Source organism: Pantoea sp. B9002 (genome assembly GCF_013385945.1).
Lineage (GTDB): Bacteria > Pseudomonadota > Gammaproteobacteria > Enterobacterales > Enterobacteriaceae > Pantoea.
Window position 1 is genome coordinate 1 of sequence record NZ_JACAPA010000017.1, and the last position, 57081, is coordinate 57081.

The following is a 57081-nucleotide window of genomic DNA, read 5'->3' on the forward strand; positions in this document are numbered from 1 at the left end:
CGCCATTTATGGCGACCTGGATTGCAGGTGCGCATGAATGCGCACCCTACGGGAATTTACAGTTTTTCTGCCGCGAAATGCTGCGTCGGCTTGGCAATCGCATCCTGCGCGGCCACCAACTGCAATTCGTACTCGCCCATTTCGTGGGTTTTCAGCATCACCTCATACACCGCCGCGGTGATATGCTCGAGCGCATCCTGCAGCGACTTACCGTGCAGCAGATCGACCAGCAGCAGGCCGCTAGTGAGATCGCCCACGCCAACCGGCTGACGCACGCCAAAGTCCACCAGCGGGCGGCTGATGTGCCAGCACTCATCGGCGGTCACTAGCAGCATCTCAAAGCGATCGCTGCGACGTCCGGCACGCGCCAGATGTTTCACCAGCACCACTTTCGGGCCTTTGGTGATCAGTTCACGCGCCGCAACCACCGCTTGCTCCACGTTGGCCACTTCATGGCCGCTGAGCATCTCCAGCTCCAGCAGGTTCGGGGCGATGATGTCGCTGGCGGGCAACGCCATTTTGCAGTGAAACTCCGCCACGCCCGGCGCCACGATGCAGCCTTTTTCCGGATGGCCCATCACCGGATCGCAAAAGAACCAGGCGTTCGGGTTGGCTTCTTTCACCAGACGCACGATCTCCAGAATCTGTTCGCCCTGCTCCGCCGACCCCAGATAGCCACTCAACACCGCATCACAGGTTTTCAGGCGGTCAACCGCCGCTATGCCTTTAACGATGTCGGTCAAATGCGTGGCGGGCATCACGGTGCCGGTCCAGTGACCATACTGGGTGTGATTAGAAAATTGCACGGTATTCAGCGGCCAAACGTTTGCGCCCATGCGGCGCATCGGGAATTCGGCAGCGCTGTTACCGGCGTGTCCGTAAACAACGTGAGATTGAATTGCGAGAATATTTTTCATTTTGCCCTGTACTGCTGTCTTGCCATAAAAAAGGGCCGGAAGCCGGCCCTGAACGCTTACTGCCAGTTAATCAGGCAGTAATGTTTTTTACCGCGACGCAACAACGTGAAACGTCCAAACAGTTTATCGCTGTCGCTGAAACGGTACTCCGCATCTGACTGTTTTTCGCCATTCAGCGATACCGCGTTAGAACCGATCATGGTGCGTGCCTGGCCGCGTGATGGCACCAGCTCAGCCGCCACCAGCGCCTGCTGCAGATCGTCTTCTGCCGTCAGTGTGATGGTTGGCATGCCGTCCTGCGCCAGCTGCTCGAAGTCCGCTTCGGTCATCGCGCTCAGGCTGCCGGAGAACAGGCTCTCGGTGATGCGTTTTGCCGCGGTTAAGCCGCTTTCACCGTGCACCAGACGCGTCACCTGCTCAGCCAGCACGTATTGCGCGCGTGGCGCTGTGCCGCTGTTTTTGTCCTCTTCTTCCAGCGCATTGATCTCTTCAATGCTCATGAAGGTGAAGAACTTCAGGAAGCGATACACGTCGGCATCCGCGGTGTTGATCCAGAACTGGTAGAACTTGTAGGGACTGGTTTTCTTCGCATCCAGCCATACTGCGCCACCTTCGGTTTTACCGAACTTGGTGCCGTCAGATTTGGTGATCAGCGGCACGGTCAAGCCCCACGCCTGCTGCTGATGCAGACGACGCGTCAGGTCGATACCGGAGGTGATGTTGCCCCACTGATCGGAACCGCCAATCTGTAGCACCACATCGTGACGCTTGTTCAGCTCCGCAAAGTCATAACCTTGCAGCAGGTTGTAGGAGAACTCGGTGTAAGAGATGCCCTGTTCTTCGCGGTTCAGACGCTGTTTCACCGCTTCGCGGTTGATCATCTGGTTAACTGAGAAGTGCTTACCGATGTCGCGCAGGAAGGTCAGCACGTTCATACCGCCAAACCAGTCGTAGTTGTTCGCAGCAATTGCGCTGTTATCGCCGCAATCGAAGCTGAGGAAAGGCGCGACCTGGTTGCGGATCTTGTCGACCCACTCGCCAACGGTTTCAGCGGTGTTAAGTTTACGTTCTGCTGCTTTAAAGCTGGGATCGCCAATCAGACCGGTGGCACCACCCACCAGCGCGACCGGCTTGTGTCCGGCATCCTGAAAACGTTTCAGGCAGAGCAGCGGCACCAGATGGCCCAAATGCAAGCTATCAGCGGTAGGATCGAAGCCGCAATAGAGTGCAATTGGCCCTTGCGCCAGTCGCTCTGCTAACGCTTCTTCATCCGTTACCTGGGCGACTAAGCCCCTTTCTTGCAATTGTTGTATCAGGTTACTGCTGGTCATCACTGACTCCAAATTGATCAGACTGCACCTAGGCTGGTACACAGCTTTCCGCTGACGTGCGGAGACGAAAAAAAAGAGGGCTATAGCATAAAGCGCTGACGCCAACTGCGCCAGCGTTGAAAGGGGATAAAACGCAGTTTTACGGGGCTAAACGGTCAATCGACCAGCCATTGTCATTACGCTGGTAGAGGAAGCGATCGTGCAGGCGATGTTCGCCGCCCTGCCAGAACTCCACGGTGTGGAATTTGACGCGGTAGCCACCCCAGAAACTCGGCAGCGGCACGTCGCCCTGCTGGAATTTCTGTTTGAGTTCGAGGAACTTGCCTTCCAGCACGCCGCGCGCCGAGATGCGGCTCGACTGCTTCGACACCCACGCGCCAATCTGGCTATCACGCGGGCGGCTGCTGAAATATTTTAACACCTCCAGCGGCGACAGTTTTTCCACTTCGCCCAGCACCATCACCTGACGCTCAAGGAAGTGCCACGGAAAGTGCAGCGAGATACGCGGATTCTCTGCCAGCTGCAGCGCCTTGCGGCTGCCGAGGTTGGTGTAGAACACCATGCCTTGCTCGTCGTAATGCTTCAGCAGCACGATGCGCTGATAAGGCTGGCCGCTGCTGTCAACGGTGGCGACCGTCATCGCCGTCGGATCCGGCAGTTGAGCGGTGCAGGCCTGCTGCAGCCACTGCTCAAACAGCGCCAGAGGATTATCGGGCAGATCTTTACGTCGCAGCCCGCCGCGGGTGTATTCACGACGCAGATGGGCAATATTTTGCAAGCTGTCACTGTCGCTCATGCTGTTTCTCTTTCTCTCACGTTTACTGAACGGAGGTATCCGCGTTCTGCAATTCACAATCATTAATCACGATTTTGTTATTACGTTCAACAAAAGCGCCATTGCCTTTTGACCAGAAGACGTAAGTGCCGTCGCTGTAGCGCGCGCCAGAGGCCGAGATTGTTTGTGCCAGCGTCAATGGCTTACCGTCCAGAATAAAGCTCACCTGCTGCTTCGCGTTATCCTGAGTGACCGTCAGCGGCAAAGTCCCGCACTGATAGCGCAGCTGTTGCGGCGTCTCTTCCTGCTTATGCATAATGCCGCAGCCACTTAATAGCGCCACGCTGCTCAGTATCATCATTATTTTTTTCATCTTTACCTCTTAACGACCAGGTCGGGGATTGGCCGGATAAATTGCGCCCAATACGCTCATGTCCCGCGCGCCCGTTACCGCTGGCAGGTTGCCCGGTAACCCATTTACTGTGCGAAACGCCAGCCAGGCAAAGGCCAGCGCTTCCATATCATCACCGCTAATGCCCGCTTCGTCGGTGGTACCGACTTCAGTTCCCGACAAATGCGTGGCCAGCCGCGCCATCAGCAGCGGATTTCGGCTGCCTCCGCCGCAAACCAACAGACGATCGCAACCGTCGTTGAGCTGCACCTGCTGCGCGATGGTTAACGCCGTCAGCTCGGTCAGCGTGGCCTGTACATCCTGTGGCGCCAACGCCGGGAAACGCTGCAACTGCTGCTCGATCCAGCTGAGATTGAAATATTCGCGCCCGGTGCTTTTTGGCGGCGGTAGCGCAAACCATGGATCGCTTAACATCAACTCCAGTAGCGCCGGAACCACCTGACCGCTGCGCGCCCAGCCAGCGTCTTTGTCGAACGGTAAGCCTTTGTTGCGCCAAATCCACGCATCGATCAGCATATTCCCTGGACCAGTATCAAACCCGCGTACGGCCTGGCCCGGGATCAACAGTGACAGATTGGCGATGCCGCCGATGTTCAGCACCATGCGGCGCTCGACGCTGTCCATCAACAGCGCCTGATGGAAGGCCGGCACCAGCGGCGCGCCCTGGCCGCCAAGCGCCATATCGCGGCGACGAAAATCCCCGATCACTGTGACGCCGGTTGCCGCCGCGATCTGGTTGTTATCACCAATTTGCAGCGTATTCGGCGCATCACTTTGCGGCTCGTGCCACACCGTTTGCCCGTGGCAGCCAATCGCCATAATGTCGCTGGCCTCCAGCGACTGCTGGTGCATCAGGGTTAAAACCGCCTCGGCGAACAGCTTGCCCAGCCGCGTGTCCAGTTGCCCGAGCTGCGACAGCGTCAAAGTTTGTCCCTGACAAATGGCCAGCACCTGCTGGCGTAATTCCTGCGGGATGGGATGACAATAGCTGGCCTGCTGCGCCACCATTTGCCCATCAATGGCCGCCAGCACCACGTCCACGCCATCAAGGCTGGTGCCGGACATCACGCCAATATAGCGTCCTGATTTCATAGCGGTTCACTCCCTTAACATCGTCTGGCTTAAGCCTGGCAAATTACCGGGTCTAATTCTATGATAAAATTCCGCTTTTCAGCGTCACTGCGCAGTGCATTCCAGCTCAAAAATATTTTCGTCACGTAATTGAATTTTTGTTGAGGGACGATGGTCTATGCTTCGCCCCAGCCGCGTTTTATACGGACTTAGAGTCATTTGCCAGTTTTCTGTCTTATACTCTGTGCAGTACAGGATGAGAAACATGGCGTTTTTTTGCATTAAGGAGCGTTCTGATGATTAAGCGTTTTGTAGCCGTGGCGTTGACCGGCTTAACTCTGGCAGGTTGTGCCAACAACAGCACCCTTTCCGGTGACGTTTACAGCGCCAGCGAAGCTAAACAAGTACAAAGTGTTTCCTACGGCACGCTGGTTTCGGTTCGTCCGGTGAAAATCCAGGGCGGCGATGAAAACAACGTGATTGGCGCAATTGGCGGTGCGGTACTGGGCGGTTTCCTCGGTAACACCATCGGCGGCGGCAGCGGTCGCAGTCTGGCAACCGCGGGCGGTGCGGTACTCGGTGGCGTAGCCGGTCAGGGCGTTCAGGGTGCGGTCAACAAATCTGACGGTGTCGAGCTGGAAATCCGCAAGGATGATGGCAACACCATCATGGTGGTGCAGAAACAAGCTGCCACCCGTTACTCGGTTGGCCAGCGCGTCGTGATGGCGTCAAACGGCAGCCAGGTTACCGTTTCGCCACGTTAAGCGGACAGATAAAAAAAACCGACGCCTGGCGTCGGTTTTTTTATTTCTCGCGGTTATGAAACTCGAGAATGTTTTTTTCCAGCCGCGCAATCAGCGTCACCATCTGATTGATCTCTTCCAGGCTAATGCCGGAAAGGATGTCATCGCGCGTGGCATCAATCACATTCTCAACCTGCTCGATAATCGGCTCGGCCTGCTTGGTCAGCTTGATGCGCTTGGCGCGGCGATCGTTGGCGCAGGTGGCGCGGGTGATCAATCCCTTCTCTTCCAGCTGATCCAGCGTGCGCACCAGTGAAGGCTGCTCAATGCCAATCGCTTTTGCCAGCTGAATCTGTGACTGCTCTGGCGGGAGTTGATGAATATTGTGTAACGTCACCCAGTGTGTTTGTGTCAACTCAAGCGGTTTCAAGCGCTGATCGATTAACGCGCGCCAAATGCGCACCAGACGAGACAGATCGGTTCCCAAGGGCGTATCCATTGCATCTCCTTATAATTAGCTTGCTAGCTATTAAGCCAGATTTTACACTATTCTGCGAGTTTACCTGGCAAATTACAAATACCAGGCCTGCATATACGCTTGCCGTCTACGCTCTATTTAGATGATTCCCGGTCAAAAAGGATGATGACACGTGTCCCTAACCGCTTTTTCCCCCAGCGCCCCGCTTACCGACCTGGTGTTCGGTGCGTCGCTGTTTTTCCCGCCGCTGTTTAAAGCGGTGTTACTCGGTTTCTTTTTCTGGTTGTTGATTCACCCGCTGATACGCGGCTGGATCTACTCCGGCGATGTCTGGCATCCCACCTTAATGGACCTTTCCCTGTTTGTGCTGTGCGTCGCTGGCGCATTGTGGTTACTGAGCCTCGGATAAATCACTATGAAATTCAACCCTTTTAAGTATTTTTCAACTCTGGTGATCTTTGCGCTGGCCCTGCTTGCCGGATGGTGGATGTGGAATTACTACATGCAATCGCCGTGGACGCGTGACGGCAAAGTGCGCGCCGAGCTGGTGGATATCACGCCCGAAGTGTCCGGTCGCATCATCGCTCTGCAAGTGCGTGACAATCAGTTCGTGCATAAAGGCGACGTGCTGCTGAAGCTCGATCCGGTGCCGTGGCAAATTGCGCAAGCCAACGCCGAAGCGCAGCTGGCCAAAGCGCAGGCCGATCTGGCGAAAGCGCAACATGAAGCCAATCGTCGCGCCAGCCTGCCGCGCAACGTCATTTCAGCGGAAGATATGGATGCCGCGCGCTTAACCGCCAATGCCGCGGCATCAACGGCCAAAGCGGCGCAGGCCAGCCTTGATCAGGCCCGCTGGAATCTCGATCAAACCACCATCACCGCGCCCACCGATGGCTGGATCAGCAACCTGACGCTGCGCACCGGCAACTACGCCAGCGCCGGTACGCCGCTGTTTGCGCTGGTCGACAGCCACTCTTATTACGTGATGGGCTATTTCGAAGAGACCAAGCTGCGCCATATTCAGCCCGGCGCGGCCGCGCAAATTGTGTTGTACAGCAACGGCGCGCATTTGCAGGGCACGGTGGAGAGTATCGGACGCGCCATTTATGACCAAAGCGTCGCCAGCGATGGCGGGCTGGTGCCGGATATCAAGCCTAACGTGCCGTGGGTGCGTCTGGCGCAGCGCGTGCCGGTGCGTATTCGCTTAGATGCGCTGCCGGAAGGCGTGCCGCTGGTGGCGGGTACCACCTGCACCATCTCCATCGCTCACTGAGGTTGTGATGAATTTTCAGTGGCTGGCCTGGCAAAATTTGCCGTGGATAAAAGCGACTTGGGGCGAGTGGCGCTACGCGCTGCGTAATGGCATCGCGATGTGTCTCGCCTTGACCATTGCCTATGCGCTGCAACTCGATGAACCTTACTGGGCCATGACCTCGGCGGCGGTGGTGAGTTTTCCCACCGTCGGCGGTGCCATCAGTAAAAGTCTGGGGCGCATCGTCGGCAGTTTGCTCGGTGCCAGCGCCGCGCTGCTGATCGCCGGACACACGCTGAACGAACCCTGGCTGTTTGCCTTTTTCATGGCCGGTTGGCTGGCGTTTTGTACCTGGATCGCCAATCACTACCAAAACAACGTGGCCTACGCGTTTTCGCTGGCGGGATATACCGCCGCTATCATCGCCTTTAGCAGCGTCAACATCACCGATGTCACTCAGCTGTGGGATATCGCCCAGGCGCGCGTGTGCGAAGTGATTTCCGGCATCCTGTGCGCCGGATTGATGATGATGATTCTGCCCAGCACTTCGGATGGCAACGCGCTGATGAGTTCTCTGCGTCAGATGCATGCGCGTTTGCTGGATCATGCGGTGTTATTACTGCAGCAAGGCAGCACCGATAACGTGCGCACCGCCCATGAGAATGTCATCAGCCAGATTCTCACCATGAACCTGCTACGCATTCAGGCATTCTGGAGCCACTATCGCTTCCGCCGCCAAAACAACGTGCTCAACTATGTGCTGCACCAGCAGCTGCGCCTCACCAGCGTGCTCTCCAGCCTGCGCCGCATGTTGCTGAACTGGCCCGACGCGCCCCCCGAACTTTACGACGCCATTGCCAAACTGCTGCAGGAGCTGGCGCAGCCGCAGTGCGACAAATACCGTTTGGCGCTGATTCTGCGTGGCATCACGCCATCAGCAACCGGTGATTACCGCCAACGCGCCTTCGTCCAGCGACTGCGTTATTTCTGCTGGGTGTATCTCAATGTGAATCGCTGGATTCGCCTGATTGAGCGCGCCGATGCCGATACCCGTTTTCAGCCGCCGTATGCGCCCTCGCTGGCGCGCGAAAGCGACAGTGCTGAAGCCGGCTGGAGCGCGCTGCGCACCTTTAGCGTCATCATGCTGGGCTGCGCTTTTTGGATCACCACGCAGTGGGATTCTGGTGCCGCCGCCCTGACGCTCACCGCCATCGCCTGCGTGCTTTATTCGTCCGCGCCTTCGCCCAGTGGCAGCGTCTCGCTGTTGTTGAAAACCTTGCTGTGGCTGTCTCTGTTTAGTTTTGTGCTGCAGTTTGGTTTGATGGTGCAAATCAGCGCGCTGTGGCAGTTTTTGCTGGTGCTGTTTCCGCTGCTGCTCACCTTGCAGTTGTTCAAATTGCAGCAGAAGAAACGCGCGGGGATGTGGGGGCAATTTATTGTTTTCATGGGATCCTTTATCGCCGTCACCAATCCGCCGGACTGGGATTATCAAAGCTTCCTCAATGACAATATCGCCAAGGTGTGCGGCGTACTGCTGGCGTGGCTGGCGTTTCAGGTGCTGCGTCCCAGTTCCGATGCGCGTCGCAGTCGTCGGCATATTCGTGCCCTGCGCCATGCGTTTCTCGATCAGCTCCGCCGTCAGCCGCGTCTGAGCGAAAGCCACTTTGAATCGCAAATTTATCATCACATCAGTCAGCTCAGTAATAGCCGCGACGAGCAGGCGCGCGTCTGGCTGCTGCGCTGGGGCGTGGTGTTGCTCAACTGTTCCCACATCGTCTGGCAACTGCGCGAATGGCAGCCGACGTCGGCTACGCTCGGGCAAATGCGTGATAGCAGCCTGCAGGATCTGCAACGGATTATGAGTCTGCGCGGCGTGCATCACACGGCGTTGCAGGCCACGCTAGATGAGCTGGAAACCTTGATTGAGCAACTGCTGCAGCAAAAGGAGAGCGAAGCCAATACGCTGGCGGGCATTTTGTGGCGCCTGCGCTGCTCACTGGCCCAGTTAGCGCAGGCGGTGCCGGATTGATTACTGACAATATTGCGAGGTCTGGCGATTAAAATCGTCCTGCAACTGCTGCAGCGATTTTTGTACTTCGAAGCGGGTTTTATCCTGATCGGACATCGGTTCAATCACCAGCGCCTTCTCTTCTGAGGAGTAGATAAAGCGGCGATACAAAGTGGTGCCGGTGAAACTTTTGCCCTGAATGCCGCCGCACACCACCGTCATCGCATGACGATAAGTTTCGCTGTGGGTGAAGTTGGTTTCGGTGGCGCTGCGCAGGACATTTTCGCAGCCGTTGGCTTCAAGCCGATGAAGTGTGTGCTGTGTCAGCCATTCACGGCCGCGCGCAATCTTCTCACAGCCGATGCGCAGCGGATTGGTATCGATGGTGCGTTGCAGTTGTCGACTGGCATCTAAACGCAGCTGTGTGTCGTTGGGTTGATCGCATCCCACCAGCAATAAACATAACAACATCATCCCACGCGCTTTCATTCCTGCCCCTGAAGGTTTTATTCCTGAATCAATATCATAGGACGGAAAAACCGCGGAGAGTAGCAAGAAAATGGGTCAACTTTTTTCAGCGTGAGGAAATTGGGGCGACAAGCTGCTGCCGCCCAAAGCATTAGATTACGCCGCAGGCAAAACGCGCCCCGCCGCCGCCAAGCGGTTGCGGATGGTCGGCATGATTATCGCCGCCCACATGCACCATCAAGGCTTTACCTTTGATTTCACTCAGGGATTTGATGCGTGGCGCAACGACCGGATACGTCGCCTTGCCATCTTCGGTTACAAACAGCGCGGGTAAGTCGCCAAGGTGACCATCGGCATACGGACCAAGATGCTTGCCGGTTTTTTGCGGATCGAGATGTCCGCCCGCCGCACCAGCCGCCACCGTTTTACCGTCCGATTCGCCCGGTTCACAGCTGCCTTTAGCATGGACGTGGAAGCCATGAATGCCCGGCTTCAGGCCGCTTAACGCGGGGGTAAATTGCACACCGTACGGCGTTTCGCTGAGGGTGACGGTGCCAATCGCCGCCCCGATGCCTTGCGCCGTGGTTTCATGCAGCGTGACTTCTTCTGACGCCGCCTGCGCACCCGCGGCGCAGGCCAGAGCCAGCATAACAATGAGGGTTTTCTTCATAACGTCTCCTTACGGTTAGATTCCCTGTAAGCCTGGACTGCTTTCATCCAGGCTGCCGTAATTTGACGCAGCTTTACGCTTTAGGGCACATCGTAGCCGATGGCGGCTTTGCGGATGCGGAACCATTGCTGGCGATCAAGCGTTAACTGGCACGCGCCGACCGCTTCTTTCACACGTTCGATTTTGCCTGATCCAATAATTGGCAGCGGACGGCTTGGCAGCTTCATCACCCATGCATACACCACTTGCTCGATATTGCTGGCACCCATCTCCTGCTTGACCTGCTCCAGCTCATCGCGCAGCGGCTGATAATGCGGATCGTTAAACACGCGACCGCCGCCGAGGCACGACCACGCCATCGGGCGAATGCGATTTTGCTGGCATTGATCGAGTGAGCCATCCAGCAGCGACGTTTGCTCCAGCGGAGAGATCTCCAGTTGATTGGTGACCAGACTGAACGGCAAACGCGATTGCAGCAGCGTGAACTGCGACGCGGTGAAGTTGGAGACGCCGAAATGGCGCACTTTGCCGCTCTGATGCAGCGCCATAAAGGCTTCTGCGATTTCATCGGCGTCCATCAATGGATCCGGGCGATGAATCAACAGCAAATCGAGGTAATCGGTATTGAAATGGCGCAGCGAATTTTCGGCGCTGTGCAGAATATGGCTGGCTTCGGTGATGTAGTGACCAATGCGGTGTTCAGGCTTCGCGCGCGTCGCAATGCCACATTTGGTGACGATTTGCAGCTTTTCACGCAAACCCGGCGCAAGGCGCAGCGCGGCACCGAAGGCGGCTTCACATTGGTAATCGCCGTAGATGTCGGCGTGATCGACGGTGGTGATACCCAGCGCTAAATGGTGCTCAATAAACTGCACCACCTGCTGCGGCGTCATGCCCCACTCCATTAAACGCCAGTAACCGGCAATCAGCGGTGAAAACAGCGGTCCCTGCGGTGCAATAGCCTGCGGTTGTAACATGGTTAAACTCCCTTGAACACGGTTCCAGATGACGAAAGCGGGAGTATAACGGAAAGGCAGATCATCGTTTTCTTAAAACAGTTCCGGTTGTTGTGGATCATGATCTTCATCCACTTTTTGCTGCCGCTGCAGGCGCAAAAAGCGTTGCCGGCACAAGCGCAGCACATCGCGCTTTTGCGCATCGCTGAATTTCATCCAGTTAAAGCGCTCTTCCCGGCTGCGTAAACAGCCACGACAATAGCCACGCGCGTCACTTTGGCAAATGCCACGACACGGGCTGGGAACGGGGAAGAACTCTAGTTGCTCGGCCACATCCACTCCGCAATTAACATCTCATATCACATTGATAACAGCTTAATGACATTGTGCAAAGAGTAGACGCCGATTGCGCATAATCAAGCCATTATGGCGCCTGGTTACGCCTGTTTACCAAATAGCCAGCGTTTATCGGATTTGGATGGTTTATGTTTACTCGTGGTTAAGGTTTTCCTCAGCTTGTCTTCATACGATTGTCACACACCTTCTTACCGTTGAGTTTTCATGAGATTCCCGACCACCCTGCAGTGCGGCACCAGCGGATTTAACCTTATTGCTGCCCTGTTTTTCGCATTAGTCCTGAATGCCCTTTTCTTGCTGCGCGCCTGGGAAATGATCCCTTACGATCATCCCCACGATTATCTGTTCGCCGCCAGTATTCCACTGGTGCTGGCCTCGGCTTTCTATTTTATTTTCTCGCTTGCAGCCTGGCCGTATCTGCGCAAGCCGTTGCTGATCGTGCTGGTGTTCGTCAGCGCCGCCGCCAATTACTTCATGCACAGTTTTGGCACGGTGATCGACACCAATATGATGCAAAACGTCTTTGAGTCCGACCCGCAGGAAGCCTCAGCGTTGTTCAGCAGCCGCTATCTACTCTGGATGCTGTTGATGGGGATGGTGCCGGTGGCGCTGATTTGCAGCGTGCGTATTCGTCGTGGACCGCGCTGGTGGTGGAATCTGCTGCAACGCCTGACGGGCGCACTGGGCGCAATATTGGTGATACTGCTGATGGCGGCGCTGTTTTACAAAGATTACGCCTCGCTGATTCGCAATAATAAAAACCTGATCAAGATGATTACCCCGGCCAATATCGTCAGCGGTACCGGCCACTATGTCGATCAACGTTATCTGCAAGGTAGCCAGGCGCTGGTGAAAATCGGCGAAGATGCACATAAAGGTCCGTTCATCTCCGCAGCAACCCGTAAAACGCTGGTGGTGTTAGTGGTGGGCGAAACGGCGCGCGCCGAGAACTTCTCGTTGGGTGGTTACGCGCGAGAGACCAATCCAGAACTGAAAAAACAGCAGGTGATTTACTATCCCAACGCCAGTTCCTGTGGCACAGAAACCGCTATTTCCGTGCCCTGTATGTTCTCGAATATGCCCCGCGTGCATTACGACGCCAATCTGGCGCACCATCAGGAAGGCGTACTCGACATCCTTGCCCACGCGGGCGTGAGCGTACTGTGGCGCGAAAATGATGGCGGCTGCAAAGGCGCCTGTGACCGCGTGCCGCACACTGATATGACGCAGTGGAAACTGCCGCAATATTGTCATGATGGTTTTTGCCTGGATGATGTGTTGCCGCATCGTCTTGATAACTATGTCGCTAGCCTGCACAACGACGGCATTATCGTGCTGCATCAGATGGGCAGCCACGGCCCAGCCTATTATCAGCGCTATCCGGCTGAGTTCCGCCGTTTCACGCCCACCTGTGACAGCAAGCAGATCCAGGATTGCGATCATCAGGCGCTGGTGAATACTTACGATAATTCGCTGCTGTATACCGACGACATGCTAAGTCGCACCATCGATAAACTCAAAGGCCTGAGCGATCGCTTTAATGTGGCGCTGGTTTATCTCTCCGATCACGGCGAATCGCTTGGCGAGCGCGGGATGTATCTGCACGGCGCGCCTTACCTGTTTGCGCCTGCGCAGCAAACACATATTCCGCTGCTGATGTGGATGTCACCGGGATACGCGGCGGCGAACCACATCAATGAAGCCTGTTTACGCCAGCAAGCTGCCGACGCAAAGGTTTCACAAGATAATCTTTTCCATACGGTTTTAGGCATGTTCAATATCCAGACGCAGCAGTATCAGCCGCAGCTGGACATGATCAGATCGTGCCAAACTGCCGCCTGAGGGTTGCGTTAGACTGACTGGTCTAATAACCTGCGACCCATGAATAAGACTCTGCAACGCAACGATACCCGTGAACATCTGCTCGCTATTGGCGAGCAGGTTTGTTTACAGCGCGGCTTTACCGGCATGGGATTGATCGAGATGCTGGCGCTGGCGGAAGTCACCAAAGGCTCGTTCTACCACTATTTCGGTTCGAAAGAGGCCTTTGGCGTTGCGCTGATTGAGCGCTACTTCGCCCACTTCCAGCAGCAGATTGATCAGCAATTGAATCTGCCCGATTTAACGCCGACCGAGCGCCTGTTAGCGCATTTCCGCTATGGCGAACGGCTGTTTATCGAGCAAGGTCATATTGTTGGCTGTCTTGGCGTGAAGTTGTCAGCCGAAGTGTGCGATCTCTCCGAACCGATGCGCGATGCACTGCAACAGGGTGCCAACGCCATCATCGCTGCCTACACGCGCTGTTTGACTGAGGTGGCGGCTGAGCAGCCGCTGCCGTTTGGGCAAACGCCGCAGCAGCTGGCGCAGCGCTGCTACTTGCTGTGGCTCGGAGCCAGTTTGCAGAGCAAGATTTCCCGAGAGCCAGGCCCGATTAGCCTGGCGCTCAACACCATCGAACAGTGGCTGATAAGTCACTGATTTTTAAAAAGCGTCGTGACTAGACGACCGGTCTTCCTGGAGCAATCAATATGGCGAGTAAGCAGCTGTTCTCCCCACTCAAAGTGGGCGCGATTACCGTACCGAACCGCATTTTCATGGCCCCGTTGACGCGTCTGCGCAGCATTGAGCCGGGCGATATCCCTACGCCGCTGATGGCAGAATATTATCAACAGCGCGCCAGTGCCGGTTTGATCATCACCGAAGCCACTCAGATCTCTTTCCAGGCGAAAGGCTATGCCGGTGCGCCGGGTCTGCACACACAGCAGCAAATTGCCGCGTGGAAAGTGATTAACGAAGGCATTCATGCCGCCAACGGTCACAGCGCCGTGCAGCTGTGGCACACCGGACGCATTTCTCATCACAGCGTGCAGCCAGAAGGCAAAGCGCCGGTCGCGCCAACCGCGCTGGCGGCGGGTACGCGCACTTCGCTGCGCGCCGCGGATGGTTCTGTTTATCGTGAAGACACCTCCGTGCCGCGCGAGTTGTCAGTGGCTGAAATTCAGCAAATCGTAAAAGATTTTGGTCAGGCCGCTGCCAATGCGCGTGAAGCCGATTTCGACCTGCTGGAGCTGCACTCCGCGCACGGCTATCTGATGCACCAGTTCCTCGCGCCCGGCTCAAACCAGCGTAGCGATGAGTACGGCGGTTCGATTGAGAAGCGTGGCCGTTTCGCGCTGGAAGTGGTGGATGCGGCGATTGCCAACTGGTCTGCCGATCGCATCGGTATCCGCGTTTCGCCAATCGGTGCCTTCCAGAATCTGGAAAATGGCCCGGAAGAAGAAAAAGCGGCGCTGTGGTACATCGCCGAGTTAGGCAAACGCGGCATCGCCTATCTGCACCTTTCTGAGCCAGACTGGGCGGGCGGACAGCCTTACAGCGATGCATTCCGTGAAAAAGTGCGCGCCCTGTTCCCAGGCGTGATCATCGGTGCCGGTGCTTACACCGTTGAGAAAGCCGACGATCTGATTGCGCGCGGCCTGATTGATGCGGTGGCGTTTGGTCGCGACTTTATCGCCAACCCGGATCTGGTTGCCCGTCTGCAGCAGGATGCGCCACTCAATCCGCAGCGTCCTGAGAGCTTCTACGGCGGCGGCGCGGAAGGTTATACCGATTATCCAACCCTGTAAGAAAATAGCTGCCGCGGCGGATAGGCGGCAGCGTTGTTTCATCAGTGTGTATACTAAGTTGCTTGTCATGCACTGATGACGTTTTAAAAAAGAGGATGTTATGCGTTTACTTCACACCATGTTACGCGTTGGCGATTTGCAACGTTCTATCGATTTCTACACCCGCGTGCTCGGCATGCGCGTGCTGCGTCAAAGCGAAAACACCGAGTATAAATACACTCTGGCATTCGTTGGCTACACCGAAGAGAGCGAAGGCGCGGTGATTGAGCTGACTTACAACTGGGGCGTGGATAAATACGATCTCGGCAACGCTTACGGCCATATCGCGCTGGGCGTGGACAATGTGGCTGACACCTGCGAACGCATTCGCAGCGCGGGCGGCAACGTGACGCGTGAAGCGGGCCCGGTTAAAGGCGGTTCAACTATTATTGCGTTTGTTGAAGATCCAGACGGCTACAAAATCGAGCTGATTGAAAACAAACATGCCGGTCACGGCTTAGGCAACTAAGGTTGCTCGTCAGCCTGCTATTTGCAGGCTGACTTCCCTCTCCTGCTGCACCCTCCTGCGATTTTTGCCATAATGCGCGCTGCCCTATTTATTGCCATGAGATCCTGATGTCTGAATCGAACGCTTTAAACGCTCTCCACCAACGCTTCCGCGGTTTTTATCCTGTTGTGATCGACGTTGAAACCGCGGGTTTCAATGCACAAACCGATGCACTGCTGGAAATTGCAGCCACCACGCTGAAAATGGATGAAGACGGCTGGTTGCACCGCGATGAAACGCTGCACTTTCATGTGGAACCGTTTGAAGGCGCCATTCTGAATCCTGCGGCGCTGGCGTTTACCGGCATCGATCCCACCAATCCGCTGCGCGGTGCGGTAAGTGAATATGAAGCCCTGCATGCGATTTTTAAAATGGTGCGCAAAGGCACCAAAGATAGCGGCTGCAATCGCGCCATTATCGTGGCGCACAATGCCACTTTCGATCTCAACTTCGTGATGGCGGCCGCAGAGCGCGCCAGCCTGAAGCGCAATCCGTTCCACCCGTTTGCCACTTTTGATACCGCGGCATTGAGCGGTTTAGTGCTCGGGCAAACCGTGTTGGCGAAAGCCTGTAAAGCGGCGGGAATGGAGTTTGATAGCACGCAAGCGCATTCGGCGCTGTATGACACTGAGCAAACCGCGACGCTGTTCTGTGAGTTGGTGAACCGCTGGAAACGCCTGGGCGGCTGGCCGCTGGCTTTCAGTGAAGAATCCGCAGACGACGCGTCTGCCGAGTAACCAAAGAAAAGGCCGACATTTGTCGGCCTTCTGCATTATTCCGCTTCTTTATACTTCTCAGCGGTCTCTTTCAGCAGTGGCTGAAGTTCACCGCGCTGGAACATCTCAACGATGATGTCGCAGCCGCCGACCAGTTCACCATCGACCCACAGCTGCGGGAAGGTTGGCCAGTTAGCGTATTTTGGCATTTCAGCGCGAATGTCCGGGTTCTGCAGAATGTCCACATAAGCGAAACGCTCGCCACACGCAGAAAGCGCCTGCACGGCTTGCGCCGAGAAACCGCAGCTTGGCAGCTTCGGCGAACCTTTCATGTACAGCAGAATCGGGTTTTCTGCGATCTGACGCTGAATTTTTTCAACAGTACTCATTATTGCCTTCCTTAATCTTCTACTTCGTGTTTGTTTATTGTAGCGATTTCGCTCCCGTACTGAAAACGGGATTTTGCGTTTGCACTGGCTAATCGCCATGTTTGTTAAGTTAACGCATGACAAATAACATTTTCATATCATTAATTGGCATTAATAAATTAATAATTAGCAATAGTTTCGCTGTGTTAACCAGCTGAAATCGCTCATTTTTGCTACAGAATCAATCTGGTAACATATTAATGGAAAAAGGCCTTACCTTTTGCAAAAAAAGTGGATTAGAATTGCCTCGGCGCTGGTCACTTGATCAGATTTCTCTCACTTTTCCGCAGTCTGCTTTGATTCAGCCTGCTTAACCTGTAACCGGATTATGCGTCTACTAATTACGCTTTTCATACTGGCTTTAGCCCAACTGTTCTTTAATGTGGCCGCTGCATCTCCGCATGCGCCCGTTAACGCCAGTTCGCTTAAAGCAGAGAAAAAGAGCGCACGTGAAGACGAGCGCCGCAAACGACGTCCGGTGAAAACCACCACCAAAAAATCGCGCCTGACTGCTGTTCAAAAATTCAAACTCAAAAAACAGACCAAAACAGAAACCGCGCTGCACAAAACCACCAGCAAAAAATCCCCGCTGAAACTCTCTGCTAAGAAATACGGTCATCAACGGTTAGCGAAGAAAACGCCAGAGATCGCCGTCAATGATGAAGCGTTAGCACTGACCGGCATCAAAATGAGTAAAGCGCACCGCCAGCGTTACCAAAAAGCGCGTGAAACGGCGATGACCAAATTAATGGGTCAGCTCGGTAAACCTTATCAGTGGGGCGGCGCTTCGCCACACACCGGTTTCGACTGCAGCGGCTTAGTGTGGTACGCCTATAAAGATCTGGTTAAATTCAAACTCCCACGCACCGCTAATGAGATGTACCACCTGCGCGATGCGGCACCGATCAAGCGTGAAATGCTGGAGAAAGGCGATCTGGTGTTCTTCCGCATCAATAATCGCGGCACCGCCGACCATGTGGGCGTGTATCTCGGCGATGGTAAATTCATTCAGTCGCCGCGTACCGGCAAAGATATTCAGATTAGCGCATTGGGTGAGGATTACTGGCAGAAACACTATGTGGGCGCGCGTCGTATGATGACGCCAAAAACCATTCGCTAGTTGTTGCGCAACAAAGATAAAAAAGCCGGATGCTGTTCTCAGCTCCGGCTTTTTTGTTAATGCATGATCGCGGTAAAGCTAAAGGCGATAATCATCAACAGTGCGCCAACAGTGGTCATTAGCGCCAGCTTCAGGTCGGTATTCATCACAACTCCTTAGTCACACAATCATCAGGGTTAAGGCGATTTTCGCACAGCAATGGGCAAAAATCTCGTGTTATCCGCGCCAGCTTGCTAGAATCGCCGCCTTTCGTTGCGCAACAGATTTTGCGCATGCTGTATTTACAGCGTGATGAAGTGATTTCGCCTGCTAGAACCTACCGTTTTGCCCGCTTTTTTGGGCTGTAAAAGCATTAGCAGACGCAAACGTTTAACAATATACTTATCAGTAAGTTGCGATAAGCCCAGGAGTACCATTTTCATGGCAACAATTAAAGATGTCGCAAAACGCGCGGGTGTCTCAACCACCACGGTTTCGCATGTCATCAACAAAACGCGTTTCGTTGCGGAAGAGACGCGTAACGCCGTATGGGAAGCGATCAAAGAATTACACTACTCGCCGAGTGCCGTGGCGCGTAGTCTCAAAGTCAATCACACCAAAACCTTGGGTCTGCTGGCGACCTCTAGCGAAGCGCCCTACTTTGCTGAAATTATCGAAGCGGTGGAGAACCGGTGTTTCGAACGCGGCTATACGCTGATTCTCGGCAATGCGCACAACGATCTGCAAAAGCAGCGCGCTTACCTGTCGATGATGGCGCAAAAGCGCGTCGATGGATTGCTGGTGATGTGTTCGGAATATCCAGACGATTTGCTGCAGATGCTGGAAGAGAACCGCAATATCCCCATGGTGGTGATGGATTGGGGCGCGTCACGCGGTGATTTCACCGATACCGTGCAGGACAATGCGTTTCAGGGCGGTTATCTCGCCGGGCGTTATCTGATCGAACGCGGCCATCGCGATATCGGTGCCATTCCAGGCCAGATGGAGCGCAACACCGGCGGCGGACGTCATGCTGGCTTCCTGCAGGCAATGAACGAAGCGGGCATTACGGTGCGTCCGGAATGGGTGGTTCAGGGCGACTTTGAACCTGAATCGGGCTATCAGGCGATGCAGCAGATTTTAAATCAGAAACAGCGTCCAACCGCGGTGTTCTGCGGTGGCGATATCATGGCGATGGGCGCGATTTGCGCCGCTGATGAGATGGGTTTGCGCGTACCGCAGGATATCTCGGTGATTGGCTATGATAACGTGCGCAACGCGCGCTATTTCACCCCAGCGCTGACCACCGTGCACCAGCCGAAAGCCGAACTGGGTGAAAAAGCGCTGGAAATGCTGCTGGATCGCATTACCAGCAAGCGCGAAGATCCGCAAACAATCGAAGTCCAGCCAACGCTGATTGAACGCCGTTCGGTGGCGTACGGTCCGTTCCGCGACTATCGCCGCTAAGCCGACACTTCGCTGAGCCATTCGTGGTTCAGCGTTTCGGCATCCCCGAGATAAGCCAGTAACCACGCCAGCGCCGGTGACGCGCGCTGTTCGGACCAGCTTACGCAGCACGGACTGTCGGGAAACGCCTGCGGCAGCGCCAGTTCAACCAGTTTGTGGCTGTCCAGCAGCGGACGCGCCAAATGGCCCGGTACCATTCCGACGCACAATCCTGCCAGCAAACAATCCATCCCGGTTTCCCACTCTGGCACCACCAACCGCCGCTGATTATCCAGCGTCCATGTCATACGGCGCGGCAACGCACGCGAGGTATCTTCCAGCACCAGCGATGGCCACGCCCGCAAGGTTTCATCATCCAGCTCCTTGCTGTTTACCAGCGGATGATCGGGACTTACGACACAGCGCCAGTTCAGCGCGCCCATGTCCTGAAAGGCAAAACGTCCGCCCACCGGAATTGCCTGGGTTGCACCAATCGCCACATCCACCCGACCATCAGCCAACGCATCCCACACGCCGTTGAACACTTCGTAGCTGATAATCAGCTCCATATCGGGAAAATGGCGATAGAAGTCCTTCACTAACTGCCGCGTGCGCTGCGGTTTTACAATGCAGTCAACCGCGATGCTCAACTCGCCGCGCCAGCCATTTGCCAGTTGCTGACACTGTCGGCGAGTTGCCAGCATTTTTTTGATAACAGATCGGCCTTCACGCACAAAATGCTCGCCCGCCGGTGTCATCACCACTTCCCGATGCTGGCGCTCAAACAGCGGCACCGCCAGCCAGGTTTCCAGCTGACGCACGGTATAGCTGACGGCAGAAGGCACGCGATGCAGCTCCTGCGCTGCCGCGCTAAAACTACCGGTGCGCGCCACCGCATCCACTACTTCAAGCGCATATTCTGACCACATAATTTTGCCTTCAAAAAATTTAACAGCACTATGCAAATATTAGCGTTTCACAAAGCGCGCTGCATCCTTTTACACTCCCCGGCGTTCAACCTGCCCAAAAGAGAATCAACATGTTGTCGTCTAAAGCATTTATGCCTTATCTCGCCGTGCTCAGCATGCTCGGCTTTCTTGCCACGGATATGTATTTACCCGCCTTTGGCGATATGCAGCGTGATTTTGCTACCGCACCCGGCACCATCAGCGCCAGCCTGAGTCTGTTTCTCGGCGGTTTTGCCTGCGCCCAGGTTTTTTGGGGACCGTTGTCGGATCGTTACGGACGTAAGCCGATTTTGCTGGCGGGCTTAGCCATCTTCGCCCTCGGTTGTCTGGGGATGCTGTGGGTGACCGATGTCCGCCTGATGCTGGCGCTGCGTTTTGTGCAGGCGATTGGCGTTTGTGCCGCTGCCGTGAGCTGGCAGGCGCTGGTGGTGGATCACTATCCAAAAGCCAAAGCCAATAAAGTGTTTGCGACGATTATGCCGCTGGTTGCGCTGTCGCCGGCGCTGGCACCGCTGCTCGGTGCCTGGCTGATCGGCCACTTCCACTGGCGCAGCATCTTCATCACGCTGACGCTGGTTGCCGTGGTGTTGCTGATCGGTACGCTGCAGTTAACCTCGCCTAAGCGCGAGAAAGTTGCCACAGGCAAACAGCCCGGCTGGTTCACCTTGCTAGGCACCCGCGTTTACAGCGGTAACGTCTTGATCTATTCGGCATGTTCGGCGAGCTTTTTCGCCTGGCTGACGGGCTCACCTTTCATTCTCTCCGCTGCTGGCCTGACGCCGGGCGACATTGGCCTGAGTTATATTCCGCAGACCATTGCGTTTCTGATTGGCGGTTTTGGCTGTCGCACGTTGTTAAATCGTTATCAGGGCGCGCAACTGCTGCCGTGGTTGCTGGTGCTGTATAGCCTGAGTATTTTGAGTCTGTTTGTCATCGCTCTGATGCCTTCAGCGCCGCTGTTTGTGCTGCTGATGCCCTTTTGCGGCATGGCGCTGGCCAATGGCGCGATCTATCCGATTGTGGTTGCCAGCGCATTAGCGCCCTTCCCGCACGCCACCGGTAAAGCGGCAGGATTACAGAACTTATTCCAGTTGGGATTGTGCTTTGTCGCCAGCCTGCTGGTCTCCGCCGGCCTTGAGCAGGCGCTGTTCAACACCACGTTAGTGATGGTAGCCACCGTGGTACTGGCGTGGGCGGGCTTTGTCTGCCAGCGATCGGCAAACGCACAAAGTGATATTGCCCACACTTCCCGTCCCTGCGAAGATAATCTATAACTCAACGCTTTTCGTTAGCAAACTAACGATAACCCGTTGAATATTGACCCACGTGAGCATATACTCTGTGGGTCAGTAATTCTGTATTAAATCAATAATATAAATGTAATACCTTTGGCGACTCTGTCGCGGGATGGCGTCTGCACGATACTCCAGTGTTGCGTCCAACTTTTCTATTCAAATTCATGCCTCTGTAAAACGTCGGATTTCTGGCGCACGGATTTTCCGTGAGTTCTCTCACAGGTCTTGGGAAATTGGCTATTCTTTTTCTCAGGTTCAGATCGGAAGGTGATGGAGAAGCTATGAGTTCATCTGTTATAGAAGAAGTGAGCCTTGAAGAAAACCACTGGTTTCGGATCGTCAATGAACTGCTAGAGCGTGCTGATATTGCAGTTAATGGCACTCGTCCCTGGGATATTCAGGTAAAGCATCCAGATTTTTTTAAACGCGTTCTCGAGGAAGGATCGCTTGGATTAGGTGAAAGTTACATGGATGGTTGGTGGGAGTGCGAACAGCTCGATATGTTCTTCCATCGCGTTTTAAAACACCATCTGGATAAACAATTACCGCGGCATTTTAAAGATACGTTGCGCATCGCCGCCGCGCGTCTTACTAATTTGCAATCCAAAAAACGCGCCTGGATTGTGGGTAAAGAGCATTACGATCTGGGTAATGATCTATTCTCACTGATGCTTGACCCTTATATGCAATATTCCTGCGGCTACTGGAAAGATGCTGATACGTTGGAAAACGCGCAGCAGGCCAAACTGGATATGATTTGCCGCAAGTTACAACTTGAACCAGGCATGACGCTGTTGGATATCGGTTGTGGCTGGGGCGGACTGGCGGAATATGCCGCGCGCCATTATGGCGTCACGGTGCATGGCGTCACTATTTCTGCTGAGCAACAAAAACTGGCACAACAACGCTGTGAAGGACTGGATGTCACTATATTACTGCAGGACTATCGCGACCTGAATAATCAATATGATCGCATTGTTTCTGTCGGTATGTTTGAACATGTCGGGCCGAAAAACTATGCCACTTATTTTGATGTTGCAGACCGCAACCTCAAACCAGACGGCATATTTTTACTGCACACCATTGGTGCCCTTACAACAGATATGAATGTCGATCCGTGGATTGATAAATATATCTTCCCGAACGGTTGTCTGCCGTCGGTACGTCAAATAGCTGATGCCAGTGAGCCACATTTCGTCATGGAAGATTGGCATAACTTTGGCGCAGATTACGATACGACGTTAATGGCCTGGTATGAGCGTTTTCAGGCGGCGTGGCCGCAGCTGGCTGAGAAATATGGCGAACGTTTTAAACGCATGTTCGACTATTATCTCAACGCCTGCGCCGGTGCGTTTCGTGCCCGTGATATTCAGCTGTGGCAGGTGGTATTCAGTCGCGGCAAGGATGGCGGATTACGCGTAGCGCGTTAATGAGCTTTTGGAAATGAATCAAGGCGCCGCAGGGCGCCTTTTTTAACGCCATTATTCAGCGCTAGCAATCTGCGCCAGTGCGGCGGCTTCACGCTGCGCTAATACGCGTTCAACGGTTTCCACAATGGCCTGCGTATGAGGATCAATCTCAATATTGACCTTCTGACCAAACTTCTTCGCGCCTAACGTGGTCCGCTCCAGCGTTTCCGGAATCAGATGCACACAGAATTTGCTTTTGGTTACGTCGCCAACGGTCAAACTAATTCCGTCGATACCCACAAAACCTTTATGCAGAATATATTTGATCTGCGTGGCGTCCTGTAATTTAAACCAGATTTCTCGGTTGTTTTCTGACTGGATGATTTTGCAGATTTCCGCCGTGGTCATAATATGGCCGGACATTAAATGGCCGCCAATTTCATCGCTGAACTTCGCTGCACGCTCAATATTCACCACATCACCCACCTGTAATTCACCCAGGTTGGTAATACGCAATGTTTCTTTAATCAGATCGAAGCTGACCAAATCGCCGTTAATCTCGGTCACGGTCAGGCAGCAGCCGTTGTGTGCTACCGATGCGCCCAGCGCCAGTCCCGGTAACAGATCGTCCGGTAAGCGCACAATATGGGTACGAAACAGATCTTTCTCTTCAATGCCGACAATTTCTGCCGTGCCTTGCACAATTCCAGTAAACATAATCTCAGCCTCTGCAAAGTTTGCGTCAGTTTATCACAGCTTGTCGGCGGCAGCTTAATTTGGCGGAGTTCAAACTTTACACAAATTGCTAAACAAAATGCGATCAACGTTTGGCGGAAGCCAGCGCTGCCGCTACACTATGCCGCGCATTCTTTGGGGATTTCGCCCCGCTCTCTTCTTTAATTAAGCAGGTGTAACGTGCAGAAGTATTTTACAGAAGCGCGTCAATTGCTGGCCCTTGCGATCCCGGTCATCCTTGCTCAGGTGGCCCAGACCGCGATGGGATTTGTAGATACTGTTATGGCCGGTGCGGTAAGCGCCACGGATATGGCCGCCGTTGCTGTCGGCACCTCTATCTGGCTTCCCGCCATTCTGTTTGGTCATGGTCTTCTACTGGCTTTGACGCCTACCGTTGCGCAACTCAACGGTTCAGGACGACGCGAACGTATCGCGGAACAAGTGCGCCAGGGATACTGGATGGCAATGGCCGTTGCGCTACTGATTATGGTGGTGCTGTGGAACGCCGGTTATCTGATTAACACCATGCATGACATCGATCCTGAATTGGCCGCCAAAGCCGAAGGATACCTGCATGCGTTGCTGTGGGGCGCACCGGGATATCTGCTGTTCCAGGTGATGCGCAACCAATGTGAAGGCTTGTCGAAAACCAAACCGGCGATGCTGCTCGGTTTTCTCGGCCTGATGGTGAACATTCCACTCAACTATGTGTTCATTTACGGCCATTTTGGTATGCCGGCCTTAGGCGGCGTCGGCTGCGGCGTGGCGACAGCATCGGTCTATTGGGTGATGTTCCTGGTGATGCGCTTCTGGGTGAAACGCATGGCAAGCATGCGCGACATCCGTATGAAAACGCGCTGGTCCGCACCGTCACGCGCGATTTTGTCACGCCTGTTCACGCTGGGTTTGCCGGTGGCATTGGCGCTGTTCTTTGAGGTAACGCTGTTTGCCGTGGTGGCGCTGTTGGTATCACCGCTCGGTATCGTCAAAGTGGCCGGACACCAGATCGCGCTCAACTTCAGTTCGCTGATGTTCGTGTTGCCGCTGTCGCTCGGCGTGGCCACCACTATTCGCGTTGGCTATCGACTCGGACAAGGTTCAGCCGAACAGGCGCGCGTTGCTGCGTGGACCGGGCAAGGCGTTGGCATCAGCATGGCAGCAATCACCGCGCTGTTTACCGTGATTTTCCGCCATGATATCGCCGGTCTGTACACGGCAAATCCGGAAGTCATTACCCTTGCGGCGCAGCTGATGCTGCTGGCGGCGATCTATCAATTCTCAGATTCGATTCAGGTGATCGGCAGCGGTATCTTGCGCGGTTATAAAGACACACGCTCGATCTTCTTCATTACCTTTATCGCCTATTGGGTGTTGGGTTTGCCGGTGGGTTATGTACTGGCGATGACCGATTGGGTATTGCCGAAATTGGGTCCCGCCGGTTTCTGGTGTGGCTTCATTATCGGCCTGACCTCCGCAGCAGTGATGATGATTTGGCGCATCCGTCGTTTGCAGCGCCTGCCTGCGCAGGTAATCCTGGCGCGCGCCGCGCGCTAAGTGGCTGGTAACGGCGAAAAAAACGACGCATAGCACAGTTGCTGGTCAGTCGTAGGGGAAAAACACTTTTTCCCCTTGCCAGCATCACGGCCTGCCGTTAATATTCGTCCCCGCTGTCGCCCTGACAGCGTGTTGCGCTCTTAGCTCAGTTGGTTAGAGCACCACCTTGACATGGTGGGGGTCGATGGTTCGAGTCCATTAGAGCGCACCAAGTGCGTCCGTAGCTCAGTTGGTTAGAGCACCACCTTGACATGGTGGGGGTCGGTGGTTCGAGTCCACTCGGACGCACCAATTAGTGAATTTCCTGAATGCGCTCTTAGCTCAGTTGGTTAGAGCACCACCTTGACATGGTGGGGGTCGATGGTTCGAGTCCATTAGAGCGCACCACTCTTGTTTTATCTCCTTGCGCAACACCCTTTTCTTGATCTGCATCGTCTTTATCACGCCGCTTTTATATTGGTTTTCGCATACTTAGCGACTATACTATGCCGCGTTGTTCCACCTGAAAGGTTTCAGCGCTAACGTGCCTATGCAAACAACTCTAATGATTTGCGCAACACTGATGACTCAGTTCCCTCGCGTACTGCATAACTTCTCTGCACGCTTTGCTTTCGTCTCCTATTCTTATTTCTGTGAAATCCGATCCAACACCATAAATATTCTCACTTCGGTGCCGTGCGCATCGAATCCCGACCTTTATCATCCATCACAACTTATAGAAAACCTGACATGAAAAAGACCAAAATCGTTTGTACTATCGGTCCAAAAACCGAATCTGAAGAGATGCTGACTCAACTGCTGGAAGCGGGCATGAACGTGATGCGCCTGAACTTCTCGCACGGGGATTACGCTGAACATGGCCAACGCATCACCAACATGCGTGCCGTTATGGAAAAAACCGGTCGTCAGGCCGCTATTCTGCTGGACACCAAAGGTCCGGAAATTCGTACCATGAAACTGGAAGGCGGCAACGATGTGTCGTTGAAAGCCGGCCAGACCTTCACCTTCACTACCGATCAGTCGGTAATTGGTAACAGCGAACGTGTTGCCGTGACCTACGCCGGTTTCACTGAAGACCTGAAAATTGGTAACACCGTACTGGTCGACGATGGTTTGATCGGTATGCAGGTCACTGAAGTGACTGAGAATTCAGTGATCTGTAATGTCCTGAACAATGGCGATCTGGGTGAGAACAAAGGCGTTAACCTGCCAGGTGTCTCCATTCAGCTGCCTGCACTGGCGGAAAAAGATAAGCGCGACCTGATCTTTGGTTGCGAGCAGAACGTTGATTTCGTCGCCGCTTCGTTTATCCGTAAGCGTTCAGACGTGCTGGAAATCCGTGAGCACCTGAAAGCGCACGGCGGCGAGCACATTCAGATCATCTCGAAAATCGAGAACCAGGAAGGCCTGAACAACTTCGACGAGATCCTCGAAGCGTCAGACGGCATCATGGTTGCTCGTGGCGACCTCGGCGTTGAGATCCCGGTTGAAGAAGTGATCTTCGCGCAGAAGATGATGATCAAGAAGTGTAATAAAGCACGCAAAGTGGTCATCACCGCGACGCAGATGCTGGATTCCATGATCAAAAACCCGCGCCCTACCCGCGCTGAAGCTGGCGACGTGGCGAACGCCATCCTCGATGGTACCGATGCGGTCATGCTGTCTGGTGAGAGTGCTAAAGGTCGTTATCCGCTGGAGTCGGTCACCATAATGGCGACCATCTGTGAGCGTACCGATCGCGTGATGAAATCCCGCATCGACTCACTGCAGGACTCACGCAAGCTGCGCATCACCGAAGCGGTATGCCGCGGTGCCGTTGAGACTGCAGAGAAGCTGGAAGCACCACTGATTGTTGTAGCCACCGAAGGCGGTAAATCTGCCAAAGCGATCCGTAAGTATTTCCCGGATGCCACCATTTTGGCGCTCACCACCAACGAAACCACCGCGCGTCAGCTGATTCTGAGCAAAGGTATCGAAACTCATCTGGTGACAGAAATTGCCTCAACTGATGATTTCTACCGCATTGGTAAAGAAATGGCGCTCGAAAGCGGATATGCACAGAAAGGCGATGTTGTGGTCATGGTTTCAGGTGCATTAGTACCAAGCGGAACGACAAACACCGCTTCTGTACATGTAATCTGATTAGCAACTGAATTTTTATTAAAAAGCGCCTTTTAAAGGCGCTTTTTTTATTGCTGAGGTAATACAAAAGACAGAAATTTCCAATCGAAATTAACTATTCAAAATCTCGTATGATTAAGGTTAGTCCGATTAAATCTCTCTGTTTTAGCTAATTATTTTCATCATCTTCTGTTAAATGCTGTTTCTTTGAGCGAACGATCAAATTTAAGCATGTTCTCATCAAAAATTTATTCTCAACTCAAAAAGCTTTGTGTAATACTTGTAACGCTACATGGAGATTAACTCAATCTAGAGGGTATAAAGAATGAATCGCACTAAACTGGTACTGGGCGCTGTAATCCTGGCTTCAACTATGCTGGCTGGTTGCTCAAGCAACGCTAAAATCGACCAACTGTCTTCAGACGTTCAGACTCTGAACGCTAAAGTTGATCAGCTGAGCAACGACGTGAACGCAATCCGTTCTGACGTTCAGGCTGCTAAAGATGACGCAGCTCGCGCTAACCAGCGTCTGGACAACCAGGCTCACTCTTACCGTAAGTAAGAGTACTGGTTGAAAAATGGTGCCCATGTGGCACCATTTTTTTTGTCCTGATTCTGTGATTCTCTGGTCCGAATTCAGGGCTGCGCTACGGCTTCACCACTCTGCTCCGTTGTTACTGCGCTTTCATCCGTCACCGGCTCACCGCTGCTCACCAATACCGGCATCCCGGAACGTCGGGCTATCGCTTCCTTAATCAACGCCGTATCACTCTTCTCACTCTTCGAGAAGGCTTTCAGCTGCGCTGACTGCGCAATCGGCATGGTTTGCGGATCGTCCTTATCGTTACGCGATAACGGCTGATGCACCTCGACGTAGCGCTTACCATCGGGCTCAATCGCATACTTGATGGGCTGATTGATCACCTGCACGCGCGTCCCTTTCGGCACGCTGTTGAACAGCGCTTCAATATCATCCGGTCGCAGACGAATGCAGCCAGAACTTACGCGCATGCCAATACCAAAGTCGGCATTGGTACCGTGAATCAGATATTGACCGGTTCCGCGCGCCAGACGCATCGCAAACAGCCCCATCGGGTTGTCTGGCCCGGCAGGCACCACGCCCGGCAAGGTGATGCCCTCTTTGGCATAGCGCTTGCGGATATTGGTGGTTGGCGTCCAGGTAGGATTCGGGATTTTCTGGCTGATGCTGGTGACCATGGTTGGCGTCATGGCGCCTAGCTGACCAATCCCGATCGGATAGACGACCACACGATCTTCATCTTTCGGATAGTAGTAGAGTCGCAGCTCCGCGAGGTTAATCACGATACCTTCACGCGGCGCATCGGGTAGCAGCATCTGCAGTGGCACGGTTAATTGTGTGCCGGCCTTAGGCAGCCAGGGATCAACGCCTGGATTCGCTTCCAGCATGCCAAGCATGCCTATCTTATAACGTGCTGCAATGCTCTCCAGCGGCCGCTTGTCATCCGGCACGGTGGTCAGGGTGTTTTCGCCAATCAAACGGCTGTTATCGGCTGGTAGGGGATATTCCGTAGCAAATGCAGGTGCAGAGAGTCCGCAACAGGACAACAGCAATGCACCGGCTAAACGTAAGGCTGGTTTCATGCAATTTTCTCTTTGTCGGATAGAACAGACCCCGGTCAAGCCGGGGTCTGGAGAGTGTAACTTAGCTGAGGGTCTGAGCGTTATGCCGGATCGCGCGGATCATGGCTTCCAGCCCCTGCGAACGCGAGGGAGTGAGATGTGAGGTCAGCGCCAATTCGCCGAACCAGTGACGCACATCGAGATCGAGAATCTCTGACGCCTTAAGCCCTTGATACAGGCTAAATACCACTGCAATCAACCCTTTAACGATGGCGGCATCGCTGTCGCCTTCGAGGGCGATGGTACCATCGGCCTGCGGGGTCATGCGTATCCACACCTGGCTCTGACAACCTGAAATCACGTGTTCCGGTTGCTGTAAGCTTTCGGAGGATTCTGGTAATTTCCCACCGAGTTCAATGATGTAGAGGTACTTCTCTTCCCAGTTAGCGCAACGATTGAAGTTACGAACCAGTCTCTCTTTATCTGGCAAATTCGCCATGAATCACTCCTGAAATCTGCTCAACCGCCCAGCAGACGATGAATACGGGTCAAACCTGCGGCCAGACGATCGGCTTCTCCTTCGGTGTTATACAGCGCGAAGGAGGCACGACACATTGCCGGCACCGCATAATGACGCATCAGCGGCATCGCGCAGTGATGGCCGGTGCGGATGGCAATACCGTATTGATCAAGGAAACTGCCGACATCAAACGCGTGATGTTTGCCGAGGTTGAAGGCCACCACGCCGCTGCGACTTTCCGGGCCGTAAATCACCAGATCCGGCACCGAAGCCAGTTTATCCAGCGCATAACGCATCAGCATCGATTCGCGCTGATGAATCACGTCCAGGCCCAGTTCGCTGATCCACGTTAACGCCGCACCCAAACCAATGATGCCGCCGGTATTCGGCGTGCCCGCTTCGAAACGCCATGGCGTAGTGTTAAAGGTGGTGCCGGTTGGCAGCACAACCTCCGAAATCATCGAACCGCCGCCTTCCCACGGTGGCATGATCTCCTGCAACGCTTTACGCGCATACAGCACACCAATGCCGGTCGGACCATAAATTTTATGGCCGGAGAAAGCGTAGAAGTCGCAGTCGATATCCTGCACATCCACCGCGTGATGCATCACCGCCTGCGCGCCATCCACCAGCGTAATCACGCCAGCGGCTTTTGCTTGCGCCACGATAGCTTTCACGGGATTGACGGTACCGAGCACGTTAGAAACGTGGGTGACCGCCAGCAAACGGGTGCGGCTATCCATCAAACTGCTCAGCTGTTCCAGCGCCAGCTCGCCCTGCGCATTCAGCGGCAGAACGCGAATTTCTGCGCCGGTACGCTGCGCCACCATCTGCCACGGCACGATATTAGCGTGATGCTCCATCTCGGTGACGATGATGTTGTCGCCCGGCTGCAGCTGACTGCCGCCCCAACTGTTAGCCACCAGATTGATGGCTTCCGTGGTGCCTTTGACAAAGATGATCTCTTCCGGCGACGCGGCGTTAAGAAAACGCGCGGCCTGATGACGCACGTTCTCCATGTCGGTGGTCGCCTGCGCGCTCAAAGAATGGATACCGCGGTGCACGGCCGCATAGCCGTGCTGGTAGAAATAACTTTCCGCATTGATGACCGCGAGCGGGCGCTGTGCGCTGGCCGCGCTATCAAGATAGGCCAGCGGATGTCCGTTGACCTCACGTTTCAGAATCGGAAATTCCGCTCTGATGCGTTCGAGATCGAAACTCATGACTCAACTCCCGGGATACGCGCGGCAATGCGCTGCAGCACCACCTGACGCAGTACCGGATTCTCCAGCGTTTCGGTGAGTTCAGCGGCAAAAGCATGGATGATCATACGCTGTGCGGCGGTCTCATCGATGCCGCGCGAGCGCAGGTAGAACATCTGCTCTTCATCAATACGACCAATGGTCGCACCGTGGCTGCACTTCACGTCATCAGCATAGATTTCCAGCTGCGGCTTGGTGTCCACTTCAGCCAGACGGCCCAGCAACAAGTTGTTGTTGGTCATCTGTCCATCGGTTTTCAGCGCGTGCTGCGCCACTTTGATCATGCCGTTGAACACCGCACGACCTTTATCGCGCGCGATGACTTTGTGCATCTGACGGCTGTTGCAGTAGCCTTTGTTGTGCTCCAGATAGCTGCGGGTATCGCACACTTCCTGATTCACCGGCAACGACAAGCTGTTGATCGCCAGATTGGTATTTTCGCCATTCAGCTGCGCGCTGGTGTTGTGACGCGATAAGCCCGCACCCAGCAGGAAGCTGGTGGTAGCCACATTCGCATCACGGCCCATCACCACATCATTGTGCGCGAAGTGGTAAGCCTTCTCGCTTTCAAATGACAGTTTGATGTGCTGCAGTTTGGCATTGTCGGCCACGTCGAAGGTGACACGCGCGCCGGTAAAGTGCGCCACGTCATTCAGCGTGACATAGTGCTCAATCACTTCCGCTTCTGCGCTGGCTTCCAGCTGCAGATGGTGGCGATGGTGCACGGTGTTAGTGCCCGCGTCCTGACCGCTGGTGATGTGCAGCAGATAGAGCGGTTTGGCCGCTGATTTGCCACGCGCCAGACGAATAGTCGTGGCTTCTTCTGCCAGACTTTCGGTCAGATGCAGGAACACTTCCGGCTGAATCGGTGCCGGCAGTGGACGACGCTCAGAAGCCTGCGCATGCTGAATTTCAAACAGGCCGGTATCACGGCTGCTCAATTCAGCCTGGAAACGGCCGTCAACAAACACCAGACGCACTGCATCAACTGGCAACGCCAGCGCTTCAACTTGCTCCGCGCTCACTTCCTGCGGCTGCGGCAGCACAAACTGCTGCGCCAGCAGGCCATCAAGCGGCGTGTATTTCCAGTTTTCGTGCTTACGCGTCGGCAAGCCGACACGCATCAGTTGCTGCCAGTGCTGCTGCGCCTGTAAAGAACGTACGTCACCGCGCGATTCAAACAGGTGATGCCACTGCTGCAGGGCGTTATCACTCTTGGTCGGTAAGCCAGCCATAGCCTTGCTCCTCCAACTGTTTCACCAGCGAGAAGTCGCCAGATTTAACGATCTTGCCCTGATACAGCACGTGAACGTGATCCGGCTTGATGTAATCCAGGATGCGCTGGTAGTGCGTAACGATGATGAATGAACGCTTACCGTCGCGCAGGCTGTTAACGCCTTCTGCAACGATTTTCAACGCATCGATATCCAGACCGGAGTCGGTTTCATCAAGGATGCACAGCTCAGGTTCCAGTGCCGCCATCTGCAGGATGTCGTTACGCTTCTTCTCACCGCCGGAGAAGCCCACGTTCACTGAACGGGTCAGCAAATCTTCTGGCATCTTCAGCAGCTGGATTTTATCTTCGATAAAGTCCTGGAAGTCGAAACGGTCCAGCGGCTCCTGCTCGCGGTATTTACGTACCGCGTTAACTGAGGTCTGCAGGAAGAACTGGTTGCTGACGCCCGGAATTTCTACCGGATACTGGAACGCCATGAAGATGCCTTCACCGGCACGCTCTTCTGGCTCAAGCTCCAGCAGATCTTTGCCTTTAAAGGTGACAGAACCGCCGGTGACTTCGTAATCTTCACGACCAGCCAGCGTTGCAGACAGGGTACTTTTACCTGAACCGTTCGGTCCCATGATGGCGTGGACTTCGCCCGGTTTCACTTCAAGGTTCAGACCGCGCAAAATCTCTTTGTCTTCAACGCTAACCTGCAAATCTTTAATGCTTAACATACTCTTTCCTTCACATTGCTTCCGGCAACGGGCATCAGCCCACACTGTGCTCAAGGCTGATAGCTAACAATTTTTGCGCTTCCACGGCGAATTCCAGTGGCAGCTCGGAGAAAACGTCTTTGCAGAAGCCGTTGACGATCATTGAGATCGCATCTTCTTCGCTGATGCCACGCTGCAGGCAGTAGAACATCTGATCTTCACCGATGCGCGAGGTGGTGGCTTCGTGCTCCAGATGGGCGGTGTTGTTGCGCGTTTCCACATACGGGAAGGTGTGCGCACCGCACTCGGCACCAATCAGCATCGAATCACACTGGGTGAAGTTACGCGCGTTGGTCGCGGTTGGCATGATTTTCACCAGGCCGCGATAGGTGTTCTGGCTCTTACCGGCAGAGATACCTTTGGAGATGATGGTCGACTTGGTGTTTTTACCAATGTGAATCATCTTGGTGCCGGTATCCGCCTGCTGGCGGCCTGCGGTCAGTGCGACCGAGTAGAACTCACCGATCGAGTAGTCACCGCGCAGAATGCAGCTTGGATATTTCCAGGTGATCGCCGAACCGGTCTCAGACTGTGTCCAGGACATCTTGCTGTGATCGCCTTCGCACAGGGCACGTTTGGTCACGAAGTTGAGGATACCGCCCTCGCCTTCGCCGCCTGGGAACCAGTTCTGTACGGTGGAATATTTCACTTCAGCGTTTTTGTGGATGATCACTTCGACCACTGCGGCGTGCAGCTGATAGGTGTCACGCACAGGCGCAGAGCAACCTTCGATATAGCTTACGTAGCTGTCTTCATCGGCGATCAAAATGGTGCGCTCGAACTGACCGGTTTTTGCCGCGTTGATGCGGAAATAGGTCGACAGCTCCATCGGGCAACGTACGCCTTTCGGGATGTAAACGAAGGTACCGTCAGAGGCCACAGCGGAGTTCAGCGCGGCAAAGAAGTTATCGTTTGGCGGCACGACGGTGCCGAGATACTTCTGCACCAGCTCTGGGTGATCGTGAATCGCTTCGCCGAACGAGCAGAAGATAATGCCCTGCTCCGCCAGCTTGCCGCGATAGGTGGTTGAAACGGAGACGGAGTCGAAAATCGCATCCACCGCCACTTCACGACCTTCACGCACCGGAACGCCTAACTGGTTGAACGCGTCTTCCACTTCCTTCGTCAGGTAGTCGCTGGACGCGACGCTGCCGGAGGTTTGCGTGGCACCGGGTTCAGAAGCACAGCTGTCATCGCAGTTGCCGCAGGACGGCGCGGAATAGTAGCTGTAATCCTGATAATCCAGTTTTTCGTAGTGCGCTTTCAGCCAGTGCGGCTCTTCCATTTGCTCCCAGGCGCGGAACGCCTTGAGACGGAATTCAAGCATCCATTCAGGTTCGTTACGTTTAGCCGAAATGGCGCGCACCACATCTTCATTGATGCCGTGGGCAAATTCTTCGGTTTGTAACTGGGTAAAGAAGCCCTCTTTATAATTGAGCTTACCTTCCCACATTTGTACATCGTCAGATGCTTCGCTGTGTCGTGACATATTTCACTTACTCGACGCCAAAGCTTTCACCGCACCCGCAGGCGTGTTGAGCTTTAGGGTTGTTGAATTTAAAAATCTGGTTAAGACCTTCGCGGACATAATCCAGCTCGGTACCGTCAACAAACGGCATCGCCTGAAGTGGCACAAACAGTTTTGCGCCGAATTGCTCAAACTGCAGGTCGTCATCGGCAGGATCTTTCACCAGATCCATAACGTACCCAAAACCGGCACAGCCGGACGTTTTCACACCCAGTTTCAAGCCCTTGACTTCAGGGTCTTGTTCTACCAGGTTAAGAATCTGTTTCGCTGCCGATTCGGTCAGCGTGAGCCCTTTCCAGACGAAATCTTCGGGTGAAAAAGAGTCGGCATTTACTGATGACATTGTGCTACCTCGTATGTCTGGGCCTTTTCAGGCTATCCCCCTATGGTAGTGATATCAGATATCACTTCAACCTCTTGTTTTGCAGGGATAATCATCTCGTGCTATTTTTTACTGCTGCTTTATTAAGCATAGTCGCTTCAAAGCAGATTGACGGCAGCATTCCCGTGCGCGCCTGACCAACGTAACCCGTTAAATTGCCGTAAAATTTCCAAAATCAATTTTACGTTTCCATCCTGATTGATAGGTTACGCCTTTCTACTATGTAAAGAAATTGTTATTGCCGATTTTAGTAACAGGCAGAGGAAATCAATAAAATTTCACAGCGGGAATTGCATTCCTGACGCGGTTGAATATGATAATGATTATCATTAACCTAAAAAGGTGGCGATATGACGCTTACCGTCTCAGCCTGGTTACAACATAAAATCGACGAATATAAGTTTTCGGTGCGCGATATCACCGTTGACTTCTACATGGCTCAGGCAAAGCTCAACCGCACCGATTGCACCCTCGACCAACTGCGTCGCTTTAACGACACCTGTCTCGATATGGCAGAAATCTGCGAACTCAATGGCGACGATCACAGCTTTCTGCATGCCATGGGCAAGCTCCATCACCGCTTGGTGCAGGAGATGGGCAATGCCGATCGCGACCGTTTGTTTCGGATTCAGGCCTATCAACTGGCGCGCCTGTCGTTAACACGCTTGTGTCATCAACTGGCGCTCAGCGGCGAGTGGGATCAAGCCACCCGCCTGCAGAGTGATTTTGTTCGCCACGCAGGCTGGATATTCTAATCCAGCTTTGTGACGTCTCCTACAATTTGTTTACATCATTTCCAGTAATGCTTGCAGTGGATGACGCATGCCATTGCCTTCTGCGCGTTTTACCTGGCTACGACAGGAAAAGCCGGTTGCCAGGCAGCGCTGACGCGGCAGCTTTTGCAGTTGCGGATGCCAGGACAGCTCATAAATCCCCAGCGAATTCTCCAGGTTTACGCTTTCGTGACCATAGGTTCCCGCCATTCCGCAGCAGCCCACATTGACGTTTTCCAGCTTCGCGCCAAAGCGCGCAAAAATGCTCTGCCACTGATTCGGCGTGGACGGCAGCGCGGTCACTTCGGTGCAGTGCGCAAACAGATACCAGGCTTCGCCGCTGGCGGTTTGCTCCGCGCGAGTCGACAAGGCGGTGTGCAGCCACTCATGCACCAACTGCACGTTAAACTCGCCGCGCTGCTCGCCCAGCACCTGATGGTACTCATCGCGATAACAGAGCACGGTCGCTGGATCAACACCAACCATCGGCATGCCCAGTTTCGCCACGCGATTGAGGAAATCAGCGGTTTTGCTGGCGGTGCGCGCAAAGCGCTGCAGGAAGCCTTTCACATGCTGCGCCTTGCCATTCGGTGAGAACGGCAACAACACCGGACGATAACCGAGTTTCTCAATCAGCTTGACGAAATCGGTGACCAGCTGCGCTTCGTAGTAGCTGGTAAAGGGATCCTGTACCACCAGCACGCAATTTTCGCGTTGCGTTGCATCCAGCGCTTCTAACTGCTCCAGCGTCAGGTTCATCGCCTTATGGCCGCTCAGCTGCTGCTTGAGGCTTGGCGACGACAGCAGCGGTAAATCCACCATGCCGATATGCGTTTTGCTCAGCTCGCGCATCCACGGCTGCTTAAGGAAGAAGTTGAACACCTTGGGCGCTTTGGCCATCAACGGCGCGTAACTCTCCACGGTGGCTACCAGATGATCGCTCATCGGGCGCAGATAGCGGGTGTGATACAGTTGCAGGAAGCGTGAACGGAAGTTCGGCACATCAATCTTAATTGGGCACTGCGTCGAGCAGGCTTTACACGCCAGGCAGCCCGACATCGCCTCTTTCACTTCGTGTGAGAAGTCATATTCGCCCTGATTCGCGTGCCAGGTATTACGCGTGCGCTGAATCAGCGTACGTAAGCTGGCGCCCTGTTTCGGCAGCGCCTGCTCAAGCTGGGTTGGATCAACGCCCTGCTCTGAGAGCAAACGCAGCCATTCGCGCGTGAGTGTGGCGCGCCCTTTCGGCGAGTGAATGCGATTGCGGGTGATTTTCATCGACGGGCACATCGGGCTACGTGCATCAAAGTTGAAGCACAAACCGTTGCCATTACACTCCATCGCACCGCGCCACTCGTTGCGCACCGTAACCGGAATCTGCCGATCGTAGGTGCCGCGTTTCACCGCATCAACCTGCATCATCGGTTCATCACTGCCGAGCGGCGTACAGATCTTGCCGGGATTCATGCGGTTGTCAGGATCGAAGGCGGCTTTGATGCGGCGCAGCTCATTAAACAGCGTCTCGCCAAAGAATTCAGGGCTGTACTGTGCGCGGAAACCTTTACCGTGCTCGCCCCACAATAAACCGCCGTAGCGCGCGGTCAGCGCCACCACTTCATCGGAGATCTGCTTCATCAGCAGCTCCTGCTGCGGATCGCACATATCCAGCGCCGGACGCACATGCAGCACGCCAGCATCCACGTGACCAAACATGCCGTAGCTCAGGCCGTGGCTGTCGAGCAGCGCGCGAAAGTCGACGATGTAATCCGCCAGCTGTTCTGGCGGCACCGCGGTATCTTCCACAAACGGAATCGGCTTAGCGCGCCCTTTGGCGTTCCCCAGCAGGCCAACCGCTTTTTTGCGCATATTATAGATGCGCTCAATGCCACTTAAATCGTCACACAATTGATAGCCGATCACGCCGCCCATCTGCTGGGTCATCAGCTCATCTAAGCGCTGGCACAGCGTGCTGATCTGCTGCTCAATCAGTTCGCCATCATCACCGGCAAACTCCACGATGTTGAGGCCCAGCATCTCTTTATCTGGCACATCGGTGATCAATTCATTAACCGAATGCCAAACAATATCTTCGCGCGCCAGGTTCAATACTTTCGAGTCAACGGTTTCCACCGACAGCGCTTTGGCTTCCACCATAAAAGGGGCATTACGCAGGGCCGAGTCGAACGAATCGTATTTGATGTTTACCAGACGGCGCACTTTAGGGATCGGCGTGATGTCGAGGCGCGCTTCGGTAATGAAGGCCAGCGTGCCTTCCGCGCCGCACAGCAGACGCGTCAAATCAAACGTCTGCAAATCGTCGCTGAACACATGACGCAGATCGTAGCCGGTCAGGAAGCGATTGAGCTTGGGGAATTTCTCCAGAATCAGATCGCGCTGTTCGCGGCAGCGGCTTAACACCTGCTGATAAATGCGCCCTTCCGCCGTCGGCGTGCTCGCCAGCTGTTCCGCCAGTTCGGTCGGCATGGCGCGCGTATCAAGGATGTCGCCGCCCAGCAGCACCGCGCGCAGGCCTTCAACATGATCGGAGGTTTTGCCATACACCAGCGAACCCTGGCCCGAAGCATCGGTGTTGATCATGCCGCCGAGCGTGGCGCGGTTGCTGGTGGAGAGCTCCGGCGAGAAGAAGAAGCCATATGGCTTGAGCCACGCATTGAGCTGATCTTTCACTACGCCCGCTTCAACACGCACCCAACCTTGCTCGGTGTTGATTTCCAGGATGCGGTTCATGTAGCGCGACATATCCACCACGATGCCCTGATTCAGCGACTGCCCGTTGGTGCCGGTGCCGCCACCGCGTGGCGTAAACACCAGGCTGGTAAAGCGGGTTTCACCGGCAAGGCGCGCAATCAACGCCACATCCGCCGTCGAGCGCGGAAACAGCGCCGCATCAGGCAGCTGCTGATAAATACTGTTGTCGGTGGCAAGCGAGAGGCGATCGGCATAGCTGGTGGCGGTATCGCCGGTAAAGCCTTGCTCTTTTAAGGACTGCAGGAATGTCAGCACCAGTTGAACGAGGCCCGGTGCCTGAGAAATCTGTGGGATCATTATTGAGTGACCGAGATGTTGTAAACGTTTGCGTCGTGATTTTTTTCAGCCCTTGGTTTTATCATACTTTTCTGCTGGCTGCTGTTTTTTCAGGAAAGCGCACCGCCGTCGCTGCTTTTCCTGTTTAATTTTCAGGAAATAGATCATCATTAATCAGGGCTGTTCAGCCCCACTCTGAAGGATTCAATCGAGGTTAACCTTTGTGATGAAAGACCTGCAACGCGGTATGGATTTACCGCAAATGCTGTTTTCGCTGATGTTCATTCTGATCATGATCATCGCCAGTCTGTGGGTGGTGCAGCCCTTTATTCTCGGCTTCGCCTGGGCCAGCATGGTGGTGATCGCCACCTGGCCGTTGATGATTCGTCTGCAGCACATGTTGTGGGGACGCCGCTCGCTGGCGGTGATCGCCATGACCATTTTGCTTTTACTGCTGTTTATTATTCCTATCGCCCTGCTGGTCAGCAGCCTGATTGATAACAGCGCGCCGGTGATCGCCTGGGCAACGCAGCGCCATCTGGTGATGCCTGACTTCGATTGGTTGCGACAAATTCCCTATGTCGGCAGGAAACTCTACTCGAGCTACCACAAATTAGTGGATGGCGGCGGCGCGGCGATGCTGAATCAGGTGCAGCCTTATATTGGTCGCACCACGGGCTTCTTCGTGGCGCAGGCAGGACACTTTGGCCGCTTTATGATGCATCTCATCGTGATGCTGCTGTTCAGCGTGCTGCTCTACTGGCGCGGCGAGCAGGTGGGTCACGGGATTCGTCATTTTGCCTATCGCATGAGTGGACGCCGTGGCGATGCAGCCGTGCTGCTGGCCGGTCAGGCGATTCGAGCTGTGGCGCTGGGCGTGGTGGTCACCGCGTTGGTTCAGGGCGTGCTCGGCGGCATCGGTTTAGCTATTTCCGGCATTCCTTACGCCACGCTGTTAACCGTGCTGATGATTCTGACCTGTCTGGTGCAGCTCGGGCCGCTGGTGGTGTTAGTACCAGCGATTATCTGGCTGTACTGGAGCGGCGATACCACATGGGGCACGGTGCTGCTGGTGTGGAGTTGCGTGGTCGGTACGCTGGACAGCGTGTTGCGTCCGGTGTTGATTCGCATGGGCGCCGATTTACCGATGATCCTGATTCTCTCCGGCGTTATTGGCGGATTGATTGCCTTCGGTATGATCGGGCTGTTTATCGGTCCGGTGGTATTGGCGGTCTCTTATCGCCTGGTTTCGGTATGGATGCATGAAGCGCCCGAACCGGATGACGATATGCAAACCGCCATTGAAGCGCTCGCCGATCACGAAGAAGAACAACATTAAGCAATAGTAGGGTCGCCATTCATGGCGACCTCATTCACATGAAAGCCCATCCAGCGAAGATCCACGATCTCTCCGTTTTACACTGGCCTTACTTTAACCCGCCTAATGCCACATCATCGTCACCGCGCATTCCGTACTGATAATAATTTTTTTCCATAAGCGATTTTTAAGAAAAAACGCAGTTTTAGGCGCTTTAGGCGGGATTCGCTTACGGAATGATTATTTTTGCAGCTGAAACAGCGGTGAATCGCTAAGAAAATCACCACGAAAGGTTATCAGCTTTAAACTAATAAGAGGATTCTTAAAGACGCCAGCGGGCCCGTTCAATAACATGTTTCCTATGTTTGGAATCAAGCTACTGATTTTTAAACAACCTTATTCCCCTGAGTAAAGTGAAGAATTGCTGTGTGTAGTCTTTGCCCATCCCCTGTGATGGGCTTTTTTTTGGCTTTTTTCAGACAAAAAAACAAGGCCAGCAGCGCTGACCTTGATAGTTACATTAATGACACGTCAAATTCTCATCTGATGCATCAAATTACCGCTTGGTTAATGTTTCGAAGCGTTCAACTCTGCCAAACCCAACCAGGTTTCAACCACGGTATCCGGATTAAGCGACAGGCTATCAATGCCCTGCTCCATTAACCATGCCGCAAAGTCCTGATGATCCGACGGACCCTGACCACAAATACCGACGTATTTGCCCTGTTTTTTCGCCGCTTTGATCGACATCGACAACAGCGCTTTCACCGCATCATTACGCTCATCAAATAGCGCGGACACCACGCCAGAGTCACGATCGAGGCCCAGCGCCAGCTGCGTCATGTCGTTAGAACCGATGGAGAAGCCATCGAAGTGCTCGAGGAACTGCTCCGCCAGCAAGGCGTTGGACGGGATCTCACACATCATGATCACTTTCAGGCCGTTCTCGCCGCGCTTCAGACCGTTTTTCGCCAGCTCGGCGACCACCGCTTCGGCTTGATCGACGGTACGCACGAATGGAATCATGATCTCAACGTTGGTCAGCCCCATTTCGTTACGCACGCGTTTCACCGCTTCGCACTCCAGTTTGAAGCAGTCGCGGAAGTTGTCAGCAACGTAGCGACCGGCGCCACGGAAACCAAGCATCGGGTTCTCTTCTTCCGGCTCATAACGCTCGCCGCCAACCAGGTTGGCGTATTCGTTGGTTTTGAAATCTGACAGACGAACAATCACGCGCTTCGGTGCAAACGCTGCGCCCAGCGTGGCAATTCCTTCGGTCAGACGACCGATGTAGAACTCAATCGGGTCATCAAAACCTTTCATCATCTGACGAATCTGCTGCTGCAGTTCCGGCGTTTGCTGATCAAACTCCAGCAGCGCTTTGGGATGCACGCCAATCATGCGGTTGATGATGAACTCCAGACGCGCCAGACCCACACCTTCATTCGGTAAGCAGGCGAAATCGAAGGCACGATCCGGGTTACCGATGTTCATCATGATCTTCAGCGGCAGTTCCGGCATGGTATCGACCTGCGAGCTGGTGACTTCGAAGTCCAGCAGTTCGTCATAGACATAACCGGTATCGCCTTCAGCGCAGGAAACCGTGACTTTGTGGCCATCTTTCAGGTGATCGGTGGCATCGCCACAGCCCACCACCGCCGGAATCCCCAGCTCACGCGCGATGATCGCTGCGTGGCAGGTACGACCGCCGCGATTGGTGACGATGGCTGAGGCTTTCTTCATGATCGGTTCCCAATCGGGATCGGTCATGTCAGTTACCAGCACATCGCCTTTTTCAATGCGGTGCATCTCGCTGATGTCGTGGATGACTTTGACTTCACCGGCACCGATGCGATGACCAATGGCGCGACCTTCGACCACCACTTTGCCTTTGCCCTGCAGCGTATAGCGTTCCATCACCTGACCGTTGGAGCGCACCGTTTCCGGACGCGCCTGCACGATGAACAGTTTGCCGGTGTGGCCATCTTTCGCCCACTCAATGTCCATCGGGCGTTTGTAGTGCTGCTCAATCAGCACCGCCTGACGCGCCAGCGCCTGCACTTCTTCATCGGTTAAGCTGAAGCGATCGCGCTGTTCCTGCTCGACATCCTCAATGCGCACCTGCTCGCCATGCTCCTGCGAATCGGCATACACCATGCGCAGCTTTTTCGAACCCATAGTACGGCGCACAATCGCCGGACGGTTGGCGGCCAGCGTCGGTTTGTGCACGTAGAACTCGTCGGGATTGACCGCGCCCTGCACCACCATTTCGCCCAAACCAAAGGCGGAGGTGATAAACACCACCTGATCAAAGCCCGATTCGGTATCAATGGTAAACATCACGCCCGACGAAGCGAGGTCCGATCGCACCATGCGCTGAATACCGGCCGAGAGCGCAACGCCGCGATGGTCGTAGCCCTGATGCACACGGTATGAGATGGCACGATCGTTAAATAAGGAGGCATAAACGTGCTTCACCGCGATGATGACCGCGTCATAGCCCTGCACGTTGAGGAAAGTCTCCTGCTGACCGGCAAACGAGGCATCGGGCATATCCTCGGCGGTGGCTGACGAGCGCACCGCGAAGGAGGCGTCGGCATCATCAGCAGAGAGTTGTTCGTAGGCGCTACGAATCGCCGCTTCCAGCTCAGGCTGGAATGGCGTATCGACCACCCATTGACGAATCTGTTTACCCGCTTGCGCGAGCTCAGCAACATCATCAACATCCGTTTTATCCAGCAAATCATAGATACGCTGGTTCAGTCCGCTTTGATCGAGGAACAGATTAAACGCGTAAGATGTGGTCGCATAACCGTTTGGTACGGAAACACCCAGCGACGACAAATTCGTAATCATTTCTCCAAGAGAAGCATTCTTGCCTCCCACCCGATCAACATCATGCATGCCAAGCTGGTTGTACCAGAGCACTAGCGACTGTTGGTCTTGATTGGACATTGAGATTATCCTTTTAAATGATGTGAATACACATGGAACATTTTGCTATTCGCCAAAACAGCCTGGCACAACCCATTAATAAAGACTAAGTGTTGAATCGTTAAAGCAGGAAAAGAAAGGCAAAATCGGATTAGTACTTAGAATTAATTGAGTTGCGCAAATGGGCTATTTCACGCTAATGGATTACTGTAGCGATATTTTTCCCCTTTTCAGAGGGTTAGCGATTGATTTTTGTTGCGCAACGCCTTCACACTTTATTTCATGCGCGAAAAGGAAAATGCGCGAAAATAACGCTTTTTAAAACAGCATTTCATCTAATATTGATTATTCGCTGATTCATCTTTGTGAGCGCAATAGCGGACAATATGGATATTTCATTTTACTATTAATTAAAATGAAATATTGTCATCGATAATTTGGTCATTGCTACGCAAGAGGATATTTGCACTATGAACACTGAACGCAGCGTATTCTACATTTCTGATGGCACCGCCATTACCGCCGAAGTGCTGGGCCATGCGGTGTTATCCCAGTTCCCGGTGATGACCCACAGCGTGACGCTGCCGTTTGTCGAGAATGTACAGCGCGCTCAGGCGGTTAAAGCGCAGATCAACGCGCTCTACCAGCAGAGCGGCGTGCGCCCGCTGGTGTTCTTCTCCATCGTCACGCCCGATGTCCGCGAAATTATTCTGGAGAGCGAAGGCTTTTGTCAGGACATCGTGCAGGCGCTGGTGGCGCCGCTGCAAAGCGAGCTCGGCGTGGCGTCAATGCCGGTAGCGCACCGTACGCACGGTTTGACCGCCAGCAACCTCGGCAAATATGACGCGCGCATCGCGGCCATCGATTACACCCTTGCGCATGATGACGGTATTTCCCTGCGCGGTCTCGAAGTTGCGCAGGTGATTCTGCTCGGCGTATCTCGCTGCGGGAAAACGCCCACCAGCTTGTATCTGGCGATGCAGTTTGGCGTGCGTGCCGCTAACTATCCATTTATCGCCGATGATATGGATAACCTGAAGCTGCCGCCGGCGCTGCGTGCCCATCAGCACAAGCTGTTTGGTTTGACCATCGACCCGGAACGCCTGGCGGCGATTCGCCAGGAGCGCGCGGAAAATACCCGTTATGCCTCGTTGCGCCAGTGCCGTCTCGAAGTGGGCGAAGTGGAAGCGCTGTTCCGCACCAACCAGATTCGTTATCTCAACAGCACCAATTATTCGGTGGAAGAGATCGCCACCAAAATCCTCGATATCATGGGGCTGAGCCGCAGCATGTATTAGGTTTCTCTGCTGGTCGCCATAAATGGCGTAATGCTCGTCAGTTAATACATGAAAACCCCTAATTACCAAGAGCACACATTGTAGCGGCGCAATTCATTGCGCGATAAATCGCGCCGCTACGGAAGGTGCGGTGATTTGATAAGGTGCTTAACTGATCGGCATTACGCCCTAAATGGCGCCCCTACAAAATCCCATCGCACATTCGTTGGGTAGCTATTCAATGGCGACCTCACCTCACTGTAATTCCAATGTAACGTCTGGCTTCCGTCTGGTTTTAAGACCTTTGTTTTTTGCTGGTTGAATTCGCAGGCTATTAGTTTATTGTGACCACCATCACTTCCCGGTATTTCACCGCTGCGAAGAACACATTTTTGAGAATCTCAATGAACAAGACTGATGAACTGCGTACCGCGCGCATCGGTAGCCTGCTGACTCCGGCTGCGCTCGCGCATGAACACCCTATTTCGGCAGAAATTGCCGCCAACGTCACCGCTTCCCGTCAACGTATCGCGCGCATCCTGACCGGTGAGGATCCGCGTCTGCTGGTGATTATTGGCCCTTGCTCGCTGCACGATCCTAAAGCAGCGATTGAGTATGCTGAACGTCTGAACGTGCTGCGAGAGCGCCATAAAGATCGTCTGGAAATCGTGATGCGCGCCTATTTTGAAAAACCGCGCACCGTGATTGGCTGGAAAGGCCTGATCTCCGATCCGGATCTGGATGGCAGCTACGATGTAAACCGCGGTATCGCCATCGCGCGCAAACTGCTGCTGGATATCAACGCGCTGGGCATGCCAACCGCCACTGAATTCCTTGATATGGTGATCGGCCAGTTTATTGCCGACCTGATCAGCTGGGGCGCGATTGGCGCGCGTACCACCGAAAGCCAGATTCACCGTGAAATGGCGTCGGCGCTCTCCTGCCCGGTCGGTTTCAAAAATGGCACCGATGGCAACGTGCAGATCGCCGTCGATGCGATTCGCGCCGCGCGCGCCAGCCACATGTTCCTGTCACCGGATAAAAACGGTCAGATGACCATCTATCAAACCAGCGGCAATCCGCATGGTCACGTGATCCTGCGCGGCGGTCGTCAGCCGAACTATCACGCCGAAGATGTGGCGGCAGCGGCGGCCAATCTGCGCGACTTCAATTTGCCGGAGCAATTGGTGATCGACTTCAGCCACGGCAATTGCCTGAAGCAGCATGGTCGTCAGCGTGATGTTGCTGATGATGTGGCGGCGCAAATCCGTGCCGGATCGCGCGCGGTCGCGGGCGTGATGATCGAGAGCTTCCTGCAGGAAGGGAATCAGAAAGTGGTGAGCGGTGCAGCGCTGAACTATGGTCAGTCAATCACCGATCCGTGCCTCGGCTGGGAAGACAGCGCTGAGGTGCTGGCAAAACTGGCTGCCGCGGTCGACAGCCGTTTTTAATTCCGATCTAGCTGGAACAGCTCACTTCCAGCGTTTTGCCCCACTCTGGTGGCCGTTGGCGCAACTCCGCGCTGACGGCCGCATCGCTAAACGGCTGCTGTAACGCGCTGTGCAGCCTGGCTAACGCCGCGGTCTCGCCGTTCTCGACCTCTTCAATCACCTGCTGTGCCAGATAGTTGCGCAACACCAGCGCCGGATTCGCCGCCTTCATTACCGCCTGACGCTGCGCATCGCTGGCGTGGTCTTGCAACAAACGCTGGCGATAGTCGCTGTACCAGCGATCGAAGGCGTCTCGATCGATAAACTCATCCCGCAACGGCGAACGGCTTTCATCCTGCTGCGTCTCACTCAGCATGCGGAAGGTCAGCGTGTAATCGCTGTGTTCCGCCGTCATCATCGACAGCAAGCCGGTCAGAAGCGTGTTGTCGTTGGCATCCGCCGTCAGCAAGCCGAGTTTGGCACGCATTTTCTCGCCCCAGACGCGCATCAGCTCACCTTCATAATGACTCAGCGCCTGCTTAAGCTGCTCGGTGGTCATTAAGCCCGACAAGGCATGCGCCAGGCGATTGAGGTTCCACAGGCCAATCATCGGCTGATTTTCGAAGGCGTAGCGGCCCTGATAGTCACTGTGATTGCAGATGTAATCCGGCTGATAGTCGTCGAGGAAACCGTACGGACCGTAGTCCAGCGTTAAGCCCAGAATCGACATGTTATCGGTGTTCATCACGCCGTGCGCAAAACCCACGCTCTGCCAATGGGCGATCAGACTGGCGGTGCGTTTGACGATATCGGTGAACCACAGTAGATAACGATCCGCTTCATCCTTGAGCTGCGGCCAGTGATGGTGAATGGCGTAATCCGCCAGCTGGCGCACTTTGTCTTGTTCGCCGCCGTAATAGAAATGCTCAAAATGGCCGAAACGCAGATGGCTGTCGGCAATGCGCATCAGCATCGCACCGCGTTCCTGGGTTTCGCGCAGCACCGGCTCATCGCCAATGGCTAACGCCAGCGCGCGCGTGGTGGGAATGCCAAGATGGTGCAGCGCTTCAGACGCGAGGAATTCGCGTACGCTGGAGCGGATCACCGCGCGACCGTCGCCCATACGTGAATAAGGGGTTAATCCGGCCCCTTTTAAGTGCCAGTCGAGCTTGCGACCGTTGGCCAGCTGCTGTTCACCCAGCAGAATGCCGCGCCCATCGCCCAGCTGTCCGGCCCAGACGCCAAACTGATGGCCGCTATAAACCTGCGCCAGCGGCGACATGCCGGGCAGCAGTTCGCGTCCTGACCACACGCCATGCCCGTTGCCGGCGAACAGCGCATCGTCTAAACCCATCTCTTGAGCCAGCGTCGCATTGTGGTAAAACAGCCGTCCACCCGCCAATGGCGTTGGGTCCAGCGCGGTGTAGAATCCGGGTAATTCTTGCTGCCAGCTATTAGTAAATTGCATCGACACTCCTGAAGGTGCGCTTAAACAAGGCACCAGCATTGAGTTTTAAGATAACGAAGAGTGTAACGCCGACGCGGCGCGGAAGACAGGCGAAAGGATTACTGCTGCGAAGGCGTGTGTAAATTCAGATCGGAATAGATGAGATCGCTAAGGCGTTCAGCTTTAACCACCGGGAACAAACTCCCCTGCAGCTGCGCACCGCTCAACGTGCTCATCTTTTCCATCATTTGGTTATCGTCAATACCACAAATAATGATCTGGTCCGCAAAATCAGAAAAATTATTGATAACCGTCTGAATAAAAGGCGTAAACGAGGCGCGCTTGGCCAGATTCTGAATAAAGGCTTTATCCAGTTTTAACACGCTAAACAGATTATCGTACACCGCGGTTGCCGGCGCTTTTCCTGCCCCAAATTGTGAAAGCGATAAACGAAATTCACTTTGTAATGCTGCGAGCAATGGATGGGATTTACCCAAAGATAATTGCGGAAACGTTTCGCTGATATCCAAAACAATAAAAGGAATTTGTCGGAATTTCCTTAACAGAAATTCGCTGGCTAAAAGTGTATTGGCCATAGAATCATCAATACGTACCAAAGCGGTAATTTGATTAATCTCAAAAAAGTCGCGGTACTTTTCCAGCAATGAAAGCTGGCTCTGCAGCAAACGTAATTGCTGCGCATCGTCCAATTGTGGCAACAGCAAATCCTGCGGCAGCGTAATAGGTGCGCTGTCGTGGACAAATTGCGTTACCAGCTCGACCGAAGTAAGCTGGCCCGCCAGAGAGTAAACTGGATAAAACCAGGTTTCCGACTGATAGTCGGCAGACAAATGGACTTTCATTTTTCAAGCCAGAAGCAATGGCAATTGGCGCATCGTATATCAACGAATACCACCAGGCAATAGGACCAAACGTTTGAAGAGGTGCCGTTTTAGGTCTTATTACGCCGATTTAAGCCGCAAATAATACTTAAGCCAAATAAGCCGGGGTTAATGTCCATACCAATTAAATAAATTTAGCTTTATTATTAGTATTAAATCGATGGCGGGTAAAGTGCCATTTTAAATGATAGTTAAATATCGGCAGGATTCGGATTTAATTCAGGGTGAGATAACCTTTCTTTTTTCGCGTCTTTATTAAGCGATAACAGCGCTATTTAGATGCGACGCGCCTGCCAAAATACTTTGCGCCAGTAAACGTTATCCAGCGACGAGCGGATCACACCCTGGCTGGTCGAGGCGTGAATAAAGGTGTTGTCGGTATCGTAAATACCGACGTGTAAACCGTTTTCTCCGCTGCCGGTTTTGAAGAACACCAGATCGCCAGGCAGCAGATCGCCTTTGTCGATGCGCGTACCAATGTCGGTTTGATCAATGGTCGAGCGCGGCAGCTGCATATCGAATTTATCGCGGAAGGTGAGATAGACGAAGCCGGAACAATCCACGCCACCGCGGCTTAATCCGCCATAGCGATACGGCGTTCCCCGCCAGCGGCTCAGCTGATCGTTGAGTTGGGCAATCACGGTGATGGAGTCAGACAGACGGCCATTCGGCGGCGGCGCATGATGGCTACAGCCCGCCAGCAACAGTGCCAAAATCAAAATTGTCAGCCGCATCAGCCTTTTCCTCTCTCCCTCGTCCGGCAGACACTGTAGCGGCAAAGCGCCACGGCACGCAATCCTCTGTCAGGGAATAAACAGCAGCGGCCCTTGCGCGGTATCGATGTGTTCAAACGGGGTTTGGTAAAGCGGGGCTAAATGCGCAGCGGTTAACACCTCGCAGGCCCTGCCCTGACGGACAACCTCGCCTTGATGCATTAGCCACACGCGATCGGCATGGCGCAGACTGTGGTTGAGATCGTGCCCGCTGGCAACAATCGCCAGACCGCTTTGACACAGTTCGGCCAGCAGCTTATCGACAGCGCGTTGCTGTGCCACGTCGAGGGCGCTCATCGGCTCATCCAGCAGCAGCAGTTTGCCGCGTGGATTGATCGCCGGATGAACCTGCAGCACCACGGCAGCCAGCCGCACGCGTTGCCATTCGCCGCCAGAAAGCTGCGTCAGGCTGCGCGTTACTTTGTCCTGCAGCGCTAACTGCGCGAGCACGTCCTGTAAAACGCGATCCGTTTCCGCCGTCTGTGCGCTGATATGCATGCGTAAGTAGTGCCACACCGGCATTTGTCCCGGCGCCATCTGCTGCTGCGGTAGCCAGCCGCGCAGCTGGGCTAATGCCGCTCCGCTCAACGCAGCCAGCGGCGTGCCATCCAGCTGAATACTGCCCTGACTTGGCAGCAAACCGGACAGCGCGTTGAGCAAGGTACTTTTGCCGGCACCGTTCGGCCCCACCAGATGCACTAACTCGCCGGCGTTGACGCTCAGTTCGACGGGAGCCAAACGCCCTGCGACGCTGGCTCCCTGACACTGTAACAGCATTTACCCGGCCAGCGCCTGCTCAACGCTTTTCAGGATGATGGGATCGTCTGGCGTCATATCCGGTGAGAAGCGCGCAATCACTTTGCCCTGCTTGTTAATAAGGAACTTCTCGAAGTTCCACAGGATATCGCCTGGCGCTTTCGGCGCACGCCCTTTGCTCTCCATACGCTCGAGGAAACCGCTGCCCTCCGGGCGTTGCGCCACCGGCTGCGCCGCCGTCAGCTGCGCATAGAGAGGATGACGATGCTCGCCGTTGACGTCGGTTTTATCGAACATCGGGAAAGTGACGCCGTAGGTGGTGCTGCAGAAGGTTTTGATCTCTTCGTTGCTGCCCGGCTCTTGCTCAAGGAACTGATTACACGGGAAGCCAAGCACGCTGAAATTCTTATCCTGCCAGGCTTTCTGCAGCGATTCTAACTGCTCGTACTGCGCCGTCAGGCCACATTTGGATGCCACATTTACTACCAGCAGCACCTTGCCTTCATAGGCCGCCAGCGTGGTTTTTTCACCGTCCAGCGTAACCAGTTCTGTTTGATAAATGCTCATAGTCGATTCCTGTTGTTGATAACAAGTTGCCAGCCAAAGCTAGCGCGAAGACTTCACTAATAACACGATAAACAGCGGCGCGCCGAGCGTGGCCGTTACCACGCCAATCGGCAGTTCGGCGGAGGTTAACACCAGCCGCGCAATAATATCCGCGCCAAGCAGCACTGCGGCACCGGCTAATGCCGCCGCAGGCAATAAATAACGATGATCGTTAAAACCGCTGAGACGCAACAAATGCGGGATAACCAGACCGACAAAACCGATCGCACCCGCCATCGCAACGCTCACGCCCACCAGCCAGCCCATCGCCAGCACCAGCAGATTGCGCCACAGCAGCAGCGGTAATCCAAGTTGGCGCGCCGAGGTTTCGCCCAGCGCCAGCAAATTCAGCGTGCGGGCGGTGGCGATCAGCAGCAGCGTTACCGGCAGCAGCGCCAGCATCATTCCTCCATAGCGCCAGTCGATGCCGCTAAAGCCACCCATCATCCAGTACATCAGCTGGCGCAGATCGAGGCTGGTGCTAAAGTACACTGCCCACGTCATGATGGCGCTACAGATAATGCCGAGCGCCACGCCGGTTAACAGTAAGCGGCTCACCGAGAGTTGTTTGTGGGCGAAGTGCAGCAGCATCAGCGTGATCAGCAGCGCACCGGCCATGGCCGCCAGCGCTAAGCTCCATAGCGAACCGTTGCCGAGCATCACGCCTAATACCAGACCAATCCCCGCGCCGTTAGACACGCCAAGCAAGCCGGGTTCCGCCAGCGGATTGTTGAACAGCGCCTGCATTACCACGCCGCACACCGCCAGCGCCGCACCCACCAGCAGCACCGCCAGCGTACGCGGCATGCGCAGTTGCCAGACGAACAGATTGCCTTCAGCTGAAAACCATTGTGTGGGGGAGATCCAGCTGTCACCGGCACACAGGCTAAGCCCGATGAGCAGCAACAGCAGCGCACTGAGTGCGATGAGCCAGCGCTGGCTGCGGCGATTTGCCTGAGAAGCAAGCTGATCCAGCAGAGTCATAGATAAGATTGGCTGAGAAAACAGAGATTTGATTGTAGTGGGATTACAGCAAAAAGAAAGCGGCGCTGTGGAGGCGCCGCTGGAGAAGCATTACTGATGCGGAGGGAGCGGCTGACCGTGATTATCACGCTTCTGCTGATTGTCACGCTGGTCGTGATGCTGCGGTTGCGGCTGACGCTGTGGCTGACGTTTGTCGTCCCGGTGCGGTCCATTGCCCGGATGCTGCGCCTGCCAGCCGTTACCGTTCCAGTAACCGTGCGGACCTTTGGTACCAATGCGCTGGTTGTGGTGCTGTTTCCACCACGTTGGCGCACGCCAGTCGTAGCCGTCCCAATAGTAGCCACGTTTATCCTGATCGCCGATATGAATCGAAACGCCCGGCGTGTTGATGTTGACGGAAACATTGGCGCTAGCCAGCAGCGGCATGCCTAACAGGATGCTTAATAAAAGTGCTGTCTTTTTCATTATTCAAACCATTTGCTATGTGATGGCGCTGTTATAACAAAAGTGTCGACGCCGTCACTATCGGTGAGGACCGATTTTCGCCCTATTTTCCGGATAATTACGAAATCCTTACATCGTGAATAAATAATGTAGAACGGCCAAATTTAAGGCAAAAAAAAGGCCGCTAAGCGGCCTTTTTGTCGTACTGAAATTAGTCAGCATCCTTGGGTGTCGCGTTCTCGACGCGACTTTTCAACTTCTGTCCCGGACGGAATGTCACCACTCGGCGCGCGGTGATAGGAATATCTTCCCCCGTCTTCGGGTTACGGCCCGGACGCTGGTTTTTGTCACGCAGATCAAAATTACCAAATCCGGACAGTTTTACCTGTTCTCCGTTTTCCAACGCGCGGCGAACCTCTTCAAAAAAAAGTTCTACCAACTCTTTGGCATCGCGTTTGCTCAACCCGAGTTTTTCAAACAGGTACTCTGACATTTCAGCTTTTGTAAGCGCCATAGGTTCAATCCCTCAAGGTTGCCTGGAATCGCTCTTTTAATGCCGCAACGCATTTGGCAACGGTCGCGGCAATCTCCTCTTCTTCGAGTGTCCGGCTGGTATCCTGCAAAATCAGGCTAATCGCTAGGCTCTTTTCACCTTCGTTTACGCCCTTACCACGGTACACGTCAAACAAGTTTACGCCAACTACCTGATTTACGCCAACTTTCTTACACTCCGCAATGATATCTGCTGCAGGCACGTTTTCAGCCACGACAACGGCGATATCACGACGGTTTGCCGGGAAGCGGGAAATCTCTCGCGCATCAGGCAGGACGCGGTCTGCGACCTTATTCCAAAGCAGTTCAAACACTAAGGTGCGACCATTAAGATCCAGCTTACGTTCCAGCTCTGGATGAACCACCCCGATAAATCCGATTCGTTCGTCGCGTAAATAAATTGCGGCGCTTTGTCCTGGATGCAGCGCCGGATTGGCTTCCGTACGGAAGGAAATCTCATCAAGTTTACCGGTCAAATCCAGCAGCGATTCTAAATCGCCTTTCAAATCATAGAAGTCAACCGTCTGACGCGCCAGATCCCAATGCTCTTCATAGCGATTACCGCTTAAAACGCCGGCCAGCATAAGATCCTGGCGGATACCCAGATCGGCCTGTGTATCAGGAACAAAGCGTAAACCGCTCTCAAACAGGCGTACGCGGCCCTGCTGACGGTTTTGGTTGTACACCACTGCGCCCAGCAAACCGGTCCACAGCGACAGGCGCATTGCCGACATATCGCTGGAGATTGGGCTTGGCAGGATCAGCGCCTCTTCGCCCGGATGCAGCAACTGCTGCAGTTTTGGATCGACGAAGCTGTAGGTAATCGCTTCCTGATAACCTTTATCCACCAACAGATTTTTCGCACGCTTCAGCGACAGGTTGGCTTCACGATGTTGCGTCATGATCAGGCTGGCTTTCACCGGCACATCAGGGATGTTGTTGTAGCCGTAAACGCGCGCCACTTCTTCGACCAGATCTTCTTCGATGGCCATATCGAAACGCCAGCTTGGCGCAACGGCTTGCCACTCATCTGCACCAACGTTAACTTCGCAACCGAGACGCGTCAGGATGTCAGTGACCTGTTCGTCAGCAATGACATGGCCAATCAGGCGATCGAGCTTTTCACGGCGCAGCGTGATGGTGGCGCGTGGCGGCAGCGCGCTCGCGTCAGTTTGGTCGATGACCGGGCCCGCTTCGCCGCCACAGATGTCGAGCAACAGCTGCGTCGCGCGTTCAATCGCTTTGTGCTGCAACGCCGGGTCGACGCCACGCTCGTAACGATGTGACGCGTCGGTATGCAAGCCTTGACGGCGAGCGCGGCCGGTAATTGCCAGCGGATCAAAGTAGGCGCATTCGAACAGTACGTTTTGCGTCTCTTCGTTGACACCGGAATGCTCGCCACCAAAGATGCCGCCCATCGCCAGCGCTTTCTGATGATCGGCGATCACCAGCGTGTCGCTGCTGAGTTTGGCTTCGGTACCATCCAGCAGCGTCAGCACTTCGCCCTCTTCTGCCATACGCACCACGATGCCGCCGTCGATGCGGTCGAGATCGAAGGCGTGCATCGGCTGGCCAAGCTCCAGCAGCACAAAGTTGGTGATATCGACCACCGGATCGATTGAGCGAATACCGCAACGACGCAGCTTTTCACGCATCCACAATGGCGTAGCGGCTTTGACGTTAACACCTTTCACCACGCGGCCAAGGTAGCGCGGGCACGCGGCGGTGGCATCAACGCGAATCGGGAAGGTATCGGTGATGGTCGCTTTTACCGGCTCAATGGCGGGTGCCGTCAGCGGCAAACCGTTCAACACCGCTACATCACGTGCAATCCCGATGATGCCCAGGCAATCGGCGCGGTTTGGCGTGACGCTGATTTCGATGGTGTTGTCATCCAGCTGCAGATAGCTGCGGATGTCGGTGCCAATCGGCGCATCGGCTGGCAGTTCGATGATGCCGCTGTGATCGTCGGAAATACCCAGCTCAGAGAAAGAGCACAGCATGCCTTCAGACGGTTCGCCACGCAGTTTTGCCGCTTTGATTTTGAAATCGCCCGGCAGCACTGCGCCAACGGTCGCCACCGCCACTTTCAGGCCCTGACGGCAGTTTGGCGCGCCGCAGACGATATCCAACAGGCGATCGCCACCGACGTTGATTTTGGTGACGCGCAGTTTGTCGGCGTTCGGATGCTGGCCGCACTCAACCACTTCACCCACCACAACACCGTGGAACGCACCGGCAACCGGATCCACGCCGTCCACTTCAAGGCCGGCCATGGTGATTTGCTCAGACAGCGCAGCGCTGTCCAGGGCTGGATTTACCCATTCGCGTAACCAGAGTTCACTGAATTTCATTGGATAACCTGCCCTTATTTAAATTGTTTGAGGAAACGTAAATCATTTTCGAAGAAGGCGCGCAGATCGGTCACACCGTAGCGCAGCATGGTGAGACGCTCCATGCCCATGCCAAACGCAAAGCCCGAATAAATTTCCGGATCGATGCCGACATTGCGCAATACGTTCGGGTGCACCATGCCGCAACCCAGCACTTCCAGCCACTTGCCGTTTTTACCCATCACATCCACTTCAGCGGACGGTTCGGTGAACGGGAAGTAAGAAGGACGGAAGCGAATTTGCAGATTCTCTTCGAAGAAATTGTTGAGGAAATCGTGCAGCGTGCCTTTCAGGTTGGTGAAGCTGATGTCTTTATCGACAATCAAACCTTCCATCTGATGGAACATCGGCGTGTGCGTCTGATCGTAATCGTTACGATAAACGCGGCCAGGCGCGATGATGCGGATCGGCGGCTGCTGGTTTTTCATGGTGCGGATCTGCACGCCTGAAGTTTGGGTGCGCAGCAGACGCGTGGCATCGAACCAGAAAGTATCGTGATCGGCACGCGCCGGGTGATGGCCGGGAATGTTCAGCGCATCAAAGTTGTGGTAATCGTCTTCGATTTCCGGACCTGTCACCACCGCGAAACCCAGTTCGCCGAAGAAGGTTTCGATACGGTCGATAGTGCGGGTCACCGGATGCAAGCCGCCATTCTCAACGCGGCGGCCAGGCAGCGACACGTCGATGGTTTCCGCAGCCAGACGCGCGTTCAGCTCGGCACTTTCCAGCGTCTCTTTGCGCGCGGTAAGGCGATCCTGCACTTGCTGTTTGGCATCGTTGATAATCGCACCCGCAGCCGGGCGCTCTTCTGCCGGCAGTTCACGCAAGGTGGTCATTTGCAGCGTCAGATGCCCTTTCTTACCCAGAAATTCGACGCGCACGGCGTCCAGAGCAGCGATATCCGCCGCCTCGTCGATGGCGGCCGTGGCACGAGCCACCAGGTCTGCGAGTTGGGACATGATTTCCTCTTCTTCCAGCCGGGCTGGTCAGTTCTCGTTGGGATCAGATGATCCGATTAAGTGTCGCCAGAAACAAAAAAGCCTCCACGAGGGAGGCTTTCAGCGCGATTTTTCGTTTCTTTTCTTATGCGCAAAAGCCCCTGATGTTCAGGCGCTAAAGTAAAAAAAGAAACGGAAAATAGCAGCATTCATGCTTGCGTTACCTTGTCATATTTAGAAACCGCACTATTGAAATGCGCAGCGGCCAAAATGTCAATCTTTTGCGTGAGTTGCGGGTAATAAAAAAGGGAGCAAGCTCCCTTTTTCAACTGACTTACGCCAGAGCTGATTTTGCTTTTTCAACAAGTGCAGTAAATGTCACTTTGTCGAATACAGCGATGTCAGCCAGAATCTTACGGTCGATTTCAATAGAGGCTTTTTTCAGGCCATTGATGAAACGGCTGTAAGAGATACCGTTCTGACGAGCCGCAGCGTTGATACGCGCGATCCACAGTTGACGGAACTGACGCTTACGTTGACGACGGTCACGGTAAGCATACTGACCAGCTTTGATAACAGCCTGGAAGGCAACGCGGTATACACGTGAACGTGCACCATAGTAGCCTTTAGCTTGTTTTAAGATTTTCTTGTGACGTGCGCGAGCAATTACACCACGTTTAACGCGAGCCATGTGAGCTCTCCTATATCATATTCTGTGATTTCCCTTCATCTTTCGTGCCGCAGCGGCGTTGGCTGTCTTCATTCATCTCAGTCACTTACTGATGTAAGTTCAGGGATTCATTCAGTTGCCGCCTTGCTGCAACCCGAAATCTTTCGGGGAATTAAACTAAAAAAAATTTACTTATGCGTACGGCAGGCAGGCAATAACCAGACCCAGATCGCCTTTAGACACCATGCCTTTCGGACGCAGGTGACGTTTACGCTTAGTAGACTTTTTAGTCAGAATATGACGCAGGTTCGCGTGCTTACGCTTGAAGCCGCCAGAAGCGGTCTTCTTGAAGCGCTTAGCGGCGCCACGTACAGTTTTAATCTTTGGCATTTTTACAAATATCCACTTCGCATTGTTAATAAAATGAATCAGATAGGCGAATAAAAATCCGCACAACGCAAGCGCTGCGCGGTTCTATTACTTGAAGGCCTACTGTTTCTTCTTAGGAGCGAGCACCATGATCATCTGACGACCTTCGATCTTCGAAGGGAAGGATTCGACAATCGCCAGATCCATGTCTTCACACAGATCTTTACGGACGCGGTTAAGCACTTCCATACCGATCTGCTGGTGCGCCATCTCACGACCGCGGAAACGCAGCGTGATTTTGGCTTTATCGCCCTCTTCCAGAAAGCGAATCAGGTTGCGTAGTTTGACCTGATAGTCGCCATCATCGGTACCAGGACGGAATTTGATTTCCTTAACCTGGATAACTTTCTGCTTCTTCTTCTGTTCCTTAGAAGACTTGCTTTTTTCATAAAGGAACTTGCCGTAATCCATGATACGGCAAACCGGCGGTTCGGCGTTCGGGCTGATTTCAACTAAATCTACGCCGGCTTCTTCAGCTTTCTCAATGGCTTCACGCAGGGTGACAATGCCAAGTTGCTCGCCGTCTACGCCAGATAAGCGCACTTCGGTGGCACGGATTTCGCCGTTGATACGGTTCGGACGTGTTGGTTGTACTCGTTTTCCGCCTTTAATAACCTGTTTCCTCTAATTGGTGAAGATGTCGGCTGCGAATCTCTTGTTGCAGCTTCTCAACAAACACATCTACGTCCATGCTCCCAAGGTCTTTACCACGGCGGGTGCGCACGGCAACTTTGCCTGC

58 protein-coding genes, 3 tRNA genes, 1 other RNA gene and 1 other annotated feature (1 of these 63 only partly in view) are annotated in these 57081 nt (G+C 54.3%); of the genes, 24 read left to right on the top strand and 38 right to left on the bottom strand.

Annotated features, from left to right (window positions below):
• Positions 1-56: 56 nt before the first annotated feature.
• The 5 genes from pdxY to anmK all read right to left on the bottom strand — a co-directional run bounded on the left by pdxY (position 57) and on the right by anmK (position 4527).
• Positions 57-917, bottom strand: a complete 861-nt coding sequence (gene pdxY, locus HX773_RS10985; protein WP_176971531.1) for a pyridoxal kinase PdxY — start codon at positions 915-917, stop codon at positions 57-59.
• A gap of 56 nt (positions 918-973) precedes the next feature.
• Positions 974-2248, bottom strand: coding sequence for a tyrosine--tRNA ligase (gene tyrS / locus HX773_RS10990; RefSeq protein ID WP_176971532.1), 1275 nt, complete (start codon positions 2246-2248; stop codon positions 974-976).
• Between the two features lie 139 nt (positions 2249-2387).
• On the bottom strand, positions 2388-3044 hold the full coding sequence (pdxH, locus tag HX773_RS10995) for a pyridoxamine 5'-phosphate oxidase (protein ID WP_176971533.1): 657 nt from the start codon (positions 3042-3044) through the stop codon (positions 2388-2390).
• Positions 3045-3066: 22 nt separating this feature from the next.
• Positions 3067-3396: an MliC family protein gene (locus HX773_RS11000; RefSeq protein ID WP_176971534.1), complete on the bottom strand. Its 330-nt coding sequence runs from the start codon at positions 3394-3396 to the stop codon at positions 3067-3069.
• A 9-nt stretch (positions 3397-3405) separates the two neighbouring features.
• The gene (gene anmK / locus HX773_RS11005; protein ID WP_176971535.1) at positions 3406-4527 is read right to left on the bottom strand and encodes an anhydro-N-acetylmuramic acid kinase; all 1122 of its coding nucleotides are present in this window, start codon (positions 4525-4527) and stop codon (positions 3406-3408) included.
• 275 nt (positions 4528-4802) lie between these two features.
• Between anmK and slyB the strand changes: the two genes are divergently transcribed.
• A complete protein-coding gene (slyB, locus tag HX773_RS11010) occupies positions 4803-5270 on the top strand; it encodes an outer membrane lipoprotein SlyB (protein WP_176971536.1) in 468 nt (155 codons plus the stop codon).
• A gap of 40 nt (positions 5271-5310) precedes the next feature.
• Here slyB and slyA read toward each other — a convergent pair whose 3' ends face one another.
• Entirely contained in the window at positions 5311-5748 is a 438-nt protein-coding gene (gene slyA, locus HX773_RS11015) for a transcriptional regulator SlyA (RefSeq protein WP_007892783.1), read from the bottom strand.
• A 151-nt stretch (positions 5749-5899) separates the two neighbouring features.
• Between slyA and HX773_RS11020 the strand changes: the two genes are divergently transcribed.
• From HX773_RS11020 to HX773_RS11030, 3 genes are read left to right on the top strand one after another with little or no spacing between them, the layout of a single operon-like run.
• Entirely contained in the window at positions 5900-6136 is a 237-nt protein-coding gene (locus tag HX773_RS11020; protein ID WP_008110284.1) for a DUF1656 domain-containing protein, read from the top strand.
• A 6-nt stretch (positions 6137-6142) separates the two neighbouring features.
• Positions 6143-7000: an HlyD family secretion protein gene (locus tag HX773_RS11025; RefSeq protein ID WP_176971537.1), complete on the top strand. Its 858-nt coding sequence runs from the start codon at positions 6143-6145 to the stop codon at positions 6998-7000.
• 7 nt (positions 7001-7007) lie between these two features.
• Complete coding sequence (locus HX773_RS11030) at positions 7008-9008, top strand: FUSC family protein (protein WP_176971538.1); 2001 nt, start codon at positions 7008-7010, stop codon at positions 9006-9008.
• Here HX773_RS11030 and HX773_RS11035 read toward each other — a convergent pair whose 3' ends face one another.
• The 4 genes from HX773_RS11035 to HX773_RS11050 all read right to left on the bottom strand — a co-directional run bounded on the left by HX773_RS11035 (position 9009) and on the right by HX773_RS11050 (position 11414).
• Positions 9009-9476, bottom strand: a complete 468-nt coding sequence (locus HX773_RS11035) for a hypothetical protein (protein ID WP_176971539.1) — start codon at positions 9474-9476, stop codon at positions 9009-9011. It abuts the gene before it with no gap.
• A 130-nt stretch (positions 9477-9606) separates the two neighbouring features.
• Complete coding sequence (gene sodC / locus HX773_RS11040; RefSeq protein ID WP_101764542.1) at positions 9607-10125, bottom strand: superoxide dismutase family protein; 519 nt, start codon at positions 10123-10125, stop codon at positions 9607-9609.
• Between the two features lie 80 nt (positions 10126-10205).
• Positions 10206-11102, bottom strand: coding sequence for an aldo/keto reductase family oxidoreductase (locus HX773_RS11045; protein ID WP_176971540.1), 897 nt, complete (start codon positions 11100-11102; stop codon positions 10206-10208).
• 72 nt (positions 11103-11174) lie between these two features.
• Positions 11175-11414 carry a DUF1289 domain-containing protein gene (locus tag HX773_RS11050; RefSeq protein WP_008110296.1) on the bottom strand — a complete coding sequence of 80 codons (240 nt, stop codon included), beginning with the start codon at positions 11412-11414 and terminating at the stop codon, positions 11175-11177.
• A 228-nt stretch (positions 11415-11642) separates the two neighbouring features.
• Here HX773_RS11050 and eptA point away from each other — a divergent pair, with 228 nt between their 5' ends.
• From eptA to rnt, 5 genes are all read left to right on the top strand, one after another.
• Positions 11643-13280, top strand: a complete 1638-nt coding sequence (gene eptA, locus HX773_RS11055; RefSeq protein WP_176971541.1) for a phosphoethanolamine transferase EptA — start codon at positions 11643-11645, stop codon at positions 13278-13280.
• A 39-nt stretch (positions 13281-13319) separates the two neighbouring features.
• Positions 13320-13916: a TetR/AcrR family transcriptional regulator gene (locus HX773_RS11060; RefSeq protein WP_176971542.1), complete on the top strand. Its 597-nt coding sequence runs from the start codon at positions 13320-13322 to the stop codon at positions 13914-13916.
• Between the two features lie 50 nt (positions 13917-13966).
• Positions 13967-15064: an alkene reductase gene (locus HX773_RS11065; RefSeq protein WP_176971543.1), complete on the top strand. Its 1098-nt coding sequence runs from the start codon at positions 13967-13969 to the stop codon at positions 15062-15064.
• Between the two features lie 100 nt (positions 15065-15164).
• On the top strand, positions 15165-15572 hold the full coding sequence (gene gloA / locus HX773_RS11070; protein ID WP_007892766.1) for a lactoylglutathione lyase: 408 nt from the start codon (positions 15165-15167) through the stop codon (positions 15570-15572).
• A 107-nt stretch (positions 15573-15679) separates the two neighbouring features.
• Positions 15680-16348, top strand: a complete 669-nt coding sequence (gene rnt / locus HX773_RS11075; RefSeq protein ID WP_154152440.1) for a ribonuclease T — start codon at positions 15680-15682, stop codon at positions 16346-16348.
• A gap of 35 nt (positions 16349-16383) precedes the next feature.
• Here the strand turns inward: rnt and HX773_RS11080 are convergent, their stop codons facing one another.
• Positions 16384-16719 carry a Grx4 family monothiol glutaredoxin gene (locus HX773_RS11080; protein WP_175501675.1) on the bottom strand — a complete coding sequence of 112 codons (336 nt, stop codon included), beginning with the start codon at positions 16717-16719 and terminating at the stop codon, positions 16384-16386.
• A gap of 364 nt (positions 16720-17083) precedes the next feature.
• On the opposite strand from HX773_RS11080, the gene HX773_RS11085 reads away from it, so the two are divergent.
• Complete coding sequence (locus tag HX773_RS11085; RefSeq protein ID WP_176971544.1) at positions 17084-17875, top strand: C40 family peptidase; 792 nt, start codon at positions 17084-17086, stop codon at positions 17873-17875.
• Positions 17876-17931: 56 nt separating this feature from the next.
• On the opposite strand, the gene HX773_RS11090 is transcribed toward HX773_RS11085, so the two are convergent.
• Complete coding sequence (locus tag HX773_RS11090; RefSeq protein ID WP_007892756.1) at positions 17932-18021, bottom strand: YnhF family membrane protein; 90 nt, start codon at positions 18019-18021, stop codon at positions 17932-17934.
• A 274-nt stretch (positions 18022-18295) separates the two neighbouring features.
• On the opposite strand from HX773_RS11090, the gene purR reads away from it, so the two are divergent.
• Positions 18296-19321 (top strand): HTH-type transcriptional repressor PurR, encoded by a 1026-nt coding sequence (purR, locus tag HX773_RS11095; protein WP_008110309.1) that lies wholly within the window; start codon positions 18296-18298, stop codon positions 19319-19321.
• Here the strand turns inward: purR and punR are convergent.
• Positions 19318-20229 (bottom strand): DNA-binding transcriptional activator PunR, encoded by a 912-nt coding sequence (punR, locus tag HX773_RS11100; RefSeq protein WP_176971545.1) that lies wholly within the window; start codon positions 20227-20229, stop codon positions 19318-19320. The genes purR and punR overlap by 4 nt on opposite strands.
• Before the next feature lie 110 nt (positions 20230-20339).
• Here punR and punC point away from each other — a divergent pair, with 110 nt between their 5' ends.
• Positions 20340-21542 (top strand): purine nucleoside transporter PunC, encoded by a 1203-nt coding sequence (gene punC / locus HX773_RS11105; protein ID WP_176971546.1) that lies wholly within the window; start codon positions 20340-20342, stop codon positions 21540-21542.
• A 302-nt stretch (positions 21543-21844) separates the two neighbouring features.
• Positions 21845-22993, top strand: coding sequence for a cyclopropane fatty acyl phospholipid synthase (gene cfa / locus HX773_RS11110; RefSeq protein ID WP_110866031.1), 1149 nt, complete (start codon positions 21845-21847; stop codon positions 22991-22993).
• 51 nt (positions 22994-23044) lie between these two features.
• Here cfa and HX773_RS11115 read toward each other — a convergent pair whose 3' ends face one another.
• Positions 23045-23689 carry a riboflavin synthase subunit alpha gene (locus HX773_RS11115; protein ID WP_176971547.1) on the bottom strand — a complete coding sequence of 215 codons (645 nt, stop codon included), beginning with the start codon at positions 23687-23689 and terminating at the stop codon, positions 23045-23047.
• A gap of 198 nt (positions 23690-23887) precedes the next feature.
• Between HX773_RS11115 and HX773_RS11120 the strand changes: the two genes are divergently transcribed.
• The 6 genes from HX773_RS11120 to HX773_RS11145 all read left to right on the top strand — a co-directional run bounded on the left by HX773_RS11120 (position 23888) and on the right by HX773_RS11145 (position 27944).
• Positions 23888-25261: an MATE family efflux transporter gene (locus HX773_RS11120; protein ID WP_176971548.1), complete on the top strand. Its 1374-nt coding sequence runs from the start codon at positions 23888-23890 to the stop codon at positions 25259-25261.
• A 134-nt stretch (positions 25262-25395) separates the two neighbouring features.
• Positions 25396-25472 (top strand) — tRNA-Val (locus tag HX773_RS11125).
• A 3-nt stretch (positions 25473-25475) separates the two neighbouring features.
• Positions 25476-25552, top strand: a tRNA-Val gene (locus HX773_RS11130).
• 19 nt (positions 25553-25571) lie between these two features.
• Positions 25572-25648: transfer RNA gene (locus HX773_RS11135), tRNA-Val, on the top strand.
• A 342-nt stretch (positions 25649-25990) separates the two neighbouring features.
• Positions 25991-27403, top strand: coding sequence for a pyruvate kinase PykF (gene pykF / locus HX773_RS11140; RefSeq protein ID WP_008102983.1), 1413 nt, complete (start codon positions 25991-25993; stop codon positions 27401-27403).
• A gap of 304 nt (positions 27404-27707) precedes the next feature.
• Positions 27708-27944, top strand: a complete 237-nt coding sequence (locus tag HX773_RS11145) for a major outer membrane lipoprotein (protein WP_007892735.1) — start codon at positions 27708-27710, stop codon at positions 27942-27944.
• 74 nt (positions 27945-28018) lie between these two features.
• On the opposite strand, the gene HX773_RS11150 is transcribed toward HX773_RS11145, so the two are convergent.
• The 7 genes from HX773_RS11150 to sufA form a co-directional block, all read right to left on the bottom strand.
• Complete coding sequence (locus HX773_RS11150; protein WP_176971549.1) at positions 28019-29005, bottom strand: L,D-transpeptidase family protein; 987 nt, start codon at positions 29003-29005, stop codon at positions 28019-28021.
• A gap of 61 nt (positions 29006-29066) precedes the next feature.
• Positions 29067-29483, bottom strand: a complete 417-nt coding sequence (sufE, locus tag HX773_RS11155) for a cysteine desulfuration protein SufE (RefSeq protein ID WP_101764556.1) — start codon at positions 29481-29483, stop codon at positions 29067-29069.
• A gap of 20 nt (positions 29484-29503) precedes the next feature.
• Entirely contained in the window at positions 29504-30727 is a 1224-nt protein-coding gene (gene sufS, locus HX773_RS11160) for a cysteine desulfurase SufS (protein ID WP_176971550.1), read from the bottom strand.
• The gene (gene sufD / locus HX773_RS11165; RefSeq protein ID WP_176971551.1) at positions 30724-32001 is read right to left on the bottom strand and encodes a Fe-S cluster assembly protein SufD; all 1278 of its coding nucleotides are present in this window, start codon (positions 31999-32001) and stop codon (positions 30724-30726) included. Before sufD ends, sufS begins: the two co-directional genes overlap by 4 nt.
• A complete protein-coding gene (gene sufC / locus HX773_RS11170; protein ID WP_008102973.1) occupies positions 31976-32722 on the bottom strand; it encodes a Fe-S cluster assembly ATPase SufC in 747 nt (248 codons plus the stop codon). Before sufC ends, sufD begins: the two co-directional genes overlap by 26 nt.
• A 34-nt stretch (positions 32723-32756) precedes the next feature.
• Positions 32757-34250, bottom strand: coding sequence for a Fe-S cluster assembly protein SufB (gene sufB / locus HX773_RS11175; RefSeq protein ID WP_101764559.1), 1494 nt, complete (start codon positions 34248-34250; stop codon positions 32757-32759).
• Between the two features lie 7 nt (positions 34251-34257).
• On the bottom strand, positions 34258-34632 hold the full coding sequence (gene sufA, locus HX773_RS11180) for a Fe-S cluster assembly scaffold SufA (protein WP_007892717.1): 375 nt from the start codon (positions 34630-34632) through the stop codon (positions 34258-34260).
• Between the two features lie 389 nt (positions 34633-35021).
• Here sufA and HX773_RS11185 point away from each other — a divergent pair, with 389 nt between their 5' ends.
• The gene (locus HX773_RS11185) at positions 35022-35426 is read left to right on the top strand and encodes a hypothetical protein (RefSeq protein WP_008102969.1); all 405 of its coding nucleotides are present in this window, start codon (positions 35022-35024) and stop codon (positions 35424-35426) included.
• Positions 35427-35456: 30 nt separating this feature from the next.
• Here HX773_RS11185 and HX773_RS11190 read toward each other — a convergent pair whose 3' ends face one another.
• Positions 35457-38510: an FAD-binding and (Fe-S)-binding domain-containing protein gene (locus HX773_RS11190; RefSeq protein WP_176971552.1), complete on the bottom strand. Its 3054-nt coding sequence runs from the start codon at positions 38508-38510 to the stop codon at positions 35457-35459.
• A gap of 205 nt (positions 38511-38715) precedes the next feature.
• Here HX773_RS11190 and ydiK point away from each other — a divergent pair, with 205 nt between their 5' ends.
• Positions 38716-39828 (top strand): AI-2E family transporter YdiK, encoded by a 1113-nt coding sequence (gene ydiK / locus HX773_RS11195; protein ID WP_176971553.1) that lies wholly within the window; start codon positions 38716-38718, stop codon positions 39826-39828.
• A gap of 340 nt (positions 39829-40168) precedes the next feature.
• An RNA gene (gene rprA / locus HX773_RS11200) (antisense sRNA RprA) lies at positions 40169-40276 on the top strand.
• Positions 40277-40374: 98 nt separating this feature from the next.
• Here the strand turns inward: rprA and ppsA are convergent.
• Positions 40375-42762, bottom strand: coding sequence for a phosphoenolpyruvate synthase (gene ppsA / locus HX773_RS11205; RefSeq protein ID WP_176971554.1), 2388 nt, complete (start codon positions 42760-42762; stop codon positions 40375-40377).
• A 449-nt stretch (positions 42763-43211) separates the two neighbouring features.
• On the opposite strand from ppsA, the gene HX773_RS11210 reads away from it, so the two are divergent.
• Positions 43212-44039 carry a pyruvate, water dikinase regulatory protein gene (locus tag HX773_RS11210; protein ID WP_176971555.1) on the top strand — a complete coding sequence of 276 codons (828 nt, stop codon included), beginning with the start codon at positions 43212-43214 and terminating at the stop codon, positions 44037-44039.
• Between the two features lie 383 nt (positions 44040-44422).
• A complete protein-coding gene (locus HX773_RS11215; RefSeq protein WP_176971556.1) occupies positions 44423-45469 on the top strand; it encodes a 3-deoxy-7-phosphoheptulonate synthase in 1047 nt (348 codons plus the stop codon).
• A gap of 7 nt (positions 45470-45476) precedes the next feature.
• Here the strand turns inward: HX773_RS11215 and HX773_RS11220 are convergent, their stop codons facing one another.
• From HX773_RS11220 to thrS, 15 genes are all read right to left on the bottom strand, one after another.
• Positions 45477-46916 (bottom strand): YdiU family protein, encoded by a 1440-nt coding sequence (locus tag HX773_RS11220; RefSeq protein ID WP_176971557.1) that lies wholly within the window; start codon positions 46914-46916, stop codon positions 45477-45479.
• 98 nt (positions 46917-47014) lie between these two features.
• Positions 47015-47758: an EAL domain-containing protein gene (locus HX773_RS11225; RefSeq protein WP_176971558.1), complete on the bottom strand. Its 744-nt coding sequence runs from the start codon at positions 47756-47758 to the stop codon at positions 47015-47017.
• A gap of 314 nt (positions 47759-48072) precedes the next feature.
• On the bottom strand, positions 48073-48531 hold the full coding sequence (locus HX773_RS11230; protein ID WP_101764568.1) for an NlpC/P60 family protein: 459 nt from the start codon (positions 48529-48531) through the stop codon (positions 48073-48075).
• Between the two features lie 69 nt (positions 48532-48600).
• Entirely contained in the window at positions 48601-49347 is a 747-nt protein-coding gene (gene btuD, locus HX773_RS11235) for a vitamin B12 ABC transporter ATP-binding protein BtuD (protein ID WP_176971559.1), read from the bottom strand.
• Positions 49348-49893: a glutathione peroxidase gene (locus tag HX773_RS11240; protein WP_176971560.1), complete on the bottom strand. Its 546-nt coding sequence runs from the start codon at positions 49891-49893 to the stop codon at positions 49348-49350.
• Positions 49894-49932: 39 nt separating this feature from the next.
• Positions 49933-50916: a vitamin B12 ABC transporter permease BtuC gene (btuC, locus tag HX773_RS11245; RefSeq protein ID WP_176971561.1), complete on the bottom strand. Its 984-nt coding sequence runs from the start codon at positions 50914-50916 to the stop codon at positions 49933-49935.
• 90 nt (positions 50917-51006) lie between these two features.
• Positions 51007-51381: a DUF2502 domain-containing protein gene (locus HX773_RS11250; RefSeq protein ID WP_176971562.1), complete on the bottom strand. Its 375-nt coding sequence runs from the start codon at positions 51379-51381 to the stop codon at positions 51007-51009.
• A 190-nt stretch (positions 51382-51571) separates the two neighbouring features.
• A complete protein-coding gene (ihfA, locus tag HX773_RS11255) occupies positions 51572-51874 on the bottom strand; it encodes an integration host factor subunit alpha (RefSeq protein ID WP_007892687.1) in 303 nt (100 codons plus the stop codon).
• A gap of 4 nt (positions 51875-51878) precedes the next feature.
• The gene (gene pheT / locus HX773_RS11260; protein ID WP_176971563.1) at positions 51879-54266 is read right to left on the bottom strand and encodes a phenylalanine--tRNA ligase subunit beta; all 2388 of its coding nucleotides are present in this window, start codon (positions 54264-54266) and stop codon (positions 51879-51881) included.
• A gap of 14 nt (positions 54267-54280) precedes the next feature.
• On the bottom strand, positions 54281-55264 hold the full coding sequence (gene pheS / locus HX773_RS11265; RefSeq protein WP_176971564.1) for a phenylalanine--tRNA ligase subunit alpha: 984 nt from the start codon (positions 55262-55264) through the stop codon (positions 54281-54283).
• A gap of 71 nt (positions 55265-55335) precedes the next feature.
• Positions 55336-55461, bottom strand: a sequence feature (Phe leader region).
• Positions 55412-55456 (bottom strand): pheST operon leader peptide PheM, encoded by a 45-nt coding sequence (gene pheM / locus HX773_RS11270; RefSeq protein ID WP_106120997.1) that lies wholly within the window; start codon positions 55454-55456, stop codon positions 55412-55414. (Overlaps the previous feature by 45 nt.)
• 116 nt (positions 55462-55577) lie before the next feature.
• Positions 55578-55934, bottom strand: a complete 357-nt coding sequence (gene rplT, locus HX773_RS11275) for a 50S ribosomal protein L20 (RefSeq protein ID WP_007892678.1) — start codon at positions 55932-55934, stop codon at positions 55578-55580.
• Positions 55935-56105: 171 nt separating this feature from the next.
• Entirely contained in the window at positions 56106-56303 is a 198-nt protein-coding gene (rpmI, locus tag HX773_RS11280; protein WP_004157374.1) for a 50S ribosomal protein L35, read from the bottom strand.
• 99 nt (positions 56304-56402) lie between these two features.
• Positions 56403-56954, bottom strand: a complete 552-nt coding sequence (gene infC, locus HX773_RS11285) for a translation initiation factor IF-3 (RefSeq protein ID WP_036647992.1) — start codon at positions 56952-56954, stop codon at positions 56403-56405.
• Positions 56950-57081, bottom strand: partial view of a threonine--tRNA ligase gene (gene thrS, locus HX773_RS11290; RefSeq protein ID WP_007892653.1) — the end only. 1806 nt of this gene lie beyond the right edge of the window; only the last 132 of its 1938 coding nucleotides appear in the window; the start codon falls outside the window, past its right edge — the gene reads right to left on this strand; its stop codon occupies positions 56950-56952. The genes infC and thrS overlap by 5 nt, the downstream gene beginning before the upstream one ends.

Bases quoted from the DNA above. Each gene is read 5' to 3' on its own strand.
- pdxY (WP_176971531.1), bottom strand. From the start codon at position 917: ATGAAAAATATTCTCGCAATTCAATCTCACGTTGTTTACGGACACGCC.
- tyrS (WP_176971532.1), bottom strand. From the start codon at position 2,248: ATGACCAGCAGTAACCTGATACAACAATTGCAAGAAAGGGGCTTAGTC.
- pdxH (WP_176971533.1), bottom strand. From the start codon at position 3,044: ATGAGCGACAGTGACAGCTTGCAAAATATTGCCCATCTGCGTCGTGAA.
- HX773_RS11000 (WP_176971534.1), bottom strand. From the start codon at position 3,396: ATGAAAAAAATAATGATGATACTGAGCAGCGTGGCGCTATTAAGTGGC.
- anmK (WP_176971535.1), bottom strand. From the start codon at position 4,527: ATGAAATCAGGACGCTATATTGGCGTGATGTCCGGCACCAGCCTTGAT.
- slyB (WP_176971536.1), top strand. From the start codon at position 4,803: ATGATTAAGCGTTTTGTAGCCGTGGCGTTGACCGGCTTAACTCTGGCA.
- slyA (WP_007892783.1), bottom strand. From the start codon at position 5,748: ATGGATACGCCCTTGGGAACCGATCTGTCTCGTCTGGTGCGCATTTGG.
- HX773_RS11025 (WP_176971537.1), top strand. From the start codon at position 6,143: ATGAAATTCAACCCTTTTAAGTATTTTTCAACTCTGGTGATCTTTGCG.
- HX773_RS11030 (WP_176971538.1), top strand. From the start codon at position 7,008: ATGAATTTTCAGTGGCTGGCCTGGCAAAATTTGCCGTGGATAAAAGCG.
- HX773_RS11035 (WP_176971539.1), bottom strand. From the start codon at position 9,476: ATGAAAGCGCGTGGGATGATGTTGTTATGTTTATTGCTGGTGGGATGC.
- sodC (WP_101764542.1), bottom strand. From the start codon at position 10,125: ATGAAGAAAACCCTCATTGTTATGCTGGCTCTGGCCTGCGCCGCGGGT.
- HX773_RS11045 (WP_176971540.1), bottom strand. From the start codon at position 11,102: ATGTTACAACCGCAGGCTATTGCACCGCAGGGACCGCTGTTTTCACCG.
- eptA (WP_176971541.1), top strand. From the start codon at position 11,643: ATGAGATTCCCGACCACCCTGCAGTGCGGCACCAGCGGATTTAACCTT.
- HX773_RS11060 (WP_176971542.1), top strand. From the start codon at position 13,320: ATGAATAAGACTCTGCAACGCAACGATACCCGTGAACATCTGCTCGCT.
- HX773_RS11065 (WP_176971543.1), top strand. From the start codon at position 13,967: ATGGCGAGTAAGCAGCTGTTCTCCCCACTCAAAGTGGGCGCGATTACC.
- gloA (WP_007892766.1), top strand. From the start codon at position 15,165: ATGCGTTTACTTCACACCATGTTACGCGTTGGCGATTTGCAACGTTCT.
- rnt (WP_154152440.1), top strand. From the start codon at position 15,680: ATGTCTGAATCGAACGCTTTAAACGCTCTCCACCAACGCTTCCGCGGT.
- HX773_RS11085 (WP_176971544.1), top strand. From the start codon at position 17,084: ATGCGTCTACTAATTACGCTTTTCATACTGGCTTTAGCCCAACTGTTC.
- HX773_RS11090 (WP_007892756.1), bottom strand. From the start codon at position 18,021: ATGAATACCGACCTGAAGCTGGCGCTAATGACCACTGTTGGCGCACTG.
- purR (WP_008110309.1), top strand. From the start codon at position 18,296: ATGGCAACAATTAAAGATGTCGCAAAACGCGCGGGTGTCTCAACCACC.
- punR (WP_176971545.1), bottom strand. From the start codon at position 20,229: ATGTGGTCAGAATATGCGCTTGAAGTAGTGGATGCGGTGGCGCGCACC.
- punC (WP_176971546.1), top strand. From the start codon at position 20,340: ATGTTGTCGTCTAAAGCATTTATGCCTTATCTCGCCGTGCTCAGCATG.
- cfa (WP_110866031.1), top strand. From the start codon at position 21,845: ATGAGTTCATCTGTTATAGAAGAAGTGAGCCTTGAAGAAAACCACTGG.
- HX773_RS11115 (WP_176971547.1), bottom strand. From the start codon at position 23,689: ATGTTTACTGGAATTGTGCAAGGCACGGCAGAAATTGTCGGCATTGAA.
- pykF (WP_008102983.1), top strand. From the start codon at position 25,991: ATGAAAAAGACCAAAATCGTTTGTACTATCGGTCCAAAAACCGAATCT.
- HX773_RS11145 (WP_007892735.1), top strand. From the start codon at position 27,708: ATGAATCGCACTAAACTGGTACTGGGCGCTGTAATCCTGGCTTCAACT.
- HX773_RS11150 (WP_176971549.1), bottom strand. From the start codon at position 29,005: ATGAAACCAGCCTTACGTTTAGCCGGTGCATTGCTGTTGTCCTGTTGC.
- sufE (WP_101764556.1), bottom strand. From the start codon at position 29,483: ATGGCGAATTTGCCAGATAAAGAGAGACTGGTTCGTAACTTCAATCGT.
- sufS (WP_176971550.1), bottom strand. From the start codon at position 30,727: ATGAGTTTCGATCTCGAACGCATCAGAGCGGAATTTCCGATTCTGAAA.
- sufD (WP_176971551.1), bottom strand. From the start codon at position 32,001: ATGGCTGGCTTACCGACCAAGAGTGATAACGCCCTGCAGCAGTGGCAT.
- sufC (WP_008102973.1), bottom strand. From the start codon at position 32,722: ATGTTAAGCATTAAAGATTTGCAGGTTAGCGTTGAAGACAAAGAGATT.
- sufB (WP_101764559.1), bottom strand. From the start codon at position 34,250: ATGTCACGACACAGCGAAGCATCTGACGATGTACAAATGTGGGAAGGT.
- sufA (WP_007892717.1), bottom strand. From the start codon at position 34,632: ATGTCATCAGTAAATGCCGACTCTTTTTCACCCGAAGATTTCGTCTGG.
- HX773_RS11185 (WP_008102969.1), top strand. From the start codon at position 35,022: ATGACGCTTACCGTCTCAGCCTGGTTACAACATAAAATCGACGAATAT.
- HX773_RS11190 (WP_176971552.1), bottom strand. From the start codon at position 38,510: ATGATCCCACAGATTTCTCAGGCACCGGGCCTCGTTCAACTGGTGCTG.
- ydiK (WP_176971553.1), top strand. From the start codon at position 38,716: ATGAAAGACCTGCAACGCGGTATGGATTTACCGCAAATGCTGTTTTCG.
- ppsA (WP_176971554.1), bottom strand. From the start codon at position 42,762: ATGTCCAATCAAGACCAACAGTCGCTAGTGCTCTGGTACAACCAGCTT.
- HX773_RS11210 (WP_176971555.1), top strand. From the start codon at position 43,212: ATGAACACTGAACGCAGCGTATTCTACATTTCTGATGGCACCGCCATT.
- HX773_RS11215 (WP_176971556.1), top strand. From the start codon at position 44,423: ATGAACAAGACTGATGAACTGCGTACCGCGCGCATCGGTAGCCTGCTG.
- HX773_RS11220 (WP_176971557.1), bottom strand. From the start codon at position 46,916: ATGCAATTTACTAATAGCTGGCAGCAAGAATTACCCGGATTCTACACC.
- HX773_RS11225 (WP_176971558.1), bottom strand. From the start codon at position 47,758: ATGAAAGTCCATTTGTCTGCCGACTATCAGTCGGAAACCTGGTTTTAT.
- HX773_RS11230 (WP_101764568.1), bottom strand. From the start codon at position 48,531: ATGCGGCTGACAATTTTGATTTTGGCACTGTTGCTGGCGGGCTGTAGC.
- btuD (WP_176971559.1), bottom strand. From the start codon at position 49,347: ATGCTGTTACAGTGTCAGGGAGCCAGCGTCGCAGGGCGTTTGGCTCCC.
- HX773_RS11240 (WP_176971560.1), bottom strand. From the start codon at position 49,893: ATGAGCATTTATCAAACAGAACTGGTTACGCTGGACGGTGAAAAAACC.
- btuC (WP_176971561.1), bottom strand. From the start codon at position 50,916: ATGACTCTGCTGGATCAGCTTGCTTCTCAGGCAAATCGCCGCAGCCAG.
- HX773_RS11250 (WP_176971562.1), bottom strand. From the start codon at position 51,381: ATGAAAAAGACAGCACTTTTATTAAGCATCCTGTTAGGCATGCCGCTG.
- ihfA (WP_007892687.1), bottom strand. From the start codon at position 51,874: ATGGCGCTTACAAAAGCTGAAATGTCAGAGTACCTGTTTGAAAAACTC.
- pheT (WP_176971563.1), bottom strand. From the start codon at position 54,266: ATGAAATTCAGTGAACTCTGGTTACGCGAATGGGTAAATCCAGCCCTG.
- pheS (WP_176971564.1), bottom strand. From the start codon at position 55,264: ATGTCCCAACTCGCAGACCTGGTGGCTCGTGCCACGGCCGCCATCGAC.
- rplT (WP_007892678.1), bottom strand. From the start codon at position 55,934: ATGGCTCGCGTTAAACGTGGTGTAATTGCTCGCGCACGTCACAAGAAA.
- rpmI (WP_004157374.1), bottom strand. From the start codon at position 56,303: ATGCCAAAGATTAAAACTGTACGTGGCGCCGCTAAGCGCTTCAAGAAG.